Origin of the sequence: Calothrix sp. FACHB-168 (genome assembly GCF_963889195.1) — a bacterium.
GTDB lineage: Bacteria > Cyanobacteriota > Cyanobacteriia > Cyanobacteriales > Nostocaceae > Aulosira > Aulosira anomala_A.
The window spans coordinates 1-57,671 of the sequence record NZ_CAWPNJ010000011.1 but is presented as its reverse complement, the minus strand read 5'-3'; the positions used below and the strand labels follow the sequence as shown (position 1 = coordinate 57,671).

Sequence of the window (57,671 nt, the reverse complement as noted above, 5' to 3'; positions counted from 1 at the left end):
GCTAAAGGCATTCCTTTATATCATTATCGCGCCTTGATTAACATTAGTAAAGCAGTGAATTCTCAACAATCTTTAACTTTTGCCGATGCTAATGCCGATCAATCTGGTTTGAACTTAGATCCTTATCAAGAAGGGATTCTATTTCATCAAAGGAGATTTAGAGGAATTAAAAAGATTCTGGAAATCACTGCTAATAAGTTAGTCGCTTTGTGTTTAGTACCAGAAATTTCTCCTGAGGAGCAAGGGCAATTTTTCACCCAATCTTTTAATCCTTACACGGCTGATATTTTCTTCCAGTGTTTATTAGTTTGGGTGAGAAAAACCTATGGTTTAGGTAGTTTACCTTTAGAACTAACAGCCCTAAAACAGTTTTTTACTCTTCCTTTTAACCAGGAGTTTTTGATTAACTTATCTATCAAAGAGCAGAGTGAAACTAAGGTAGTTGCCAGTGCGATCGCTTATGATGCTCACGGCAAAGTATATCTGGAAGCGACTAATATGCAAGTAACGACTAGTGCGCGTTTGAATCAGCTATTTCTCAATAATACGGTCACTGCTCAAAATCCCGTTTGTATGTAATTGGTTTCTTTCCCTACAAACTCAATCGTGTATTTGTCTTATTGGAGTATCTATTCTATGGAACATTCTCAACTTGCTATTGTTGGCTTAAATTGCTTTTTTAATCAGCCTTTTAATTCGCAAATATTTTCGGCTTTCATTTATAATGGCAAGACAATCAAAGATGCAGACATTAATCATCTTGATTACCCGCTACAATCCCCCCCTGATTCTTTTTCAGTTTTATCAAAAGTTGCTCATCAGGCTCTCGAAGACTGCAAAATAAATTCTCATAAAAAAGTTGCTGTAATTACTAATAATCCGGGAGATGTTTTAGCAAAGCATTTATCTAACCTTGGGAATTTTTCAGCGATTTCATTTAGTTTAGATGCTGAAAAAGATTGCTTACTCAAAGCTTTAGAAATCTCCCAAATTCTGTTAACAGCGAAAGAAGTTGATACGGTAATTATTAGTGTAGTCAACTCTGACCTGAATACTAATAATCTTAATGCGGGAGCCATCATTATCAAAGATTACCGGGTTGCACAACAAGATGGCGATCGCATTTATGCAGTACTTCAAAGCTTTACCCGGATTGCAGATAACTTCTATCCTTCATCAACGGCAATTCAACAAAGTTGTCAACAAGCTTTGCAACAAGCCAAAATTCACCCCTCAGATATTGGCTACATTGAAGTCTCCAACGAGGATATAGAAGGAGAAAATAGCCCAGAATTTCTCGGATTAATTAATGCCTATGCTGCGGCTAAACATGACTTAACTTGCGCAGTTGGGAGTGTGAAAGCAAATCTGGGTGATTTGGGTATTGCTGCGGGAGTAATTAGCTTAATCAAAACAGCCTTATGTATTTATAATCGTTATTTGCCGCCATACCCCCAATGGCAGCAACCCCAATATCCTGAAATTTGGCAAAATAGTCCTTTTTATGTACCTACAGTTTCTCATCCTTGGTTTTTGTCAACAGGACAGGAAAAGCGCCAAGCTGCCGTGAATTTGGTCACGGAAGATGGTACTTATGGTCATATTATTCTCTCAGAAGTTACGACCCAAACCAGCCGCAATCATGGCTATTTACCCTACGCTTCAGTTTACCTTTTTCCCATCGCTGCCAATGAGGCTTCATCTTTGCAGACACAACTAGATGATTTAGCTGCAAGGATTGAAACTAGTTTATCTTTACCTCATACTGCCCGAGAAAATTTTAGCCAGTTTCAAAGTCATTCCCAGTCTCGTTATGTGGTGGCGATTGTTGGTGAGAGCAAAGAAACCCTACAACGGGAGATTAAACAAGCAAAAAAAGGTATCGAGAAAGCTTTAAGCCAAGATAAACCTTGGAAAAGCCCGAAAGGAAGTTATTTTACCCCCAAACCCCTTGGTAAACAGGGAAAAATCGCTTTTGTTTATCCAGGGGCATTTAATTCCTATTTAGGCATGGGACGCAATCTTTTGCAATTGTTTCCCAAATTGTGGAATCGCATCACCAGTTTGATTAAAGATCCAGGGGAATTCTTACAAGCAAAACACCTCTACCCCAAAAGTCAACATTCTCTATCTCAGCGAGATTTAGAAGCCTTAGAAACTGAATTCATCGCCAACCCTTTATCCCTATTAGAAACCGGCACTGGTTTTGCGGTAATGTTCACAGACATTATGCAGCAGTATTTCCAAATTAAACCCCAAGTAGCTTTTGGTTACAGTATGGGGGAAAGTACCATGATGTATAGTTTGGGAGTTTGGTCTAATGCTGATGAAGGAAGTCAATTTATCCATGATTCCCCTCTATTTCACACTCGCTTAATAGGGACAAAACAAACAGTCTCAGAATATTGGGGTGAACCGGCTGGGGAAAATTTATGGAGTAGTCATGTGTTAATGGCTTCACCAGCAGCAGTAAAAGAATGCTTACAACAAGAACCACGAGTTTATCTTACTCATATTAACGCACCCCAAGAAGTGGTAATTGCTGGAGATCCCCAAGGCTGTTTACGGGTGATTGAACGTTTACAATGTGATGCTTTTCGTTCTCCCTCGGATATGGTGTTGCATTGTCAACCAATGGAATCAGAATTTGCTGCATTTAAGCAGCTGAACACTGTCAACATGGGAACACCCCCAGACACAGTATTTTATTCCTCTGCTAATTATCAACCGATTCCTTTAGAACAGTCTGCGATCGCGCAACACTTAACGCAAGGGGTGTGTCAACCCTTGGAATTTCCCCGTTTAATTAATCGCGCTTATCAAGATGGGGTGAGAATTTTCCTAGAGTTGGGATCTGGAGGTAGCTGTTCTCGTTGGATCTCAGAAACTCTCAATACAGAAGATCACCTCGCTGTATGTATCAATCGTCGAGGTGTAGATGACTTGACTGGTATTGTGAAGATGTTAGCTCAATTGGTGAGCCATCAAGTAGACCTGGATTTATCACCCCTCTATCTTTCTCAACAAACAGCAACCCAAGTAGTTACTTTGTCACAAAACTCTACTTTGGTAGCTTCTCTCCCCACGGCGAAAACAGATATTTCTCCTTGTTTATTCAATGAAGATGATATTTTAGAGTTTATTGAGGGCAAAGTATCTCAGGTGTTTGGCGAAAAATATCAAGAAATTGATAGCTATACTAGACGAGTGAGAATGCCTTCGCCTCCCTTTCTATTTGTCAGTCGTGTAACTCAATTAGAAGGGAAATTAGGAGATTATAAATCAGGATTTATTGAAACTGAATATGATATTCCCGAAGATGCTTGGTATGCGATTGATGGCCAGCTAACTGTTGGTATTTGTAAAGAAGCTGGTCATGGATTGTTAATGTTATTAAGTTATTTGGGAACGGATTTTGAAAATCAAGGAAAACGTTCTTTTCGCTTATTAGACTTATCAGCAACCTTTCTTTTTGAACAGCCAGAAGCGATAAAAACCTTGAAGTGTCGAGTCAAGATTACCTCTTCTGTTAAAACAGAAAAGAGTTTACTAGTCTTTTTCCAAGGAGAAGCTTTAATCGGCGATCAAGTGTGGATGAAACTCCATGATGGCTGTGCTGGACTCTTTTCTGATGAAGAATTAGAACAAGGACAAGGAATTGTTATTTCTGAAAGTGAAGAAAAACAACGCCAGCAAATTCAAAAGCAACAGTTTACACCTCTGCTCACTTGTTCTAAATCAAGTTTTACAGTTGACGATATTCTGCCTTTAACTGTCGGTAATTTGGGCAAATGTTTTGGGGAAAAATATCATCAAAATTCCTTAAATCCATCCTTAAGATTGCCACCAGAAAAATTATTGATGTTAGATAATGTGATCATGGTCAATCCCCAGGGTGGTTTAGCTGGACTGGGATTAGCCATTGGTTCAAAAGAAGTCACCCCTGAAGATTGGTATTTCTTCTGTCATTTCCGGAATGATCCCACCATGCCGGGGAATTTAATGATTGAAGGAAGTATCCAACTTGTGCAATTTTATTGTTTATTTTTAGGGTTACAAACTCGCACCAAAGATGCTCGTTTTCAAATAATTCCCGGCAAAACTCAAGCAGCACGTTTTCGAGGACAAGTTACCCCCCAAACAGGCACATTAATGTATCAAATGGAGGTATTAGAACTTGGATTGTCTCCTCAACCATATGCTGTGGCTAATGTGGATGTTATTTTTGGCGGAAGAACCATTGCTACTATTAAAAACATTGGTGTTCAACTTGTTGAAAAGCCACTTGCCATTTTTGGGCATGGGCAATGGGGCATGGGGCATGGGGAGGAAATCACCAATGCCCCATGCCCTATGCCCAAAGCGACGGGGCGGTTGTCCCTCTCTACCCACAAGGGGATGGAGTTTCCCGTCGCTTTCAATGAAGAACAACTAAAACAATTTGCCAGAGGCTCTGTTTCCGCTTGTCTTGGTTCCGAATTTGATATTTATGAAAATCGTCAATCTGTGCGCCTACCTAATGGAGATTTTCAGTTAGTAAGTCGGGTTTTAGAAATAGAAGGAAAACGCCATGAATTACCAAAACCTTCGCAAATAATCACAGAATATGATGTAAAACCTAATGCTTGGTTTTATGAACATAATGCTTATCCGACTTTGCCCTATTGCACCTATATTGAAATTGCCGGACAGCCTTGTATCTTCTTAGGGGTTTATATGGGGGCAACCTTATTATCTCCCGATGAAGATTTACATTTTCGTAATTTAGATGGGCAAGGAACAATTCTTAAAGAAATTGACCTCAGAAATAAAACGATTACTGATAAAGTCCGTCTCCTATCTACAACTGCTATTAAAGGGGCAATAATTCAAAAATTTGAGTTTGAATTATCCTGTGAAGGAGAGCCATTTTATCGTGGTAATATGGTCTTTGGTGACTTTAGCACCGCCGTCTTAGCAAATCAAGTGGGATTAGATGGCGGGAAACGTCTCAAACCTTGGTATCAAGAACAGAAAATTGCTGCCTTGAATTTGACGACAATTTCTTTAAAAGACCCCAATTGGCGGCAGAAATTATATCAAATTAATCCAAGTCGGCCTCATTATCGCCTCTCAGAAAAATATTTAGATTTTCTCGATGAACTGGTAATTGTTGAAGGAGGCGGAAACTATCAAAAAGGGTATCTCTATGCGCAAAAAGTAATTACCCCTGAAGATTGGTATTTTCCCTGCCATTTTTATCAAGATCCGGTGATGCCTGGAGCCTTGGGAGTTGAGTCAATTATCCAAGCTATGCAAGCCTATGCTTTGCAATTAGATTTAGGTAAATCATTGAAAAACCCTCGATTTGGCCAAGCGATTAATCATCAAATTACCTGGAAATATCGGGGACAAATTACCCCAGAAAATCGCTTGATGTCCTTAGAAGTGCATATTTCTGAAATTAAATATGAACCTGAACGCATCACGATTATTGGTGATGCAAGTCTTTGGAAAGAAGACTTAAGAATTTATGAAATTAAAGATATTGCTCTGTGCCTATCAGAAGCTTAATAAGCTGTTCTGCATTTAAGTTGCACATATGAATCGTGTTGGCTGTTGACACTTCGACAAGCTCAGTGCGGCGCGGTTGACAGTGAACGGTTAACAGTCAACAAGCGAGAGCGAGTAGTTATGCAATTTAAACGCGCATTAGCTTACTTATTCAATCATTACTTGAGGTTGCAAAAAAATGCTCACTAAAGTTAAATCAGATTCTATTGCTTTCGATTATGAAGGCATTCAAAAAAAATTATTGAATTTACATCAACCTTGTTATGTATTCCTGAAAAATAATCAAATAGGAGTATCTCATCAACCTCTTGAAGGTGTACCAGCGCAAATGATGGTGAATGCTCTCTTACCGCAACAATTAGGCGATCGCAATTTTCGTGACTTCCATGGTGTAAACTATGCCTATGCTGCTGGGGCGATGGCGGGGGGTATTGCCTCGGAAACCCTAGTCATTGCCTTGGGAAAAGCCGGATTTTTAGCCAGTTTTGGTTCAGCCGGATTAGTACCGCAACGGGTAGAACAAGCGATTTTGCAAATTCAACAAGCCCTACCCACAGGCCCCTATGCCTTCAATTTGATTCACAGCCCCTCAGAAGAAGCCCTAGAACAAGGGGCGGTTGAACTTTACCTCAAACATGGGGTGAAAACGGTAGAAGCTTCCGCCTACATGGATTTAACCCCTCATATTGTCCGCTATCGTGCAGCAGGGCTACACCTAAATTCTCAAGGGGAAATCCAAACCCACAATCAAGTCATTGCCAAAATTTCCCGCCCGGAAGTAGCTCAAAAATTTTTGCAACCAGCGCCGATAAAATTCCTCAAATCCCTAGTAGAACAGGGACATATTACTCCGTTACAAGCGGCTTTAGCCGAAAAAGTTCCCTTGGCAGATGATATTACCGTGGAAGCTGACTCAGGGGGTCACACTGATAATCGTTCCTTGGTATGTCTGCTACCCAGCATTATCAGCTTACGGGATGATATGCAACAGCAATACCATTATGACCATCCTGTGAGAGTAGGGGCGGCTGGGGGAATTGGCACACCCGAAGCTGCTTTAGCTGCCTTGATGATGGGGGCTAGTTACATTGTCACAGGCTCCATCAACCATAGTTGCATAGAAGCAGGAACCTCTCAGCATACGAAACAATTATTAGCCCAAGCGGGCATGGCTGACATGGTAATGGCACCCTGCGCTGATATGTTTGAAATGGGGGTTAAGGTACAACTACTTAAACGGGGTAGTTTGTTTCCCATGCGGGCACAAAAATTGTACGACCTTTATAAAACTTATGAAGGAATTGCAGAGATTCCCCCAGAAATCCGTCAAACTTTAGAAACGCAAATTTTCCGGAAAAATTTAGATACAGTTTGGGATGAAACCGTTGCTTATTTTTCCCAACGAGATCCAGAACAAATTAAACGAGCTAATAACAACCCTAAACGCAAAATGGCTCTGATTTTTCGCTGGTATTTAGGGTTATCTTCTCGTTGGTCAACTAGTGGAGATGAGCAACGAAAAATGGATTATCAAATCTGGTGTGGCCCTGCCATGGGTTCCTTTAATGAATGGGTAAGAGGTTCTTATCTAGAACTTCCTGAAAATCGCACAGTTGTTGATGTCGCCACACATATCATGGGAGGCGCTGCCTATTTATATCGGTTACAAAATTTGAAATTACAAGGTCTGATTCTGCCATCTCAATATTGTTATTACCGCCCAGAAAATATTTAAACCTTTGCTCAATCATATACCGCTACTAAGAATGGATTATGACTACTAAAACAGCCGATTCTGCTTTTGCTATTGGATTGCCAGCCCTTTATATTACGGAATTTTTATCAGGAATTTCTTTAGGGTTATTTAATCCATTTATTTCTACCCTAATGAAACAAAATAACATTAATGATATTGTCATTGGTGCTAACTCTACCCTTTACTTTTTTATCATTGCTATTGGCTCCCCCTTAGTCGCCAAAATTCTCCGGAGAATAGGGTTGCGTAAAACCATGATGTTAGGGTTTTTGATTATGGGAATAATTGCACCTGTATTTCCCTTGACAAATAACTTATTTGCTTGGTTTGTGATACGTGCAGTCATGGGTTTAGCTTGTTGCTTATATCTGATTTCTGGACAAACTGCCGTCAACTATTTCTGTAATGATAAAAATCGTGGCATTGTTAATGGATTACATGCTTTAGCCTTTAGCTTAGGATTTGGCATCGGGCCAGTCATGGGAGCAGCTTTTTACAATGCTTCTCCGCAAACGACATTTCTCTTAGGTAGTGGCTTAATTTTGAGTGGCATTATTGTTGTATATTGGGGCTTACCAGAAAAAAAAATTAAGTTTCAAACCCCGCGTTTTCAGATTATTAAAAAGCTCAAGCTTCCCTTACAAGGTTCCTTCGCTTATGGGTTTAGTGTCGCCACATTAGTATCTCTTTATCCTCTCTATTTGCTAGAACAAAATTATGGCATTGAAAGGATTGGTCATATTTTTGGTTTGTTTATTTTAGGGGGGTTAGTATCAACGGTTCCGGTAACTCATTTAGCCGATCGCATGGGTTCAATCAAAGTATTAACTGGTAGTGTTATTGTAGTGATTATCTCAGTAATTGCTCTATCTTTTGTAGATAATCCTAATATCACTCCCTTCTTAGCTTTTGTGTCTGGTGTAGGCATGAGTCCCGTTTTCCCCCTATCCTTGGCTTTAATTGGGTCTCGATTAGCAGTTGATGAATTATCCTCTGGCAGTGCTGTATTTACCTCGATTTATAGTGCGGGATGTACGGCTGGCCCGATTTTATCGGCGATAGTCATGACATTGATCGGAACACGATATATTTTTACGCTAATGCTGGTAATTTTCGCTTTATTTTTCCTGAGTTTAAGCAAACATAATAAACTCCGTGCTGAATATGGCTATTCTTCTCCAAGATGATTTTGAGGGAGCATCCCAATTTTGACGCAATACCCTAGAAGGGTATTGCTATACCAACAAAGCCTGCCTTGGCAGGCTTCGTATTTCTAGCCCCACCCTTATAGGGTGAGGGCGTTTTTGCACATTTGGGATGCTCCCGATTTTGATGCTCTAGCTGGCTTATCCCTGGGAGATTTATAACAAGGATAAAAGCCGCCATTATTTTTATCTTGAAATTACAGATTTAATTGAACTTCCAACTTTCTAGATACACCGCATTTACTCTAGTAAACGCGGTTTGTTCTTTTCTGGTATTAGTTAAAGGAACTCCAAAAATAACAGGACTTACGCGCATTGTCACATATCTCTCCCAATACTGCTCGGTTAAGCTCAAAAACCTTAACCCGCGTAGGTTGGGGAGCCACTGCGTTGTCCGGGTTTCCCGGCTTGTAGCAAGTGGCGTTTGAGGAACGTAGACGCGGAGCGGCTTCCCGCAGGGTAACCCAACATTTGGGTAGCTCTGTTGGGTTTCGCAGAGCCTCAACCCAACCTACAATTTTCCTTAACCGAGCAGTATTGATATCTCTCCTTAAGGCTGTCAATAGTCTATAGTCCAAAAAAGCCTACTTTTTCACCATTGACCATTGGGGACTTACAAAAAATAAATTACCCATATTCCGTAGTGCGAGCATCTTGCTCGCTAATGTTAAAAAGCGAGCAAGATGCTCGCACTACAAATTTATTGGGTATTTAAAAAATTGGATGTCCCTTGGCATATAAATTGTTGCAAAGCGTGGGAAAACCCCACCCCAACAAAGCGACGCTTTGTTTCCCCTCCCCGTAAACGGGGAGGGGAATAAGGGGTGGGGTTCAGTGAATATGGCAGTCATAACTAATTACCCGAACATGATATAATTTATTTTTTGTAAGTCCCTTTTATCCTTTAAATGCGGAATTCCCCACCCGTCTTTATACGAGTGGGGAGGATGATGCAATGAGTGCCTTAGTCCTGATCTAAAGTTGCCTATTTTGGCATTAATCCTATCTGCGGAATAGAGACAGGATTCAAGAGATCTTCAAGAAGTAGTAAATATTGTTTTCCTAGGGATTGAATTGTTGTAGACAGATGAAAATTCCGAGAATATTCAATTGTGATCTCTAAACGACCATCAACTACCAAAAAGAAAAATTCAATGAGTGTGGTGCGTTTTTGATCGGGGGGTGACAAACGACAGTCACGGGCACCATACACAAATTCAAAGAGGTTAGATGGAGCAACAGAACGATTACCTAAATAATTAGCCCGGATTGGGGTTAAATTACAGTCAGGGTAGAGGTATTCAGGTAAGCGATCGCCAATCCAATCATAGGTTATACCATTCATCGGTACACTTTGAAAGCGATCGCTAATCTCTTGAATGATTTCTGGCCAAATAGCAGATGAGTCTAAAGTCATACCCACAGGGAAATTCACTGCGTAATTCCCCATACTTTCCATAAAAGTACTTCCTTGTCCTAAATCCCTACCATGGCTCCGATGACTAATTACCACCCCTGGACGATGACTCCAATTAGCCATTAAACGATATAAAGGCGCGAGTAGAATCGGGTAAACATTAGCACCATAATAAGATTTTCCTTTGGTCAATAAAAGTTCTGTCTGTTGTTGACTTAGACTAAAACATTCATTCTCAGTCGAGACTTCTATATTGGCTCCTTTGACATGATCAACGGGAACCTCAAATCGGCTTGTAGCATCAGGAAATTGCGATTGCCAATATTCAAGATGACCATCAAAGGTTCCTTTCTTCTCCTCATTCACTAATATTTGCATGAAATCTTCATAGGATTCCGCTTGAGGCTGAGGAAATGTGGGAGAAACGCCTAATAAAAGTTGATGATAAGCACTCCAAAGTTCTTTAAATAAAATCGTCGCGCTTAACATATCAGCAATCATATGGTGAGCAATCATCGTAATATCGTAACAAGCAGGACTCACCTTGACGATGATTGTCGCCGTTATCGGCCAACGGTCAATCTGAATTTGTTTGGCTGTGGCTTCCATTTGTTGCTCAATTTTCCGATTCCGTTCTTCTTGGCTTAACTGGCTACCATCCCAATATTCAGCGACAATAGATTGGGGTTGATTGAGAATATGTTGTTGCCATTGTCCTTGATTTTGAACAAAAACCGTCCGAAAAGCGGGATGACGATGAACAAGGAGATTAAGCGCTTGATTGAAGATATCTAAATTGAGTGATTGATGATAGAGAAAACGGGTATAACCCAACCACTGATAAGGAGGCTCAAAATATTTGACTAACCAACGTTGTGCTGGCCCTAGAGGTAATAGAGGTAGCTGGGAAGCAGAGGAATCAGAGGTTAATTGAGCCACTAATGCATTGCGATCTAATTTCCCATTATGATTTTTGGGTAAACTATCCAACCATAGAAACCGTTGGGGAATCATGTAATGGGGAAGTTTCTCTTCTAGATATTCCTTGATGAAACGATTTTTGATTTTATTTCCAGATATGCAAGCAACTAATCGCTTTTGTCCTTCCCCATAATCAATCGCAATAGCTGCGGCTTCCCGGACATTGGGATGAGTGGTTAATACACTTTCAATTTCTCCCAATTCGATGCGGAAACCACGAATTTTAACTTGATGATCTATTCGTCCATGATACTCAATGGTTCCGTCTGGTAGTTCTTTGACCAAATCTCCTGTGCGATAGATATATTCGCCAGGAATTTCACTAAAGGGGTTAGGACAAAAAGCTTTAGCAGTTTTTTGGGGATCTTTGAGGTAGCCTAATGCTAACTGGACTCCACCAAGCCAGAGTTCTCCCATGTCTCCTGGTTTGACAGGCTGCATCCCTTCGTCAAGAACTTTGAGATAAACATTATCAATAGCTTTACCGATGGGAATTTGAGTAGTTAGTCGTTCATCAGGGCGTTCATTAATTAAGTGACAAGTAACGTCAATGGAAGCTTCTGTAGGGCCATAAAGATTGGCTAGTCCGGTTTTCAGTCCATGGCGATCAATCCACCTTTGGATAAAGGACATGGGTAGCGCTTCCCCACTAAAAATTAACCAACGTAATTGGGGAAAAGTCCAAGATTCATTTTCTAAAGCACTAATAAACTCCCCAAACAGGGAAGGAACAAAGTGCATGACATTAATTTGAGTTTGTTGAATCCATTGTGCGAATTCCCAAGGATTGAGAACTACTTCCCGTTGCACAGGACAAATAGTCGCCCCTGTCATCAATGTCCAGAAAATTTCCCACACTGAGATATCAAAGCAAAAAGAGGTTCTTTGGGCGACGCGATCGCCTGGTTGTAATGAAAAAGTATTCTGCATCCATGTCAGGCGATTCATGTAACCTCGATGATTCAGCATCACCCCTTTGGGACGACCAGTTGAACCAGAGGTGTAGAGAATCACCATTAAATCATCAGGACTGTTACAAAGTTCTACAGCATCATCACTAAAACTTTGCCAGGTTTCAGAGGTGATTTGGGTTAAGGATTTAATTTCCCCTAACGGTTCGCCCTCATCTAAAAACATCACAGTTTGTAAAGGTAACGGTTCCTGAACACAAGCCACTACTTGTTGACTAACTTGATGTTCTGTGAGTAATGTCTCGATGGTTGCGTGTTCGAGGATATAACGCAGTCTGTCTGTGGGATAAGCCGGATCGAGGGGGATATAACTACCGCCAGCTTTAAGAATGCCCAAAATGCCAATAATCATTCTAGCTCCCCGTTCGGTCATAATCCCGACTCTGGTATTGGGACTGACTCCTTGGGTGCGTAAATAAGCAGCTACTTGATTTGAGAGACGATCTAACTGTTGATAAGTGAGGGGATTAGCTCGATCAAAAACTGCGATCGCATCGGGGGTTAATTGCGCTTGCTGAATAATTTGATAATAGGGAATTTCTGGAGTAAAATTCATATTTTAAAGATATCCTTTTGATAGAAAACAACTAGATTGAAGAAGGCAGTGTTTCGACTTCGCTCAACAACCGGGTAGGAGGCAGAAGGAAGAAATAGAATTTTGCCCTCTGCTTTCTGGTTCCTAAACACCGATGGCTAGGGGTTCAGCACTCAACACAATCACCATCTCCTCTAAGGTGCGACAATTAAGCAGCGCTTGACGGTAATTTTTGCCATAAACTCCTTCTAAGCGCGTCACCAAACGAATTCGCTCTAAAGAATCGAGTCCTAAATCCGCTTCTAAATCATCACTCATTTCTGATTCTGCAATTGCCCAATGGCAGATTTCAGAAGTAATTTGGCGTAAACTTGCGGAAATTTGGGGATTTATCACCGGAGTTGTGGTTGGTGCTAAAATAACCGCCATTTCCTCTAAGCTGCGGCAATTCAGCAGGGCTTGACGATAATTTTTACCATACAATCCTTCTAAGCGCGTCACTAAACGAATCCGCTCTAAGGAATCGAGTCCTAAATCTGCTTCTAAATCATCACTCATTTCTGATTCTGCAATTGCCCAATGGCAGATTTCGGAAGTAATTTGTCGTAAGTTCGCCCCAATATCTTGATTGATTGCAATGGGCGATGCCAACGTAGAAGCAACTTGTTCTTCAGTTGGCAAAGTAGCTAATTCTTCAATTTGTTCTAGATAGGATGACATCAAACTTTCAATTACAGACGCATCAAAAGTGTTGCCATCGTAGCTAGCAAACAAGTGAAGCCGACGATCAAAAATTTCTTGCAAAATATCAATCGTTCCCGAAGCATTCATCCCACCTGCTTGATACTCAGTCACAGATAAAGACCCATACTGAGGATGAATGTGGGTTTGACCTGTATAAGGAAGATACAAATTAGATTTTAAAGCGCCTTGGATTAAAGCAAGGCTGTGCGCTGGAATCCGTCCATTTTCCAACACAAAACTATCCCGAAAAATTCTTCCCATTTGCCGAGTTTGCGCCCGGTCTAAACCACTACCAATGTGTTGTTGCACCGTTTGCTGAATTGCGTCCAGAAATGACTGCCAATCTTGTTGTGGTTGGGGTGGGGCAAAACTTAGGGCTAAATTTTGCGCAAAACTACTAATCACTCCTGATACATCTACTACCGGATATACCCGTCCACTGGTAGGAATTTGAATACCTATTTTCTCTGAGGTAGTATCCAATTTTGCGATGGTTTTAATAAACGCTCCTAAAAGGAGAGTATTCATCGGCACTCGCCATTCACGGGTTTTTTCGATTAGCTGGGAAGTAGTTTCCGCAGACAGGATATATTTTTGATTGTCAAATTTGGGAGTTTGCTGGCGAGTTTGCCTCTGTTGGGGATTCCACAGGTAAGCAGTGTGACGTTGAACGTTATTATATTCTGCTAAAGCGCGATCTTCGTCAACATCTTGCCAAACATTCATTGCTTTAACCTGCGCTTGATATTCAGCGACGGATAACGCCGGGGGAAGATTCGGGGTATCTTGATCAATACGAGCGCGATAGATTTCTAGAAATTCGCGAATAATCACATGATTACTCAAACCATCAGCAATCAGATGTTCATTCCCCAAGAACAGTTGATAAATTGAATCAGATAGCTGTAATACCGAAAACCCATGTAATGGCCATTGAGTTAATAACCAGTGATAATTTAACCAATAGTGTACTTCTTGGGCGATCGCTTGTTGTTGTTCCTCAGCAGTCAGATGTCTGATATCCTTGAGGGGAATAGCCGGAGGGATGGGATTTTTCAACACTTGCAATTGATAGTCCGCAAAGCTAGTTGCGCCTTGGGGAATGTGAAAACGCGCCCTTAACATGGGATGTCTGTCTATCAATTCTTGCCAACTTTGTTGAGCAATCTCTAGATTAAAGTCTCCTTGAATTTGTACCTTGGTAAATAAACTATTGGAATTGAGACTCCAGTAACTTACTAATAAAGGCAATTGGCTATGGAGAATTTCTACAACGTCACTTGCTTGATCGATTTCAGGATTATCAACAGCTACCACATTAACTGCTGTTGTTTCTTGTAAATCAACAGTTTGCCATGGTTCCAGAACCTTTAACAGTTCCCTTAGATTTGATATTTGCATTAAATCCCGCAGAGAAAAGACCTGATTGAAGCTTTCTCGTTGTGCTTGGGGAATGAATTTGATAATCCCATTCATGAATTGGGTCATCATAATCGAGTCTAAGCCTAAACCCCCTTCTAAGGTGGCATCAAGGCTGAGTTGTTGACGATCAATGCCAGTAATATTAGCGACTAAGGAAAGAATTTGGCTTTCTAATGTTTCCGTTGCTGCAACAATTGTTGGTGTTTCTGGGGAAATAGCAGCAACAGGTACAACTTCTGGTTGAATCGTTTCTGCTTCGGCTAACCAATACCGTTGTCTTTGGAAAGGATAAGTAGGTACAATCAAACGACGACGGACATAATCTTGCTCAAACCCAGACCAGTCAATTCCTACCCCATGAACTGCTAAGGTAGCGACACTTTGCAATAAAGATTGCCAATTGTCTTGTTCTCGATGTAGAGATGGTAGCCAGAGGATTTCCGGATTGGCTAGAGTTTGTTTTCCGAGTCTGGTTAAAACAGGGTGGGGGCCAATTTCAATCAACAGATCGTAACCTTGTTTGGCTAATGTTGCGATCGCGGGTGCAAACTGCACACAATCACGTATTTGCTGACACCAGTATTCTCCATCAATGGCTTGGGTAATCTCTTCTGCGGTGACGCTAGAAATCCAATCAATGCGAGGAGCTTGGTAATTAATCTTGGCTGCTACTTGTTTAAATTCCCCTAACATGGGTTCCATCATCGGGGAATGGAAGGCATGGGATACTTGCAGTGGACGCACATCAATTCCCTGAGCGCAAAGATCGGCTTGTACCAGAGCTATTGCTGCTTTATCTCCCGAAATTACCACATTTTCTGGGCTATTAATGGTAGCAATAGTAACTTTGTCAGCGTCAGGTGCGATCGCTCTAGCCACGGTTTCCACAGAGGCAAACACAGCCGCCATAGTCCCTGTTTGGGGTAAAGCTTGCATCAGTTGTCCCCGTTGGGCAATTAATTCTATACCTTCTGAAAGACTATATACTCCAGCGATACAAGCCGCTACATATTCGCCGACACTATGACCGAGGACTCCCTGAGGTTCAATGCCCCAAGACTGCCATAATTTACACAAAGCATACTCAATCGCAAATAAGGCGGTTTGAGTATAAGCAGTTTGGTTTAATACGGAGTTGGCTGTTGGGGTTTGGGGGTATAAAACAGTTAATAAGGATTCTTTTAAGTAAGGTTGCAATAAGCGATCGCATTCTTCTAAAGCTTGGCGAAATGTAGGTTGGGTTTCATAAAGTTGTCGCCCCATACCCACATATTGAGATCCTTGTCCGGTAAATAAAAAGGCAATTTTGGGTTGTCTGCCCTTTTCTACTTCTTGACTGAAGACATTCAAGGATGGTTGTTTGTGATTAAAAGCTGCTAAATTTTGTCTTGCTTGGGTGGTTGATTGGGCGATAATCGCCAAGCGATGATTAAAGCTTCCCCGTCCCGTGTTGGCACTAAATGCCAGATCGGCAAAATTAATCTCTGGATTGTTGCCTAAAAGATTTTCCCAATCAGCAGCTAATGTGTGTAAAGCGGCTTCACTTTTTGCCGATAACATTAAGACATGCAGAGGACGATCGACTTCATTCGGCGTAACCGTTAACTGGGGTGGTTCTTCAATAATGATATGAGCATTAGTTCCACTTAACCCAAATGAACTAATACCCGCCATTCTCGGTTGTGCTGTAGGTTGCCAAGGGATAACGCTGGTGGGAATCTTTAAAGACTTGGCCCAAGCAGCTAGATCGGGGTTGAGTTCTTGAAAATGAAGGTGGGGGGGAATTTCTTGATGTTGCAAGGATAAAATTACCTTGAGCAAACTTGCCATCCCAGCAGCAATTTCTAAGTGACCAATATTGGTTTTGACTGAACCCAGAATCAAGGGGTGATTTGAGGAACGTTCTTTACCAAAAACACTATCAATAGCCCGGACTTCAATCGGATCACCCAAAGCAGTGCCGGTTCCATGGGCTTCAAGATAGCTAATTTGTTCTGGTGTTACTTTTGCATTGGCTAAGGCTTGACGAATAACTGCTTGTTGTGCATTGCCATTGGGAACTGTTAGCCCACTACTAGCACCATCTTGATTGACCGCCGAGCCACGAATAACAGCTAAAATATTATCGCCGTCAGCGATCGCACTACTGAGACGTTTAAGAACCACCATCCCACAACCTTCTCCCCGGACATAGCCATTGGCATCTCGATCAAAGGTTTTACAACGACCATCAGGGGAAAGGGCGCGGGTTTTAGATAGGTAGAGGCTGACTTCAGGGGAAAGCATTAAACTCACGCCCCCGGCTAAAGCCAAATTACACTCACCATGACGTAGACTTTGACAAGCCAAATGAATGGTGACTAAAGAGGTAGAACAAGCGGTATCAATGGCTAAACTTGGCCCTTGCAGTCCCAAGATATAGGATAAACGTCCCGCCGCAAAACAAAAAGCATTGCCAGATCCCGTATATGCATCAATGGGAATCTGATGTTTAATTTGTCGTTTGGCATAGTCATCTATACCAATACCAACAAACACCCCTGTTTGAGTTCCTGTAAGCTTTTGTGGGGCAATTCCCGCATTTTCTAAAGCTTCCCAACTTACTTCTAACAATAGCCGTTGTTGGGGGTCAAGGGCGATCGCTTCTCTGGGGGTAATGCCAAAAAACTGCGGATCAAACCGATCGACATTGTCAATAAAGCCCCCATAACGGGCATACATTTTATTGGGGACATCAGGATCTTCATCGTAATAGCCATCAACATCCCATCGTTGGGGTGGTACAGTGGTAATACCATCTTGTCCCTGACGTAATAATTCCCAGAATTTTTCTGGGTTGTTTGCCCCCCCAGGAAAACGGCAACCCATACCGACAATGGCAATCGGTTCGTTTTTTGTTCGCTCTAAAGTTTCAATTTTAGTACGGGCTTCTTTGAGAGCAATAATAGCTTTTTGTAAAGGCGTTAACTCTTCAGCTGGCATATAAAACTTCTCCTTTAAGACAGCAATGCTTGTAGTTCCGCAAGTTCTTGTTCCATGAGGGCTTCTGTTTCGGCTGCCGATAATCCCTCTAGCTGTGCGATCGTATTTTCTACAACTACACTGGCTTTTGTTTCCATTACGGGGGAATCACTAGTATCAAGTTTCCCAGCAAACACTTCCTGGATTAAATAAGTGACCACATCACCAATGGTGGGACATTCAAATAGCAAGGTTGAGGGGAGAGAGACAGCGAGTAAGGCTTCGAGACGACGCTTTAATTCCACAGACATGAGAGAGTCCATTCCCATATCAAAAAAGCCACGTTCAATCTCCGGTAAATAAGGGCCGTTGTGACCTAATACTTGGGCAACTTCTTGTTGTAGTTGGGTGGTGAGTAAAGCTTGTCGGCGATGAACGGGGGCTGCTGCTAATTTTTGGCGGAAATTCTCCTCATTGCTGGCATTTTGAGGTTCTTGGGTCAATAATGCTGCTAAAAAAGCTACTCTTCCTTTAGCAGCAGCAATCTTCCCAAAAGCAGACCAATCAATCGCTGCTACCATTGTTTGCTGAGATGCACTCGTCAGTAAACCGCCGAGAACTTGCAGCGCAGCTGTTGGTTCTAAGGGTTCAATACCCATTCGTTTTAAGCCCACCTCATAACCTTGGGTAGCCATACCCGCCTCTGCCCAAGGCCCCCAATTAATGCTTAAACCTGGTAATCCTAAGGTTTGGCGGTGGTAAACTAGTCCATCTAAGAAAGAGTTAGCACCAGCATAATGAACTTGACCCCGTGAACCGAGTAATGCAGACATGGAAGAAAAACAAACAAAGAAGTCTAAGGATAAGTCTTGAGTTAGTTGGTGGAGATTCCATGTACCCGTAACTTTAGGCTGGAACACGGTTGCAAAGGTTTCCAGATCCATTTGTGAAATCAAACAATCATTTAATACCCCGGCTGCGTGAATAATACCCCGCAACTGAGGAGAATTTAGCTTGATTTGCTCAAAAACTTGGCTCATTTGCTGATAATCACTGACATCAGCCGCTAAAACTTTTACAGTTGCTCCTTGGGCTTCTAAGGCGCGGATTTTTTGTTGTTTCTCCTCAGACTGATTTAACATTCCTTGACGACTGGTTAAAATTAAATGACGCGCTCCTTGTTGCACTAACCATTCTGCTAGAGTCAGTCCTAAAGCCCCTAAACCACCGGTAATGAGATAACTGCCATCACCGATTAAGGGTTTAGCTGTGGGTAGTGGGGTGGAAATGGGCATCAAGCGGGCAATATAGCGGTTACCATCCCGAAATGCCACTCGGTCTTCTCCAGTCTTCGCAGTTATTTCGGCAATCATGCTAACTGGTGAAAAATCCTGCTTTGCGAAATCAATTAATCCTCCCCAAAGATGCGGATATTCTAGGGCTATTACCTGACCCATGCCCCATAAAGGAGTTTGGGCAACATTAATCTGATCGAGATTGGGAGTTACAGGTTGAGCTTGTTGTGTGCCAATCCACAGTTGAGGCGCAACGTTATTATTAATTTTAGCTAATGCTTGTACTAAATACAGCAAACTACTATAGGATTGAGTTTGAGAATTTTTTATATCTATGGCACTATCTAACCCCCACAGATAAACCACTTTTGTTACGGGTTGAGAAATATCCTCTAATAATTGTTGAAAATCAGCAGCCTGGTGAGAATTAATTTGATAATGACCTGATGGTAATTTTTGGTAAATTTCACCCGATGAGACTAAAATGCAAGGGTCATTGACTACATCGGCTAATTCCTTTCCTCTGCCTTGATTGTCACTAAAAATTAACCAACGTTCAGCCTGAGAAGTTTTGGTTTCGGCGGTTAAAGGACTGAGTTGCCATTCAACTTGATAACGCGCATTACTTAAATCTTGAGTAATTTTCGCCGCAGATTTCCCTGCAACTAATAATTGGAGTAATTGGGGAATAAATTGTTTAGCTTCTGGGGATAACTGGTGATGGTTGCTTAATTCTTGGCTGAGTTGTTCTATCTTTCCGGCGACTAACAAATTCAGTAAAGAAGCAGCAGGTTGTGCTTCTGAAAACTGGGGTTGAGATTCGCTGACCCAATAAGACTCCCGTTGCCAAGGATAAAGGGGTAAATCTACGATTTGACAGCCATGAGGATACAAAGCCTGCCAATTTACTGAGTGGCCAAGGGTATAAAGAGTACCCAGAGATTTCAAAAGGGTTGCTCGTTCTCCATAACCCCGTTTTAAAGATGGTAATACCACCCCATCAACTTGCTGCTGTTTGCAACAGGCATTGATATATCCTGATAATACGGGATGTGGGCTGATTTCCACGAATTGGGTATAACCCGATGCAATTAAAGCTGCCAAAGCTGGTGCAAAGCGAACTGTTTGGCGGAGGTTCTGACCCCAATAATCGGCATCTAATGCCTGAGGTGCTTGTTTATCCCCGGTAACTGTGGAGAAAATTGCTAGGGTTCCGGCTTGAGGCTGGAGGTGTGATAATTCCTTAACTAAAGCCTCAGCAAAGGGAGCCATTTGTTGGCTATGAAAGGCATAATTAACGGGTAATTCCTTATAAAAAATATCGGGGTGTTGCTGTTGCAATTGGGCGGTAAATGCTGCCAATGCCTTAGACTCTCCAGAAATTACCGTTGCGCTGGGACTATTAATAGCGGCGATTTCCAGTTTACCAACCCAAGGAGCTAATAAAGGTTCCACTTCAGTAGCTGGTAATTCCACCGCCAGCATTTTTCCATTACCAGTGGCTTGCTGCATTAACCGTCCCCGATGACAAATTAAATGCACAGCATCTTCTAAACTCAAAACTCCCGCAAAATGAGCAGCCGCAACTTCTCCTAAACTATGCCCCACCACTGCTTTGGGTTCAATTCCCCAAGAACGCCACAGATGGGCTAATCCTACTTGCAATGCAAACAAGGCAGGTTGGGCAATTTCGGTTTCTTGGAAGCGAGACTGAGACTCAGGAACGGTCAACTCTGTTAATAATGACCATTGAGCATACTTTTGAATTAAAGTATCACATTCTTCAATTACTGCCCGAAAAACAGGTTCTTGCGCTAATAATTCTCGTCCCATAGCCCACCACTGCGGCCCTTGTCCAGAAAACACAAAGGCAACTTTTGGCTTGCGTTTCGACTGTTTTGTTTGAGTGGTAATATCTGCGGTTGCTAGGGCTTGTAAACAAGATGATAAATCTTCTGGAGAATTGACAACTACAGCACTACGGTAAGGGTGATGGGTGCGTCTGACACTGGCGCTATAGCAAAGATTTTGCCCAAATTCTGGCGTTAGTTGTTGACCGTTAATTAAGTCCTGATACCCTAAAGCTAGGGTTTGCACTGCTGCGGGTGTATGGGCTGATAAAGGTAATAAATGGGGAAAATTGAAGGTTTGTTGCTGGGAAGGGTTGGGTGCTGAAATCCCTTCTAAAATGACGTGGGCATTAGTTCCCGAAAATCCGAAAGAACTAACTCCTGCTTTCGCACCATATTTACTTTGTGGCCAAGGAATGAGACTAGACTGCACCCGTAAAGGTAACTGATCAAAGGGAATGTACGGATTAGGTTGATGAAAATGAAGGCTGGGAGGAATTTGTTGATATTTGAGGGCAAGAGCCATTTTAATTAAACTAGCAATCCCCGCCGCCGCTTCTAAATGTCCAATATTACTTTTCACTGCGCCGACTAAACAAGGATGATCCGCATCTCGCCCTTCCCCTAAAACTGCTCCTAAAGCCATGGCTTCAATCGGATCGCCTAAGGGTGTTCCTGTGCCATGTAGTTCTACGTAACCGATTTCCTTGGGCTGAACTTGTGCTTGCTGCAATGCTTGACGAATCAAGGCTTCTTGGGCTGGCCCATAGGGAACAGTTAGTCCTTTACTGCGTCCATCATGGTTAATTGCACTACCCCGAATCACTGCATAGATGGGGTCACGATCTGCTAATGCTTGGGCTAGGGGTTTGAGAATAATACAGCCAGCCCCTTCGCTACGAACATAACCATTGGCACTTTCATCAAAGGTTTTACAGCGGCCATCTGGGGAAAGGGCTTTGAGTTTACTTAAAGCAATATTGCCAATGGGAGACAGAATCAAATTGACCCCAGAAGCGATCGCCATGGTAGACTCTTGATTCCAGATACTTTGGCAAGCTAAATGCACAGCCACTAGAGAGGAAGAACAAGCGGTATCAACAGCTAAACTCGGCCCGCGTAAGTTAAACAGATAGGAAAGACGACCCGCAGCAATATTAATACTGTTGCCGGTGAGATCGTAACCTTGGGGATTGTGGGCATAACCACTATGGATGCGGCTATAATCATTTGTGGAAATGCCGACAAATACGCCAGTTTTTGAGCCAGCAAGTTGTTCGCGGACAATTCCGGCATCTTCTAAAGCTTCCCAAGCCACTTCTAATAACAGCCGCTGTTGGGGGTCTATTAATAGGGCTTCTCGCGGAGAAATAGCGAAAAAATGCGGATCAAAGCGATCGACTTGGGAAAGGAAACCGCCGTAACGGGCGTTCATTTTTCCTGGAGTTTCTGGATTGCGATCGTAGAATTCATCAATATTCCAACGCTCAGGTGGAATTTCTGTAATCGCATCGACTCCGTTAGACAACAATTGCCAAAATGCTTGAGGACTATCCGCCCCAGGAAAACGGCAACCAATACCAATAATTGCAATAGGTTCCATCTCAAACAACCGTGATTTTACATAATGACTGGACTGACGTACTCAGTGATTGGTAAAGACCTTGTATTTGTTTTACTGGGTAAGTCCTAAATGATTTACGGAGAGGAATAAAATCCTCTCACATCCCTGTTTTATTTAGACATTGACAGAACTTTTTTTATGGTGTTTGCCGCGTCTTCTTCTATCCAAGAATTCAGCTTTGCTTGATAACGATAGTTAGTAAATTCTTGGCGCATTTGTTCGATTTGACTGTTATCGGGAAGTCCTTTGGTCAAATATTTATACACCAATTCTGTAATCGCTGCTTGAATTGCTCCAATAATGTGTTCAAACAAATAAAAGAGATTCTTACGGTTAATAAAAGCAGAAGGGCCAAATCCTTTCCAAAGGAATTTCGCGTACCAAATTGCTGTGTAAAAGCTGGTAGCTTTGATTCCTGCAAAGACATTGCAACGTCGCGGTTCTAATTTGGTATTTTCAATGAAATCATCAAAGTGTTTCAGGGTATGATAACCCCAGATTAATTGATCTGTCCGGTGAGCATCCATAAAACCAATATTCTTTTTCTGCTCAACTAACTGATTGAACTGTTGATACAAATGGTGCCAGTAGCCTTTGAGGTTGGCTTTGACTTTTGGTACATAACGGGAAATAAATCCAGGATCTAAATGCCATTTCCCAACATAGAGGGGAATCTGAATACCAAACCACCACATATACTCGCCATAAATACGCCAACTCATAATACTGGCATTACCTAATTGCCGATCATGATGTTCAATCAAATGATTATTGAGTCTGGTATAAGTAAGGTTAAAATCATTGTAAGCCACCCGCTTTTCTTCGGCATCAGTTTCCCCTGCTAGTTTTGCCCGCACAATCTCAGTAATACTTTCAAGGGCAAAAGTAATCATGGTTGTTCCTAAAGAATAAAAGGGATCGAAAATACAAGCTGAATCCCCAACCACATACCAGTTGTCTTTAGAAAACATGGTTTTACTAGTATGAGAAACCCTGGGAAGATAATGAAAATCTACATTTTCCCCAGAAGTCACTAACCGATAAAGAATATTATGATTCGCCTTGAGAAAAGCATAAAACTTTTCTTGGGTATTAATATGATTATCAGGAATCACACTACGATGTTGAGCAATGCCAATAGAAATTTCTTGAGAGTCTTTTTCTGTGGGTATCATCCATAACCAATGTCCATGACCAAACCAATGGTTAGTAGCATAGTAATGACTACAAGTTGCACCATAGGGATCATAACCATTATGGAAGATAGTCCGGTCTACATTTTTAACTCGTACCCAAGCCGATCCTGTATCAACTCCAAACAAATTTTCTGGACCAAAGAGAAGATTATCCGTTTTGCGTCCTATGATAAATTTCCGACCGGCTGCATCAACCACGTGCTTCGCCTTTAATTGATGATATTCTCCCCCCACCATTTTTACTTGAACGGTGTTGAGATCGTCTTCTGGGGTAATATCTATATCAATGACACGACCTTGATAAAAAATAACTCCCATCTCTTTATTCATTTTGAGCAAATCTCGTTCAAATTTTGCTCGATTCATTTGAAATGTTCCTATTGGAAACTGTCGATTTGCCCAGACATGATAATAATCATTGATAGTTTCAGTTTTATTCGGATCTTTAGCCCAGTGAAAATTAAGGGCATATTTAGGGGGATGATTTTCAATCATATATTCATATAGCCCCAATTCTTTGCACACAAATAATGCGGCAATTTCTACCATAGATTCCCCAATTTTCAGATCTTTATTAGTTCTTTCTTCAGGGCGGGGATCGATGAGAGCAATTTTAATATTGGGAACATTTAATAGTAAATGTCGGGCTTGACAAACCCCTGCAAAACCAGCCCCCATAATCACAACATCGTACTCGTGAGTACCATTAATAACCATCAGCCTAATTTCTCCTAAATCAATTGAATGAATAAGTCGAGATATATGAAAAGTTAAAGATATAATTCTCCTAACCTGTGAGCTAATGCAGTAATAGTTGGATAGTTAAAAATTAAAACAGGATTTAATTCTTTACCTAACCATTTTTCTAATCTACCTAGTAAAATTAAGGCTTTACTAGAATCAAGGTCATAATTATCAAAAGACTCATCAACATCAATATCATCTGTCTCAACATCGAGTTGTTGGGCAAACTGATCAATTAGCCAGGTTTGAATATCTTCTACAGAGTATGGTTGAATAATTTTCATGATTTTTCACCAATGTCGGTTAGAACAAGAGCTAAGAATGGATTTAATCCGGAAAAATCCTATTTGAATTAATACCTAGTTTATAGATTTAATCCTCAATAAACCATAGATTTTTTTTAGAAAAATATGGATTTTTTAATTAATTTTTTGGAATATCTTCGCTCACAACGTCATGGTGCAAAACTCTTAATCCTTTGGGATGGTGCTAGTTATCATCGCTCTCAAAAAATCAAAGATTATTTAGATTCTTTGAATACGAACTTAGAAAAAGAACAATGGTTGATAACTTGTGTGCATATTTGCCCCAAATGCACCTCAACAAAACCTGCCTTCGCAGGCTATCAAACTTTTAGCCTGCGAAGGCAGGCTTCGTATTTCTAGCCCCACCCTTATAGGGTGAGGGCGTTTTTGCACATTTGGGATGCTCCCGGCAATTAGGCTGACTGAAGTTGGTATTTTTGCCTCCAACTTCTGGGTGAAATTTTATGATACTGGCTAAAACGACGAGAAAAATAATAAGCGTCTGTGAAACCAACAGCCATAGCAATTTCTGTCACAGATTTATTGCTGTTAATTAACAATGCACGAGCTTCTAGCATTTTTCTTTCGAGAATCCAATCAATAATTGTGAGTTGGGTTCGACGCTTAACTAAATTAGTTAAATATGCTGGAGAATAACCAACAGCTTGGGCAACGTCATTAAGACTAATAGGTAGATGATAGTTTTCCTCAATAAACTCAAAAATTGGTCTAAGTTGCTGACAATTAGGATAAAATTCAGAACTTGATAAAAACTTAGCAGATGGGGGAATCGGCTGATTTTTTTGTTCTAAATATAAACCTTCTTCAGCAGAAATATCCAGTATTTTTGTTGAGAAAGTACGGGCTAAAATACACCCCAAAATTTGGCTTCCATGCTCTAAAGTTTTAATGGTAACTTCTATAGATTGATATAGTTTAGAAGAACACACCTTTTTAAAAGTTAAAGAAGTTTGTTGTTGAAGTAATTTCCAGTAGTATGACCAAGTTGAGGGTAAAAAATCTATCTCCAATTCATCGATAGTCATATTTAACAATTTTTGTCTAGGATATCCTAATAAAGAGCAAGCGGCATCATTAATATAGTGAAAACGACCTTGAGAATCTAAACAAAATATTGCTTCTTTGACTTGATTTATCAAACTCTGAATCAGCGATATTGGTTCAACTAACTTGGGCTGAGAATATGAGTTAACAGAGGGAATATTTAGGCTTGACAACATAATGTTAAGTTTTCGTAATTGATAGTTTTAACTAGATTTCAGACTTTGAATACAAGCAACTTTGTCGAAATTTTAAGGGATTACATTTGTTCCTTGTATTTACTAATTAGTAGTATCCCCGGTTTTTATGCAATCTTATTACGTTACTTAACAATTGATTTTTGCGATTAAGACACCTGGAATAGTAATTATTTGTAGCAAGTAGGATTGACGCATAGATAAAAGCCTCATTCTGTGGGTGATGCTATATCTTCTTTATAGGTGCGAGTTTCACAATTTATGCACTAAAGGGGTAAAAGAGGCAAGAATGAAAGTAAATTAACTAGAGATTTTATACCTGTGCAGCGTTAACACACCACTTTATACTGATGGAGTGTGTAGTGTTTTTTCTTAATCATGAGAAATGAACAGTAAGCCTTTCTTACTCTTTGCCCTTCAAAAAGTATCAGAATGTTTACGTTATTTCTTTACATTTTTTAATAATTAATACTATTTAGTATTAAAAGTAACTTATTTATGCCATCATCGTGTTACTCTTGAATCTCAACCCTCTACTCAAGTTGTTAGCTGCGGTTAAATTTTGAAGCCAGTATCGATGTTCATTTACCCCTGTTATTACAGCAGTATCACCTTCCCCCAAAAGTCGTACCAATGCTAAATCTGCGTTATCCAACGTTCCTTTAACCCTACCTCTGCGATCGCGATCGGTATTTTCGACTAAATAGTCATTCCCCCCTTGACCGCGCAGTTGGTCATTACCTGCATCGGTTTCACTACCATTAGTGCCGAAGTCACCATAAAGATAGTCAATGGCGTTATCATCATTGCTGGCTGCTTGATTGTGACCGTATAGGTAATCGTGATTACCACCACCGAGAAGAACATCGCTACCAGCATCGCCTTCTAAGTTGTCGTCACCCAAACCACCTTCACCCTATTCTCCCGAACTCAACCCGATCTTAATGGCGGCAGATCCTCAAAAACCACTTAAAAATGAACTGTTTTCTTCTTTACAAGCTTTAAGCGATCGCATCCAGGAAATATTCAAAAAGTGCAATTATCTTAACCTGTCACGGATGGGCGCGTAGAGGCTTTGCATAGGGTGGCGACTGGTCTGTAGTTTCTAAACACTAATTTTGCTAAGTACTGATACATAAAAAATCTCCATTTTTGGCAGAAAATAATCCATGGTATGAGGATTAAAAAAAAACTAAACTCAATTTACAAATGATGAATATTTTAGAAAATATACATTCTACGTAAGTACGATACTAAATTGGGTAGCATAATCTATGAAAAAGTTAGCGATTATTGGCTCTGGTATTTCAGGTACTCCTATTGCCTATTATCTTCAAGACCAATACGACATTGAAGTATACGAAAAAAGTAGTCGTGTTGGGGGTCATGCTCATACCTTAGATTTAGATGAAGATGGTCACCGAATTTCTCTTGATACAGCTTTTGTAGTCTGTAACAAGCCTAATTATCCCAACCTCATGAAATTCTTTGCTGATTTAGGGGTAGAAACTCAAAACCATTTAGGAGGGTTTAATTTCTATAATCTAGATAGCGGGATGCAGTTTAATTCCCTAGATTTAGAACTTTCTTTAGAAGAATTTCAACGTCAGCAACCTCCAGAATTAGTTGCTTGTTATCACGAAGCTAAACGTTTCTTTTCTGAGGCTCGCTCTGATTTTTGGGAAGGAAAAACCAGAGTTTCGATGCAAGAATATTTGGATGCCAATAATTACAGTCAAGGTTTCCGAGATAACTTTGTGATGTTGATGGGTTCGGCTGTTTGGTCAATCCCAACTGATTTACTAATGGAATTTCCTGCTTCAACTTTTATCAGCTTTTTTATGACCCACGATCAAGGCGGGTTAGGAGGCAAAACTGTAGAATGGGAAACAGTAAAAGGAGGAAGTAGTCGCTACGTTGAAAAGGTTAAAGATGCCCTGAAAAAGCCAATTAAGACCCAGCAAGAAGTTATTTCCGTCAAAAAACGCTCAGATGGGAAAGTAATCGTCAAAACTAAAAACGATGAAGCAGTTTTTGATAAAGTTGTGATTGCAACTCATGCCGATCAAGCCCTGGAAATTCTTGCAGAACCGACTGAATTAGAGCAAAAAGTACTGGGCTGTTTTAAATATAATGAAACAGCTGTAACGGTTCATACAGATCCAGTTATTATGAACCCAGATCGCAGCAAATGGCAATCTTGGAATTATGGTCAAGTTGTTAAGGAAGGGCAGCTTTATACCTATGTCACTTATTATTCCAACAAGGTACATAGTTTTGAAGCCAAGAAGGATTATTTTGTTTCTTTAGACACTCCTCCTATGGCGATTGATCAAGATAAAATCATCAGGGTTATTAAGTATAGACATCCTGCTTATGATATGAATACTTTAGAAGCTCAAAAACAAATTTATCAGTTAAATGAAACCGGGCCTATTTATTTTTCCGGTACATATTTCCATATTAAAAAGCGAGGTATAGATTCCTATGGCTTTCATGAAAGTGGCATTGGTTGTGCTGTTGAATTAGTTGAGCGTCTAAAAAAAGGTCAGTTTTAATACATAACTATTAAAATCATCTAATGATTGCATCCACATCTCTACAGTCCCAAATTTTGTCATAATTAATACTCTATGATTTTGTCAGTGTTTTCTCACGTATCAAATAGGTCTACTGCATAGGAACTGAGTAATGAACAAAAATTTTTGGACGGCTGTGTTGGGATTAGCTTCTGTAATTGCTCTGAATACAGCTCTTCCTGTTCAAGCTGAACCTGTTACTTATATTGAAACGGGAGGAAAAGAAAGTCTTACCTTTGATCCTGATGGACTAGCGTTCTTAGAAAGGATTGGCTTATCTTTAAGATCCATTAAAAGCACAGATACTCCTGCACCAGGATACGATCATGCTTTTGATATTCTTCCTGGAAGTTCAAACCCTAAAATACGCGGAACTAACTGGGTCTTCAGTTACGATAGTAAAACAGGAAATTACGGAACTATTAGCGGAACCACTGAATTTACAGGGAGTATTTTCTTTAATGTGGATCAAACTAAGCTCAATCTCCCCCCTGTATTGCAGATAGGAAATTTTTCTGCTTCCTCTGAAATTAATACCGATCCGAATATTCCTCAACCGTTCTTTGTTTGGATCACAGATACAGCCAATACAGGTTTAAGAGTTTTCACAACTGTAGAACCTGAATTTCCTAACGTTGATTTAGAAAATCATACTTGGTCACTAGAACCAGTAGGAGTTGTCATCACTAAAGAGTTTAGTAATTTTCTGATAGCAGCAGGGGCGACTCAGTCAGTGGCAGGTGTACAAGTTGCTTTGGCTAGGGCAGATCGTGAATTTGTACCCGTCTCTGTCCCTGAACCTTCTGGTATTTTAGGAATTTTATTTACCGCTGGTTTAGGGTTAATTGTAAAACGCAAATATCAAGCCTAGGTAAAAACAATGATTACTGCTAATCAAAATCGAATTGTTTTTTCTCAGAATTAATCGTTGTTAAAAAATTTCCAGAAAAAAAGAAAAGGCTATAAACATGAGGTGAAAAACCCAGATTTATCATCAAGATTTCCAGGGCTAGCAAAAACACTGATACTACTTAGATTTGAGGTCAAATGCTTTGTTAACATACTGTTATAATTCGTGCAGTGTCTAAAATGCTCTAACTCTAAGCTCAATCAAGGTTTTGGTAATAGCATTCAGCAATTTGAGTATTAATTTTTCATGAAGAAAGTTGTTAAACCGTAATTTTTTCATGTATACGAATCCTACATAATTCTTCCTAGGTATACTGAGAACTAAGACCATTTGTGCGGTAAGCCCTTAACCCTTTTGGTTTTTCAAAAATCAAATACTAGTCCAATATCATTATTTGGAGTCAAATAACTAACCATGCGCACTCAGTATTTTTCTCTGTTACTTGGGATGACTGTCACCGCAACCGCAACCATGATATCCGCAGTACCAGCTCGTGCTGCAAGTCTAATTTGCGAAAGTGGCAATTTATTCAATTACGATTCAATCCAATATATCAAGACTCGACCGATTGAATCCAATAACTGTTTACGATTATTTGGCGAGCGAGTGGGTGCGACAGATCCCGATCCGCAAGGATTTGTGGCATATGGATTTGGTCACATAGAAATGAGTCTTAATTCTCCTAATAATCCTGCTCCCTATTATGCTGCGGGAATTGACTTTAGCCCGGAAAATCTGCCAGGGGCAAGACAAGCAGCTACCTTACTCAATGACATTACAGGATTTACCAAGTTTGCGTCTTTCTTAACTACGAATGACATTACCACTGATCGCATTGGGTTTAGTTTTGGTGCCAAAGATAGGGACTTTACCAAAACCTGGAATTTAGGGGAGGATATCAATGGTCAAAACTATTTTTCTTCTCCTACTTCCACATTAGAAGAACGTATCTATTCGGCTAATCCTGATGAAGTAGAAAGCTTTTTACTGCTAGATGACACCAAATTTATTACCTTTGGCTATAGCGATATTTATTCATTTTTGGAATATGGCGCAACCCGCGATCCTAATGATGATACCGAAGCCATTATTAGTAACCCCTTTAGTGCGTTTAAAGTTGGGGGACTTAGTGGATTAAGTAATGATTTAGCTGATGCGTTTTTAGCAGATGTAGGGCGTAATAAAATCCAACTGGTGAGTGAAGATGCGGGAGTTGTTCCTGATTTCGTCTCTGTCTCCGATCCTTTCGGACGTTTTGATCCCATTGTCTCGATTCGTTTTCCAGCTCAATTGAGAATTGTAGAGGTTCCTGAACCTTCTATGACAGTTGGTTCTTTGGGGCTAGGTTTACTAGTTTTTGCCTCTCGGTTCAAAAATAAAAATCGTCATCGTTGTTAAATTAATTCTGGGGCAATATTTCTTCAGTAATTAATACCTAAGGAATTCATATTAATAGTAACCATCAGATAGTGCTTTAGGAAAATAGTTAATATGCAAGATATTAATCCTGCTTCATGTCCATCACCGGAAGAAACTATAGAGATTTCTGTCTCCCCTGCTGAACAGAATAAAACTCCTAAACGCTGTTTGAGGTTTTCTTGGGGATTATGCCTGAGTAGCTTACTGCTGTTGGGAATTGGTTTTTGGCTGGGTTCAAGTCGTCAAACGGTAGAACCTATTAGTCCCGCAGTGGCAGAAAATAAAAATTTCCTGTCGGTGGAAGTGGATAATTTAGTTGCTGCCAGTTCCTATCAGCAGTCTCGTACTTATACAGGAGAAATTGTTGCCGAAAATAGCAGTAATTTAGGATTTGAACGGGCTGGTAAAGTTGTCCAACTTGCGGTGGAAGCAGGACAATGGGTGAGTGCAGGGACTCCCTTAGCCCGTTTAGATACCAGTCAGTTGACAGCACAAAAGCAAGAATTATTGGCTCAAAAGCAACAGGCACTTTCTCAATTGAGAGAGTTGCAAGCAGGACCTAGGGCAGAAACTATTGATGCAGCACGAGCTAAACTGGCTCAAGAACGGGCGCTACTCAAGGAAATGCAAGCGGGGCCTCGGATACAAACGATCGCAGCAGCGCGGGCTAATGTCAATAATTTACAGGAACAGCTAGAATTAGCACGCTCTAAAAGTCAGCGACGAGAATCCCTCTATAATCAAGGAGCGATCGCGCGCGAACAACTTGACGAAGCGATTACCGATGTTAATAGTCAACAGGCCAAGGTAAAACAAGCCCAAAGCCAACTTGATGAGTTATTAGCCGGGACTCGAAAAGAAGTGATTAGCGCTCAACAGGCCAGAGTAAAACAAGCCCAAAGTCAACTCGATGAATTATTAGCTGGGACTCGACAAGAAGTGATTGAGGCTCAACAAGCCACCCTCAAACAATTAGAAAGCCGTCTAGCGAGTTTAGATATTGATTTAGAAAAAAGTGTTCTTAAAGCTCCTTTTTCGGGTAAGATTTCTCAGCGTTATCTTGATCTAGGCACAGCCGTCTCTAGTGGACAAGCGATTGTCCGTTTGGTTCAAATAGATCAGGTGAAAGCTCATATTGGCATCCCTGCATCCCTCACTTCTCAAATAAAAATCGGGGAAGTTCAATCAATACAGGTGGGTGAAACATCCTATCGCGCAACTGTTGCTTCTTTCTTACCGGAACTGGACAAAGCTACTCGTACCATAACTGTGGTTTTAAAACTGGAGGATGCTGCCAGTAAAACTGTAACAACAGGACAAATCGTCAATTGGCCACTACAACAAAAGATACCAGCTTCCGGGTATTGGCTGCCAACAACAGCATTAGTACGTGGTATACGGGGGTTGTGGTCTGTCTATATTTTAGGTACAGTCCCCGGAGGCTTTGAAGTAGAACGTCGGGATGTGGAAATCCTTTATACTGACGGTGAACGGGTTTTGGTACGGGGAACCCTACAAGGAAATGAACAAATTATTACTAAGGGCACAAATCGCCTAGTTCCTGGACAAAAGGTGCGTCCTTCCTCATCAGCAAGTTCCAAATAATATCAAGTTGCCTCAATACTTACGATAAGAATGACGCGGGGACGCAGGGACGCTGAGACACGGGGACGCGGAAAAATGACCAATGACAAATGACAAATGACAAATGACTAATCTTTTTTATCGCAATGTCAGATTACTGATTTTAACAGTTTTAGCGATCGCTGTTTGGGGTTTATCTTCGTTTTTCAGTTTACCTCGCATCGAAGATCCAGAAATTACTCCCCGATTTGCAGTGATTACCACGAGTTTTCCGGGTGCTGCTCCAGAACGGGTCGAAACCCTGATCGCCGATAAATTAGAAAAATCTCTGTTTGAAATCGAAGAAATTAATAATATCGAATCCACCTCACGCCTGGGATTTTCTAGTATTACAGTTGAATTAGACGAAACGATTAAGGATGTCGATCCTGTGTGGTCACGGGTGCGGGCTAAAATCAATGATGCGATTCCCCAATTGCCCTCATCGGCTGCAACTCCTAAATTTGAACAGTCTCAACCTAAAGCTAATGCTTTAATTGCCGCTTTAACTTGGGACTTGGAATCAGCTCCCAACTATGCGATTTTAAGCCGTTGGGCGCAAGAATTAGACGAGCAATTACGTTTGATTGGGGGCACAGAAAAAGTAGAGCAGTTTGGCACTCCCCAAGAAGAAGTTACCATTGAGGTTAACCCAAAACAACTGACCAATTTAGGGTTAACCATACAATCCCTATCTCAACAAATTTTACAAAGTGATGCGAAAGTTGCCGCCGGGCAACTACGGAGCAGCCAAAGTAATTTATTATTAGAAATTAATGGAGAACTCGATTCACTGGATCGTCTTAATCGTTTAGCGATTCAATCGGGTAACTCTAGCAATGTAGTCCGACTAGGGGATATTGCTCAGATTAAGAAGGGAATTTTAGATCCCCCTAGAGAATTGGCTTTAGTAAATGGTCGTCGGGCGATCGCCATCTCTGCGTTTGTAGAATCACAACAGCGCCTTGATTCTTGGGCCGCGATCGCCAAGACAACCTTAAAGAAATTCCAGCAACAGCTGCCAAACGGGGTTGGTCTGCAAATACTGTTTGACCAAAGTCATTACGTAGAACAGCGGCTCAACGAGGTGTTAATAAATTTAATCACTGGGGCTGTTTTGGTAGTTGGCATTACCCTAGTCATGATGGGCTGGAAGTCTTCTTTAATTGTCGGTTCCGCTTTACCCCTATCTGTTTTCATGGTCTTTGGAAGCATGAAACTGTTAGGGGTGCCCTTACATCAAATTTCCGTAACAGGTCTGATCATCGCCTTGGGACTGTTAATTGATAATGCCATTATCGTCGTAGATGAAGTTCAAATTTATCTACGAGAAGGATTAACACCTAAAAAAGCAGTTGCTCATACTGTCCGGGAAATTTTTTCTCCCTTATTCGCATCGACATTTACCAGTGTTCTAGCTTTTGTGCCGATCGCCACTGCACCTGGGGGAACCGGAGAATTTACCGGCACCATTGGCGTAACAGTGATTTTAGCCCTAATTAGTTCTTTATTCCTAGCTCTAACGGTAATTCCCGCTTTAGCAGGACGGTTGCATTATTGGAAACCCACACCAGCATCAGGAAGTTGGTGGCAAGTGGGTTTTTCCCATGAGCACTTAGGACAATTTTACAGTTGGAGTCTAGATCGCACCTTCAGCAAGCCTTTATTAAGTATGGCTTTAATCTTGATTCTGCCGTTGTGGGGCTTTATGTCCGCAGCTAATCTAGAGCAGCAATTTTTCCCACCGACAGATCGGGGTCAATTTTATTTGAATTTTGAATTACCTATTCAAGCATCTTTGCCACAAACACAATTCCAAGTGGCCCAGGTGCGAGAATTGATGTTACGCCATCCCGAAATTGCCGATGTCCAGTGGTTTATCGGCAAAAGTGCGCCACCATTTTATTACAATGTGATTCAAAATCGGGAAAACTCTCCTAATTATGCTCAAGGTCTTGTGCAACTCAAAAAAAATGTCAAGTCTGGCCCTTTAATCCGCACCTTGCAACAAGAACTGGATCAAGCCTTTCCCGAAGCCCAGATTATTGTCCGACAATTAGAACAAGGGCCACCCTTTGAGGCACCGATTGAACTGCGAGTTTATGGATCTGATTTAGATCGACTGCGGGAGTTAGGAGATCAACTGCGAGCTGAATTAGCCAAAACACCCAATGTCATTCATACCCGCGCTAATTTAACGGAAACCTTACCAAAACTGGCATTAAATTTGGATGAAGAACAACTGCGTTTAGCCGGATTAGATAAAACTGCCGTTGCTAGACAATTAGACACCAACTTAGAGGGAATAGTCGGAGGTTCGATTTTAGAGGGGACGGAAGAATTACCAGTACGAGTGCGCACCTCAGAATCACAACGGGGAAATTTAGGAGATATTGCTTCATCAACCCTTTTATCTCCAGGAAACTCAAATCAGTCTGGTAATGGAGTTGTTCCCTTATCTGCTGTCGGTAATGTGGAAATTGTTCCAGATGTGGTGACGATTTCTCGCCGCAATGGCAAAAGAGTTAATACTGTACAGGGCTTTATTCCCGCAGGAATGCTAGCAGCTAAGGTACAGGCTGATTTTCAAGAGCGTTTAACAGCAACTAACTTTAGCCTACCCTCTGGTTATGCTTGGGATTTTGGGGGAGAACAAGGGGAACGGGGTGATGCTTTAAGTAACCTGATCTCTACTGTTGGCGTGTTAATGATTATGATGATCGCCAGTTTAGTGCTGACTTTTAGTTCTTTTCGCTTGGCAAGCATTATCCTAGTGGTTGCTATTTTAGCGATGGGTTTAGGACTGGGATCGTTAGCTGTGTTTAATTATCCTTTTGGATTTACGGCAATTTTAGGCATGATTGGTTTGATTGGCGTTGCAGTCAATGATTCAATTGTTGTTCTTAGTTCCCTTAATCATGACCCGAAAGCCCGTCAAGGCGATCGCCATGCAGCCAGAAAAGTGGTCATCCGTGCCACCCGTCATGTCATTGCTACTACTTTAACTACTATTATTGGATTTACACCTTTATTATTAGATACCAGTGGTTTTTGGCCACCGCTGGCTATTACCATTGTCGGCGGTTTAGGTGGAGCTACTTTAATTGCTTTATATTTTGTGCCTTCTGTATATTTGTTGCTGCAACGTTCATTAGCTAAGAGGGTGTTTGAAAAGTCGGTCAGGTTGTAAAAAAGCTCTCTCGGTAGAATGGCACTAAGGGACTTCCAAGAAATAAATTATTCAATCTTGTGGGGTGGGCATCTTGCCATTGGTGTCCAGTTAAGGCAGAAGTCCAAATGTCAACAGACCTGGCGGCGTTGCGTCGGTGTCGTTGGCGAACGGCTTTCACAAGACCCATAGAACGCTGATGCTCAACTAGCCAAGGAATCAGTTGTAGTTGTGAGTTGTGCGATCGCGCCCTTTGACTATGGGCGGGCGAGACGCCCACCCCACAATAAATAGTTGTATATTTTTTTATTTGGAAGTCCCTAACGAGAAGGTAAAATGGCTTTTTGCTTACTTAAAACAGAAAAACGAGTACTTGATTTCGATAAACGAGAAGGAAATTGCTATTTCTCTTTACTAAAAATTTAAAAATCAGTCCTCAATATGTGTAAATGATAAAGCTGGCGCATTTTCAGCAAAAAAAACAGATTGTAGGGGCACTGGCACTGCCATGCCCTCTAGAATATATTGTCAAGACACTTAAGCTAAAAGCTATATACTGCGCGTGTTGTACAAAAACCCTCACCCTCATCCCCTTACCCCTTCTCCCCCAGGAGAAGGGGAATTTACTCCCCTCTCCCCAGGGGAGAGGGGCTGGGGGTGAGGGCAGAACGTTGTCGCCAAGTGGGTTTCGCCTTAAGTTGACACCAATGAGCAAAACCCCGTCTCCTCACAAAAAATCTATCGATCAGCTATTCTGCTTTTAAGTTGCACAATCTATCGTGAGTTCTGTTGAATGTTGACCGTTGACTGTTGACTGTCAACAGTTAATAGCCCTGATTGGTAGTTATGCAATCTAGACGCGCATTAGCTTATTAGAGATTTCCTAAATAATTACGAATTATCTTTCCCCAATTAATGTAAACGCCGCCCAATTCACAGGGTTTGGAAACTTCTCCTTAGTCTTCAACATCGCCTGACGCAACGCCAACGCCTTATCAGGCTGAGTTTGCAAACTTTTATAAAACTCCACCATTAAATATTGTGTCGGTTCATCCGGTACTTGCCACAACGACACCAACACGCTAGGAACCCCCGCAGAAATTAACGAACGCGACAACCCAATCACCCCATCACCGGAAAGTTGTCCTTTCCCCGTTTCACAAGCACTTAAAACCACTAATTGCGCTTTTAATTTTAAATCTAAAATTTCCTCAGCCTTGAGTAAACCATCATCCTTACCCGATGGTGCAAAAGCAATCCAGCTACCCAAACCCCGGTTATCATCAGCCCAACCGTGAGTAGCAAGATGAATTACATCAACTGAAGATAAGCGTTGCAATATATTGGCTTTCGTCGCATCTTTACCCAGAATCGCCTGAGTTTTTAGCATCTTAGCAATAGTCTTTGCTTCCAGTTCCGCACCTGGTAGTGAACTTAACTGTGTTGCAGGTTTACCCGGTTCTGTAGACACTACAGGCATAGTAGGATTACCGACAATCAAGGCGTTATTATAATTAGTTTGTTTCCCTGCGCCTAATTGATGAGTAAAATCTAACACTTGAATTGCTGGGGCGGTGAGGATGGTATGTTTTTCAATTAAATACTTACCTTGTTCATCACGCAAAGCTGGGAAGGGTGCAAGAAATAAAGAACTTTGGGGAATGAAAATAACTCTATCGTTAGGATTTTTTGGTAACAGATCGGCGATATCTTTAATTAAAATATCATGCAGTTTTTGTAATGGCTTTTTAACGTTTGCAGCATCAGGATTTACTTGGGAGATAATACCACCAGCACGCCCACCTCTAACTACACCAATACCTAGACGGCTTTGATTCACTAATTTATCTAAAGTTGTATTATCTTTTTGCCACAGGGTTTTAAGGTCAACTTTGCGGAATGTGACTTCACCTGTAGGTTTGACAACCCAAATATACAGGTCTGATTCTTTAACTTGTTGTTTAGCAGCAACTTTGAATTCATCAATAATAATAGAATATTGAACGAGAGTTGCATTTTGCTGTTTAGCAATTTGTTTAATCTCAGCAATTGTCGGTGCTTGCGGTGATTTATCCGCCTGTTTATTATTAGTAGATAAACGAGATGCTAACAACTCAACAAACGCCCTAGCGCGACCACGTTCGGCAATTTCTAAAGCAGCATCAGTTTTATTTTGGGCAATGAGGACTTGTTGTAAAGTTCTGTAGGTGTTGCTTTGGATGTCAAAAAGAGAGACTTTATTAGTATCAGCTAATTTCTTATCTCGCAGAGATTCATAAACCTTAATTCCCTCATACAAAGTTTTCTCTGCTGCGGCGAGATTACCTTGTTTGTAGAAAATATATCCTAGATTGTTTAAAGACTGTCCCTCGCCTAATCTATCTTGAATTTCTTTGGCGATCGCTAAGTGCTGCTGGTGGTACTCTATCGCTTTTGGGTAGTCTCCCAAAGAATAGTAAGCACTACCGAAATTACCCAGCGCCTTTCCCTCCCCTAGTCTATCTTTAATTTCTTTGGCGATCGCTAATGTCTGTTGGTAGTACTCAATGGCTTTTGGGTAGTCTCCCAATGCATGGTAAGCAAGACCGAGACTACCCAGGGACTGCCCCTCGCCTAATCTATCTTTAATTTCAATAGCGATCGCTAAACTTTCTGAGTGGTACTCAATCGCTTTTGGGTAGTCTCTCAATGAAAAGTAAGCATTACCGAGATTACCCAGCGCCTGACTCTCTCCTAATCTATCTTTAATTTCAATAGCGATCGCTAAGTGCTGCTGTTGGTACTCAATGGCTTTTGGGTAGTCTCCCAATGCATGGTAAGCAATACCGAGATTACCTAGCGCGTTTCCCTCCCCTAATCTGTCTTTAATTTCACGGGCGATCGCTAATCTCTGCTGAATGTACTCAATGGCTTTTGGGTAGTCTCCCAATGCATGGTAAGCAACACCGAGATTACCCAGGGACTGTCCCTCGCCTAATCTATCTTTAATTTCACGGGCGATCGCTAATCTCTGCTGAAGGTACTCAATGGCTTTTGGGTAGTCTCCCAAAGAAAAGTAAGCAGTACCGAGATTACCCAGGGACTGTCCCTCGCCTAATCTATCTTTAATTTCACGATCGCTAATCTCTGCTGCTGGTACTCAATCGCTTTTGGATAGTCTCCCAAAAAATAGTAAGCAAGACCGAGATTACCCAGCGCCGCACCTTCGCCTTGACGGTCTTTGATTTCTCGATAAATAATTAGTGCTTGTTGCCACGATCGCAATGCTGCTTCAAATTGACTGGTTTGAGCCTGCTGAATACCTTGCTTTAACAGTCTATCAGCTTCGGCTTGCCTAGCTTGTGGTGTTTGCGCCAGTACTCGTAACTCTCCTGGCGTTCCACAAAGGCTGAAAGTTATCGGTGTGGAAGCTGTGGCGATAACTAGGGCGAGGAAACTTAGAGCAATTTTGTGAAAACGCATGAGGAATTATGAATTATGAATTATGAATTATGAATTATGAAGTTAAGAGTGGATGGGGATTACAGCAGTTTCGGTGATAATTGAACCACAGATCCGTTCGTAGGGGCACGGCACCGACAATTTTCTGGTAAATATAATAATCTTACTGATGCCGTGCCCCTACCGCGTGGTCTTTTTAGCTGGGTAAAAATGCTAAATATTTGATAAATTTGGCGAAGTTTTGACATAAATTAACCACAATACCCCCGTTATTTGATGGCTTAATGTTACATAGCTCCCAGCCGGGTAAGGGTATGCAACTTTCAAACAGCCTTGGCGAATGGTGAGTATGATTTTTCAATGGCGATCTACATTGTTCTCTCGGTGACTTACAAAAAATAAATTATCCATCTTCCGTAGTGCGAGCAGCGTTCGACTGAGCGCTCACGCCGAAGTCTTGCTCGCTTTTCAACATCAGCGAGCGAGACGCTCGCACTACAAATTTATTGGGTATTTTAAAAATTGGATGTCCCTCGCTTCGTTGTGATTCCGCCTGGGAATGAATTAAGAGGCTAATAGCCAAAGTCTACTTCAGTAGACTCAGCTCAATTCCAGTCCACTTGAGTGGACTTAAGCTATGAGCCAAGAACTTTAGTTCTTGGCGGGATGTCTGTCAATGCAATAGTTTGAAGCTTGTAGAATCAGACAAGTTAACAACTATATGCACCTTTCAACCCCCAGCCCAAACTTTACAAAAAAATCACCTTACCAGCAGCCCAAAAACTGCATATCCCCAACCCGCCGAGAGTTAAGAAACAATAACGGCTCGAATCCAGGGGAGATGAGACAATTAACAACTAATAATTAAAAACACAAATTTACCAATGAGCAAGTTAAAATACTGGACACTAGTAACCCTAGATGGCACCGGGAATCTCAAATTCAAAGAACTGCAAAATGCCAAGTCTTTTTTTACTACCACCTTTGCAGACTTAGCAAATATCCATGAAATCTCAGACACAGTCATACAGCAGCGCTTATTAGAATTATCTCGCAATGCTGCCACAGAGCCAACCTTACTAGCACAACGCTGTTTACTCTGTTTTATATCCTGGCAAATTCAACAAGCTTGTTTACACCTCGCTCGACAATTTGGGGATTTTCACGGATTTACTGAGCGCGATTTATTTCGTTATGTTTTGGATGACGATGATAGTTTAGAACCAGCAACTAAATATCAATCCTTTGCGCGAGAAGTTTTACAAACTTTTGACCCCGAAAAAAGCCTGCTCACAACTTGGGTAAGCCGCAAGGTAAAACAGCATGATGAAGTTGAAAAATTTCTTTTAGAATGCGGATTGTATTTGGTACGAGATTGGGCAATTTTGAACGATACCAAACCTCAACAATTAGCCAAAATTCTAGGTGAATTTCATTACCTCACACCCAAAGAAATTGAGCAAGCCCAAAAATTACTCGCTGCTTATCACAAAGTATATCGTGCTGAACGCTGGCAACAACTTGCTCAGGGAAACCGCAGCAAATGTCCGCCACCCACATCTGAGCAATTAGCAAAAATGGCACAATTATTAGAGTCAAAAACCCAGCCAAAAACTAGATCTCGCTTATCTCCAGAAAATGTGATGCGACAACTACAAAATTTAGCAGACAAGCTGCGACAATATAGAATTCATGTGAGAAGTGGTTTATTAGCCACAGAATCTTTAGATGTGCAAATCAATGAAAATTTTGCTTTAATAGAGCAAATACCCGCACCAGATTCTGACAATTTGATAATAGATGGTAATGATGAAGAAATATTTTTAAATTTATATAGAAATCAAATCTTGCATTGTTTAGATTTAGCCTTAGATGAAGTCACAAAATCACGAGTCAACAAGCTAAATAAGAAAGATTCAGAGAAATCAAATCAATTCTTGCTAGCGCTGCAATTATTCCATTGTCAGAGGCTATCCATGAGTGCGATCGCTAAACAATTAGGCTTAGATGCTCAATATCAAGTCACCCGATTATTGAAACTTAAAGAATTTCGTGCTGATGTCGAGCATCAAACATTGCAAAAGTTAAAAGAAGCTGTCATCCAACTAGCACAAGAATATTCTACACCAGAGCGTCTCGCCAACTTAGATCGGCTAATTACCGATATCCTCAACGAACAAATTACAAATTTAATCAAGCAAGCAGAAACTGAAGCTTTAAGTATGCATCATCAAGAGAAAATGAGTCATTTTTCTCAAAGGCTTTGTCAACAATTAAATCACAATTTAACCGATTCTTGATTACAGACGCGATGAATCGCATCTCGACAATTATTTAATTTTTGCAACATTATGAATACATTACCCATGTCATTTGAATTTGAACGTTTACCTACTGAAGCCATTAGCCTTGATGCTGAAGAGATGCATCAAGCTATAGAATTTAGTCGCCCAATTCCTGATGATGGGCGTCAATGGCAAACTTATTTAAATGCTTTAGCGTTATTTGTCTTAAAAAAATGGCTACAAGAGCGTGATGATAATCTGATTGTTAATTGGGCAGATTGTACAATTACCAAACCAGCTTTAGCTAATATTATTCCTAATATTGCCAATTTACAAGTTGGGAATTTTAAACTTTGCCTAATTACCATAGGTAATTCCTGGGATGAACAAATACCTTTATCAAGAATAGTCGTAGATATCCCCGAATTTGTTCCCCATTTTTATGTGTTTATAGAAGTTTTAGAATCACAAGAATTGGGGATTGTCAGAGGATTTATCTCCTATCCCCAATTAAGAGAAAATCTGGAAAATTTCCAGACAATCTTACCCCAACCAGATTGGAATTATGAAATACCTTTAACTTGGTTTGACAACGACCAAAACCGCTTGTTACTCTATTTACTAGCTCTACAACCAGATGCAATTAACTTACCAGCTATACCAAATAATCGCCAGCAAACATTAGCGGCGCAAGAAAGTGAATTAGCCACCTTACTTTGGCAATTACAAACACCAGAAACCGAACTTTGGCAAATTTTAAATTGGCAACAAGGAAGCGCTGTTTTAACTTCTGTAGAATTGATGGATTTGATATACAAACTCCAAACCGGTGGTGTAAATCAAGAAAATCCAGAAACACCTTTAATCCCAGCATCTCTACGAGATTTAATTAAATTAATTACCCAACCAGCAATTAATGTCGGACGCTGGTTATGGGATGAATTAGACGAAATTGGGGAATCCCTAGCTTGGACATTATTACCAAGATTTGCACCTTTAAGAGAAATGCGCAGCCCAGCCGAGGAATTAGACGCGATCGCATTACAATTAAAAGCACAAGGTTTAGAAATCCCCTTAGTAGCTAGGAGTGGATATCAGAATTTCCTCTTAGCCGGAATTCCTCTAAGATTATATGCGATCGCCTGGAACTCTTCGACAGTACATGAGCCTAATTTATGGAGTTTGCTATTAATTTTAGGTGCTACTTCCCCAAATACCCTACCAGAAAATTTCAAATTCCGAGTCAGCGATAAAACCGGGATTTTGCTAGAACAAAGCGTGAATCCACAACAGCGCAATTCCTATTTATATACCTGTTTAGTTGGTAATTGGGATGAGAAGTTTATTGTGACTGCAAGTTTAGGTGATGATATAGAGGTGACATTACCGCCATTTGCCTTTGATATTACAAGGTAAACAGGAAACTGGGAATATTTAAGTCGTTGACGGTTGACTGTTGACGGTTGACTGTTGACTGTTAACTTTTGACGGTTGACTGTTGACTGTTGACTGTTGAACCTACACCTACTTTGGCGATTTGCGCCATAAATTCACGAAATCTTCAGCATTTTTACTCAGGTAAATACTCGACAATATCTTTAGCCGCCAAAACTGCATACCCCCTCATCGCTGAGAACTAAGAGTAATTACACAGATAATAAAGGATGAAGCAATGCACCACAGACTATGTTTAAACGAAAAGGATACAACCCCTTAACTCAGTTATAGCGATGATTAATTTTAAATTTTGAATTTTGAATTTTGAATTCGGAGCAAAGCGACGTGACTAATTTTTATTTAAAAATTCAAAAAGTTGATCGGACTTGTTTATTTGAACTATCCTGGGGACAGGGTCAGCACATCACATCTGAAATTAGTTATCCAGAAAATATTATCGCTTCCCATGAGCAATGGCAGAAAATTTATATTAATTTCTACAGCAACCAATTGCGGGGTAAAGTTGTAAATAAGGGTGTGATTATACCCCCACCTGTTGATTGGCAAGCTCAATTAGTACAAGCAGAAGCTAAACTTTTATACGAGTTTCATCAATGGTTGCGTAGTGAAAAATTATATGAAATTCGGACAAAAATTAGTAAGCAAGCCATAGAGAATTACAACAATGAATTAAAAGGAACTTCTTCTAGCAAGATTAATATATTTATTAGTTGTAACGCTCCAGAATTAGAATACTTACCTTGGGAAGCATGGGAAATCGGCACAGAGTTTACATCTAGCAAACTGCGGATTGTCCGTCAACCACTGAATATTAGACAAGAAGTAACCACTTACTTTCCCAAAAGCGCTAGAAAAGCTAAAATTTTAGCTATCTTTGGCGATGATACTGGGTTAAGTTTCGCAGATGAATCACGTGCAATATCATCACTTGAAAAAGTAGCCAATGTTAAAGTTAAATCAATTCGTTGGCACAAACAAAAAGATATTAATAATTGGAAAAATGAAATAATTACCACCCTGACTGCTCAAAGCTGGGATATGCTATTTTTTGCAGGACACAGTAATGAAACTACTTTTACTGGTGGTCAGATATCCATCGCTCCTAATATTAGCATATCTTTAAGTGAAATTGAAAAGCCCTTAACAACTGCCATTAATAACGGTTTAAAATTCGCTATCTTTAATTCTTGTGATGGTTTAAGTATTGCAAATAAATTAATTGACTTAGGCTTAAGTCAAGTTGCAATTATGCGCGAAAAAATACATAATCGCGTAGCTGGGGAGTTTTTTATCCAATTTTTAAATGCGCTAAAAGAATATCAAGATGTTCACGAAGCATTATTAACAGCAAGCGATTATCTCAAAGTCGAAAAAAATCTTACCTATCCCAGTGCTTACCTGATTCCTTCTTTATTTCGTCATCCCAACGCCGAATTATTCCGTTTACAACCTAGCGATAAAATTAAGCCTTGGTTACCAACAAGCTGTGAAATTTTGGCGTTAGTCACATTAGTGCTTTTAAGTCTTCTTCCTCCTGTACGTAAAACTGTACTCGACATGCAAATTGGTATGCAAGCAGTTTATCGGGATGTGACTCAGCAAATACCACAAGACAAAACACCGCCAGTTTTATTAATTCACATTGATGAAAAATCTTTAAATGCAGTTGAGACTAAAGCTAACAAATTTAATCCCCTCGACCGGAGTTATTTCGCCAGATTAATTGATAAATTAACAACAGAGAATGCCAAGGTTATTGCTATAGACTATCTCTTTGATAGAGTCACAGACGAAGATAGTATATTAGCCAAATCGGTGGTAAATTCCATCAATAAAAATTCTACATGGTTTATCTTTGGCTCGATATTAAATGAAGATGATAATCAAGAGCAAACTGTCAATAAAAGGGTTGCTAATCTTAATCAAACTCAGCAAGGCTATGTGGATCACCTTTCTGGTCATTTGTCATTAGTAAATACAAATAAAGATTGTATACAAAGCTGCCCTTTTACTTACTTAATAACATTGGTATCTTGGATAAATCAAGAAAAGTTACCGGAAAATCTGCCACAGCCGCAATCTTCAAGAAATAATGATTTACGTACCGATTTAATTAAATATCTTGGTGAAAATCCAGCAAATTCATCCTTAGCTCAAAAGCTTCGCAAATTACGTCTGTCAAAGCTGAGTAGCTTTTCTGAATATTTTTGGCAAGCTTGGTTATATCCAATTATTGACTATTCAATACCACCTAATCAAGTTTATCAGGTAATTAATGCAGGTCATTTTTTACAAAAAGATACAACTCTTAATCAAGAAAATTTAAAACAGCAAGTTGTATTAATTGGTGCTGCTGGATATAAAGATTCGGGATTATCAGATGGACATAGCGATATTTTTTCTTTACCACTGGGGGTAGCTTATTGGCGGATGCAAAATCCTACAACTGGGTTGCTAAGAGATATGACAGGGGTAGAAATCAATGCTTACATGACTCATAACCTCATCAAACAACACCTAATTATCCCCATTCCTGATTTATGGATTATTGGAATTGTCATATTTTTGGGAAAAGGGACACAAATATTTCTCAGACAACGTCAGCAGAGTAAACGCAGCAGTCGTTTATTAATTGCTTTACTCGCCAGTGGTAATTTCATTTATGCATTGATATCAATGCAAATGTATATCTCGCTCAGTCTTTTAGTACCTTTGTTTTTACCATCTGCTACTTTCTGGTTTTATGCGTTATCGGGATTGAGGAAGAAAAATGCTTAATAAAATGACTGGAATTCGCTTGTTGATGTTGACTGGTTTAGCATCAGTTTCCATTGTTCCGGCTTTGTTAATTACTCCAGAAATCACAATCGGACAAACAAAAGTTCAAAAAACATCTTTAACAGGTATTATTGATTGGTTACTAGGAAAGAAAAAAGAACGTCCAATTTCACGCGGTGATTTATGTCTCGTATCTCCTAATGGAAAAATTTATAGTACTAATCCAATGTTTTTATGGCAAGGTAAGTTAAAGAAAATTGCAGTAGCCAAATTACCCAATCGTCAGAATTTTTGGGATTTAGAAAATATTGGGCAAAATAATTTAGCAATTTATTCAGGCGAAGAAGCATTACAACCAGGTAAAAAATATCAGTGGAAAGCTTTCCTTGGTGAAAATCCTTCTCTATTGGCAAATTTTCAATTGATGGATGCACAAGAACGTCAACAAATAACTGATGAATTGAAGATTTTGGAACAGCGATTGCAAACCCAAGGTGCAGATGAGAAAACAATTGCTCTAGAAAAAGCAGATTTTTTTGCTAAAAAGGAGTTATGGTCTGATGTATTGCAGCAAGTGTATTCTGTTCCTAATCTTGACAAAGAATTATCACCGCAGCAGACAACAGATTTGTTAAAGAAATTATGTGAAGTCGAGCCAAATCCGCCGCAGAGTGTAAAAAAATAAGCAGTGCAATAATGTCAGGATAAGTAGCCACGCACGCTACACTCCGTCCGCCATCTGAAAGTTAATACGAAGGGCCACCTTTAACCTCTAGTCTTCTTTCGGGGTAGGTGGGCTTTTTTATACCACTTTAGATTTTAGCCATACGCCTATCTTGGTAGAGGGTTCGGTTACTTCAGTTTAAAGCAATATCAGAAAGCTATATTGACTGCTGACGACAAGCCGCGTCTCTACTAAGGGAACTCCAAAAAATAAATTATGCCAAATTGTAGGGGCGGGGTTACCCCGCCCCTACGAGTTGCGGGTTTGGTAAGTTAATGATTGGAATATTTTTTTATTTGGAAGTCCCTAAACATTTTGCGAATGCGTCTATGCATCTTTTTTCGATTCGCTAAGTTCAGAAATACCTACTAACGTGACTGGTGGACGGTTGGGAAATTCAACAACAAGTTTTAACTCACCTCCCATTGCTGCAATGTATTTCCGCAAAGTTGAAAGCATCAAGTCGGTACGCTGTTCTAAGCGAGAAATATTTCCTTGATCAACTTGTAAAAGTTCTGCCATCTGTTCTTGGGTGAGTTTGAGTGCAAGTCTTAGTTGCTGTCTGGTCATTTCCTCCGCAATCAGTAAACTAGATTCTTCTGCAATTTTTTCCCGTCTTTCTGGTGACAACTGTTCTAATTTTTCTTTTAAAGTTTTCCCCATAAGTCCCGTTTCGCTTTTGCTATTGTTGAGTTTTTAACTGGGCTAAGTGTGCGTCAAACCTGTCATCTGCTATCTTGATCAGTTGCTGATAAAAACGCTTTTCACTACCACCTGATTTGTCACCCGCGACTAGCAATATTGCATAGCGTCTGGGGTCAAATGCAAATGCAACACGCCAAACACCATCTGCTGCTTTAAACCTCAATTCTTTCATGTTGCTATGTCGTGAACCATTCAGGGTATCAACTTGAGGCCGTCCTAATTCGGAACCAAACGCTTCCAACAAACTAGCACGGGCAAGTAACTTGTTTTGCACCTCTTCTGGTAAAGCATCAAACTCAGGTTCAAAATCTTGATGAAATTCAACAACCCAACTCATTAATTATGCACTTAAATACATATATTTTCAAGTACATATTAGAACTCTGTGACTCATTTGGAAAGTGATGCCTCTAACTGAACCTGATTGGATTAGGGGTTGTAGGTAGAACTTACGCAGTGTCATATATTTTTCATGCTTTTTGTCAATGGTCAATAGTCCATAGTCCAAAAACCTGAATTTTGACCATTGACTTTTGACTTTTGACCACCCTTGTGAGGTTTTTTTGTTCGGTGCGTAAGTCCTAGTAGGGAAACTCTCTAACACACTGCTTCCCCAACCTGCTCATCTGTCACATTCTTTTTCCAATAATGATAGTAAGTTGGTGCGTTGCGCTACTCAACAACACACCCTAAATCTACTTTTTGACCAATGACCAATTACCTCCACTCACCCAAAAATGTAAACGCCGCCCAATAATTAGGATTACGCCATTTCTCTTGCTCCCACATTTTTAATTGCGTCGCCCGCAATGCTTGATTTGCAGACTTGCCTTGCTGCCACATTTGCTTGTAAAATTCTTGCATAAACTCAGATGTTCCTTGATCGCTAACTTGCCATAAGGAAACTACTAATCTTTCTCCACCTGCATACATTAATCCTCTTGTCAAGCCTACCAAGCCTTCGCCTTGAATTTCCTTACCTAATCCGGTTTCGCAAGCACTCAGAACAATTAAATCTGCGGGATAATCGAGGTTAAACAAATCTGCTAACCGCAGATATCCGCGAATATCTTTACCTTGTTCATTTACCAGAGACAGCACAATCCCTGATAACTCTGGGTTAGCATCATTCACAAAACCGTGGGTAGCAAAGTGTAAAATTCGGAATTGATTGAGATTGCCACTGGTAGCCCAATTATAGTTAGCTGCAAAATCAAAGACCTCCACACCTTTAGATTCTGGTACGAGTTTAAAAATTGTCTGGGCTTCCGTGCGTGTACCGAAAAGTCGTTTCCAACCTTGGCGATTGAGGATATCAGCAGAACGCTTGAGGGCAGAGCGTTCTAGCTCTAAATCGAGGTCATCTTGCTGCTGGAGTTGTTTATTTTTGGCGGTGGTAACTCGGTCATCGGTAGCGCTGTATACTGGGTCAGCGAGAATAGCTAAAGCTTTGGGTGCGCGTTGACGGGTGGCGAGTTGTTGGCGTTGAATGGCAATGGTAGAAGCAGAAGGAAGACTGACAATTTCGTGGTTAATAAATAGCGGTTGGTAGTCAAATTTATTTGCAGGTGAATTTTTACCAGGACAGCTACTAATACCACCACCCACACAGTCAGGGTTTTTTTGTTTTTCTTGAGAAACACTCACCTGTATTCCCAATAGTTTATCTTTTTCCCCTTGACCTTGTGTAGAACTGGGTTGAGAATTTAAATCAGCCACAGCGGCAAAGGGGATATATTGCAAAGCACCATCAGCGACAATTACTAAGCGTTTTGTCCCCAATTTATCTTTCACAGGTGCAAGAATCAGTTGACTGAGTTCCTTGGCGGCGATATCAATCTGGCGAGTTTTGATACCAGCGCAAGGATTTTCTTTATTAGTTGCAGAAGGCGGTTTAGAACTATTTTGGCTAATCAGGCAGAATAAATTAATCGCGCTTTTTTCTATTTCTTGTTTTTTAGGAAGTTCGTAAGTATCGAGAGAATTGGGAGAAACCACCCATAAAAAGCTGCGTTCCTCACCCAAGGAATATTGTAAAAGCAGGGTATCTTTATCGAGTTGTTGCTGAATTTGCGATAAAGTCAGGGGTTGGGGATACTTGAGGTTAGCGTATTGAGGGCTAGTTTCGCGGATTTTCGTTTCCAGTTCCTTTTGTTGGCGGAGGAGTTCATCAATTTCTGTTTGTAATTTCTCAGCGTTGGCTTTATATATGGGGTCTTTAATTTTATCACTGTTAACTATCTCAAACCGTACTTTTTCTTTACCATCAATTAAAGCTTGTATGCGGCTTTCTTCTGCCAAGAGTTCTGGTTTTGCACCTTTGCGGATATTGGCGCGTGCTTCGGTTAACAGTTCTACTAATCCTCTGGCGCGGGATGCTTCACTGGTGTTGAGTGCTAATACATCGTATCTTTTTGATGGATTTTTTTCATGCAGTTCCATCAACAAATCGATTTTGAATTTGTAATAATCTTGAACTGTGGCGAAATAGGTGGTTTGCAGGTCTTTGTTAGTATATGTTTTGCGTAAATCTTCGATAATTTGGATGGCTCTGTCGATTTGTGTCAGTGCAGCTTGGAGATTACCCGCTTTGCGTTCTAAGCCAGCAAGATTCGATAGGGTAATCGCCTCTCCTGCCTTATCCCCCACCTGCTTGAGCAAAGGCAAAGCTTCGTTGAAGAATTGGAGTGCCTGCTGCTTGTCTCCTAATAAGCCGTAGACACTGCCAATATTATTTAGGGTAACCGCCTCAAGAGCCTTATTCCCCACCTCCTTCATCAAAGGCAAAGCTTTGTTGTAGTATTTGAGAGCCTGCTGCTTGTCTCCTAATGAGTCATAGACAATGCCAATATTGTTGAGGGTAGCCGCCTCAAGAGCCTTATTCCCCACCTGCTGGGTCAAAGGCAAAGCTTTGTTGTAGTATTTGAGAGCCTGCTGCTTGTCTCCTAATGAGTAGTAGACACTGCCAATATTGTTGAGGGTAGTCGCCTCAAGAGCCTTATCCCCCATCTGCTTCATCAAAGGCAAAGCTTCGTTGTAGAATTTGAGTGCCTGTTGCTTGTCTCCTAATGAGTCATAGACAGCGCCAATATTGTTGAGGGTAGCCGCTTCACCAGCCTTATTCCCCTCCTCCTTGATCAAAGGCAAAGCTTCGTTGTAGAATTTGAGTGCCTCCTCCTTGTCTCCTAATGAGTCGTAGACAACGCCAATATTGTTGAGGGTAGCCGCTTCACCAGCCTTATACCCCTCTTCCTTGATCAAAGGCAAAGCTTCGTTGTAGAATTTGAGTGCCTCCTCCTTGTCTCCTAATGAGTCGTAGACACTGCCAATATTGTTGAGGGTAGCCGCTTCACCTGCTTTATCCCCCTCTTCCTTGATCAAAGGCAAAGCTTCGTTGTAGAATTTGAGTGCCTCCTCCTTGTCCGCTAATGAGGAATAGACATAGCCAATGCCAAGGAGTGTAGTCGCTTGCCATCCCTTATCACCTAATTGCTGCCACAGTTTCAGCGCTTCTTGCCATTTAACAATAGCCTGTTTCAATGATTCTGCTGTTCCTTGCTGAAATAATTCTCTTCCTTCCTGCGTTAACTTTTCCGCTTCCGCACGAGTTGCATCTTGGCTGGTTGTCGCTGGCTGCTGGGCAATTTTTAACCCATAACTCCCCACACTGGCAACTGTTGACTCGGATAATAACAGCAGGGAGCAAAATAAAACCACAGCGCGAGAAGCCAACACAGGGAGTTTCTTATGCTTCGTCATGAGCGTTTATACTGATTTTGATCTACAAATCAATATATTTCTCGGCGGTGTCGGGGTATGCAGTTTTACGGAAACTTTAAATTGAATTGTGAGAGTTACGTAGTAAATTAGCTTTCATCTGGTGGGGTGCGTTAGGACTAAACCTGGATTTGTCACAAATTTTGAGAAATGCGGGATTTGTCCGACTTGTCTCCCTTCCCTTCCGAAATTCATTCGCCAAGTTGCATACCCTCCCATACGCGATCAGATCCCCGACTTCTTAAAGAAGTCGGGGATCTAGCAAAAGAGCAAAATTAATGAGACAGATCACTCCTTGTCCCCGAAATTCATTCCCCAAATTGCATACCCCCCCATACCCCCAGAACTATAAATAACCAGCAACTCTCAAATCTCAAATTTAAAACCTATGACTCAAATCAAACGCCGTCAATTTCTGCAATTTGCTGGTTCCACATTGGCGAGTATTGGTTTCAGCCAGTTAGATATCATCCACCAGGGTGATAAATACGCCAAAGTTCTGGCGCAAAATGCACCCCGCAAGCTGGCGCTACTGGTGGGAATTAACGAATATCAAAATGGTATTCAGCCACTTAGAGGTTGCACTTATGATGTAGAGTTACAAAAACAGTTGCTAATTCACCGCTTTGGTTTTAGCTCTCAAGATATTGTTACCCTCACCGATGCCCAAGCTACACGCCAAAATATTTTAACAGCCTTTGAACAACTCCTCATCAACCAAGCTAAACCAGGGGATATTGTCGTATTTCACTTTTCTGGACATGGTTCTCAAGTTTTTGACCCAGATCAAGACCACGAATCTGGACTTAATAGCACCCTGGTTCCCGTTGATGCTAGCTTACCTCCAGGATATCCCGATCGCGGTGGCGTAGTCAACAATATCATGGGACATACTCTGTTTTTACTCATGTCTGCATTAAAAACAGATAACGTCACCGTTGTTTTAGATTGCTGTCATTCTGGTGGCGCAAAACGAGGAAATTTTCTGGTGCGTACCCTTACCGGAGGCAAAAATTTACAAGCTATGCCGGCAGAATTTGAGTATCAGCGTCAATGGTTACAAAAATTAAATTTGTCACAATCAGATTTTCTCAAACTGCGTCGGCAAAACATAGCTAAAGGAGTTGTTCTCGCTTCTGCAAAACGCGATCAATTTGCTGTTGATGCAACTTTTAGTGGTTTTTATGCAGGCGCATTTACTTATGCTTTGACTTATTATTTATGGCAAAAGCCAGCAAATCAATCTGTCAACAAAGTATTTGCTGATGTCAGTCGAACTACTGCAAATCTAGCATATCAAAATTCTGGATTTCAATACCCAGAGTTAGAAGTCAACGTCAAAGGTAATTCTAACCCACCGCTTTACTTTACACCTTTTACCACATCCTACGCCGATGCCGTTGTGACTCAAAGCAAAGGCAACGAAGTAGAATTGTGGTTAGGTGGTGTAGATCCGCGATCGCTGGATGCATTTAACAAAGAAAATGCAGCTTTTACTGTAGTCGATAGCAACGGTAAAGAACGGGGATTAATTAATTTAGAATCTCGTCAAGGGTTAGTTGCTAAAGGTAGAATTAACGCCAATTCAAAAGTTAGCAATCAATTACCAGCCGGCACAATTTTACAAGAACGTCTGCGGGGTATTCCCATTGATATAACTTTAAAAATTGGGCTAGATGATTTATTTGATAGTAACAGTAATGCCCAAGCCACACAAGCGTTAAAAGCGCTCAACCGGATTACACCCGTACCTTTGAGACAACAAGAGGTACAATATATCTTTGGTCGCATGACCCAAGAAAGATATCAGCAATTACAAAAATTTAAAACCCCAAATCTCCGCCCCGTGGGAAGTTTAGGTTTATTTTCCCCATCCCTAGACCAAATCATTCCTAAATCTTTTGGCGAAGCTAATGAAACTATCCCCGCGGCGGTAGAGCGATTAAACTCTAAATTAAAATCATTATTAGCAGCGCGAATTGTCAAGACAATGGTACGCAATACCAATACATCACGCCTCAAAGTTAACGCTTCGATGATTATCGCTAATAGCCAAACAATTGTGAGTGAATCTTTTACAGTTCGCGGTCGAGAAAATGCGCAAAAACCTGCAAATAGTGCTAAAATTAAAGATGGTGAGATTGCCAGATTACCTATTAATACGCAAATAGCGTTTCAAGTAGAAAATCAAGAAAAAATACCTCTTTACTTGAGCATTTTAGTAATTGATGCTGAAGGGGAAATGGCAGTAATTTTCCCTGATAATCAAATGGCTTATCAAGAAGATGCAGTTTTGATAGAACCAGGTGAAAAGCGAGTGATTCCCGAAAATGATGAGATGATACTTAATATTAGCGAACCATCAGGAATTACCGAAGCCCTAATTATTGCTAGTACATCTCCATTAAAAGAGTCACTCAAAGCACTGGAAAAAATTGCCAAACGAGGAGACAATACTACACGCAGTCCAGTCCCTGCTAGTGACGAGTTTTTGGATATAACAGATAAATTACTCGAAGATTTAGATACTGCTACACGTAGGGGAACCAACGGTGAAAGTCAGCAGTTACCTGCGGGAGTGCGCGGTGTGGATACAACTAAACTGGCGGCGATGTCGATTACCTTAGAAGTAGTGAAGTAGGTTGGTGCAATAGCAACTTACTTTGCTTAAAAGTGCGTAGATGCGGAGTGCCTTGTCGTAGGCATCGCATCATCAGCGCCTATCCACAATCGGCGTTGCTGAATCGAAGTATGAATTTAAATTTAGAGACGTTTCATGAAACGCCTCTCACCCCCTCGTCAGAATGATTATCATTATCTTATAGATATCAAATTATGATTTTTGCTGAGTAATTTATTTCTTGGAAGTCCCTAACCTCACTATTAGCGGTAAAATAACGACTTTTGCAGCAACCAAGTAAGCGATCGCAAGAAAGCAAGGCTATGAAGAGTGCGAAAAAAAGCAAACTACCGGAATATGCGACTACGGCGGGGGCTTGCGCCATTAATCCTAAGTTTTTCTTAGAGGAAAGTTGAGTTACCAGTTTTCCTCTAAGAAATTTTGCAGTATAAATATACACTCATAATCTCAGTTAATGAGGGAAACATTGATTTATCCGCAGCCTGGGAACCCAAGAAGCGATCGCTTATTAAAGATATACGTAGACGCAGTTCATCGTAGACATCACTCTCTTGCTTTAGTTTCTATTGTTGAGTTGTAGTAGAAATGTAGCAAAATATTAGTAATAATTACATAAAAATATTGAGTTTATTCCTGTATTTCTAAATACTATGTCACTTCTGCCGAATCTTCCATTGCCGGATTCAGGAGATTTAGCAAGCGTTTCAAATTTAGTTACTTTCATTACTTTTACGTTCCTCAAGTTGGTAAATTTTGAACTATATAGTTGCCCAAATTAAGTATTAAATAAAATGATTACCAATAAACTAGGAAAAGCAAAAACGTGAACCGTTTAAAAAAGCTATCCTCAATGATTTTCCTGCTCTTAGCCTTCATATATCCACCTACTTTGGCTGAAGCTAAGGATACTACCCTCAATCATGTGTTCAACGAACAGAGTATTGACACACAGACAAAATTACTTGGAGAGCAAAGTGAAGAGCTTTTGTTAGCTCACCAACAGAATCGACAACGTTATCATAGACGGCAACGAACTGGAAGATATTATCAACACCGACGAACTCGAAAACATTATTATAGAGGACGTTATCGCTCTATACGTTATCGCGGACAACCATATCGTCATGGAGAATGGCAACTTGTGCGCGATCGTCATGGGCGACTAATGTATGATTGGCGGCGTTAATAGTAAACTTACCACCAATCTTTCCAAGAATTTTTATGCGTAAATCCTTATATATATAGATTTATTAGATATAGGTTCACTTAAAAAATATCCTCACAGTCATCAATGAAGGCAGAAGGCAGAAGGCAGAAAAGGTACAAAGCGAGTGGAATTGTGGGCAAAAAATTAAAAACATTCTTTGCTCCAGGCGTAGCACGAGAAAAGATACGTCCGTTTCATACCTCTTCCCTTTATGGGAGAGGTTTCCCTTCTGCCTTCATTGATTGCAGTTTTGTGCCATGACTTATAAACCTTCGTGCCAAAAGACTGGTAGCTAGGGTTATTTTATCTCAATAATTATGTCTCTATTATAAAAATGTCAGTGAAAGCACTGATGGCTCAAACAGCAAGTCCTACAGCCAAAAAGTAATGATGCAAGTGTTTGAGTTTGTATTTCCTAAAGCTGAAAAAAATTAAGAACTTAGTTGAATAGAGGTTATTATGCGACACTTCTTGAACTCTGTGGTGACGATAAGTGCTGTTTGTGCGATCGCATCTGTTCCCATATTCATCAAAACTTCTCCAGCTAATGCAGAAGAAGGAATGCGCGGGAGTTATGTCGGTATCGGTGTTAATGCTGATGGAAGTGGTGCAGCTGCTGCTGTAACAGGACGTATCGATTTAAACCCTGTTTCGATACGAACTACTGTTACTGGTGCTTGTGATAGTGGTTTATGTGCAACTTTAGTAATACCAACTGTTACCTATGATTTAGGTATTGGTAAAACCGCAAATATTTACGCAGGTATTGGTGGTTCTGCGGTTTCTATAAGTGATGGTAATTCTTCTGTTTCTTTGGGTACTGGTGCTGTTGTACAGGCTGGTGCTGAGGGAGCTATTAGCCAAAATGTTGTTCTCTATGGTGATGGAACTTATTTCACTAATGGAGGTGGAACACTTTGGAAAGTTGGTGTTGGTTACAAATTCTAATAGCGAATAAAGTTTTGGGATTTAGATATGGGGATATATATAAGTTCTAAAATCTAAAACCCAAAGTTATTACACCATTAATCATTAATTCATCGTTTCTGAAAATCTAGTATTTTGGATAATCAAGAGGATGAAATTCAAGACAACTGCTACTCTAGGAATTCTATTAATTAGTGCAACTGGATTATTTGGAAAAGCTTTTCTAAATAGCTGTTATCTGCTATTTAATGTTGCCCAATTTCTGAAAACAATTTTTTGCACCTACTCAACTATTACAATTGGAGGCAAATAAATGACAATTTTTGGTACTCAAAATAATGATAGACTTTTGGGTTCTGTAGGTAATGATATTTTCGTTTCTTCGCCTGGAAATGATGTAATTATTGGTGGTAATGGTTTTGATACTGTTGATTACAGTAATTTTAGACAAGCCATCTCTCTTTTTCCCCGTGGTGGTATTGGTAAAGGTAGTTTTGGAACTGACCAAATATTAAATGTTGAAAGAATCATTGCTCCTAATGTTCAAGGTAATACAATTAATGCTGCTAGTGGTTCAGGAGGAGCATCATTAAATGTTGATTTAAGTCAAAATAGACTTACTGTTAATAATATCCCAACGATTGGCTCCTTGAATTTTCAAGTTGTGAATTTTACCAATGTGTTGGGAACTGCTAATCGAGATAAAGTCATTGGTAATAATTTCAATAATACGATTGATGGCTTTGCTGGTCATGATTCACTCTTTGGTGCTGGTGGTAATGACCTTTTAATTGGTTCTGCTGGTAATGATTTGGTGGTAGGTGATGCTGGTAATGACATTTTGTTAGGTAGCAATCAATTTTCGCGAGGAAAAGGAGAATTTGATATTTTGGTTGGTGGTAGCAATAATGATGCGTTTATTTTAGGCGATCGCAGTGGGTCTTACTATGGTTTTGCTGGTAATGCAGATTATGCTCAAATTTCCGATTTATCTAGGGGAGATGTGATTCAGTTAGGAATCGGTGAAACTTATTTTGCTAGACCAGATGCTGCTGGGTTTGATTTATTTGTTGCTAGAGGGTCTGTTTTTGATTTAGTTGCAGATGTCCGTAGTACCTTTGCAGCAAGTTTACCAGTTGGGACTTTCAAACTCGCTTCTGGTCAAAGCTGGGGTATATTTTTGGGTGCTTAAATTTTAGCTACTTCAAGGATAAATTTTACCCAAAACCCGTTTGATAAGAGTTTTCGGGAAATGTGGGTAGTAATAATTAGCTTTGTGAGAGAGGTGACGATGCAAAGTATAAGACCCACACCCGGAAACTTTTACCGCAGACATGGGTGCATTTTATGGAAAAGATGGGTAATTGCAAATGTAGTTGCAGAGATTTTCAATTTCACTTTGATTGCGATAGTAAATAATGCAGTCACAATGTTTGAAGATGTGAATGGTAATGAGATTTTAATTTTCATCGGTTTAATTAGGGGTATTGTATTAGGAATTGCTCAATATTTTGTTTTGCGTCACTATATTCTTAATTTCATCTATTGGTTAATTGCAACAACGGTTGGAGCCTTGATCGGCTGGATATTTTTGTTGATGGTAAGTGTGGTTACAGCCTTAGAATTAGCTTTAACTACTGAGGTATTACCAAATTCATTACTGTTTCTCAGGTTATTGTGGCTCGGCGCTACTATGGGGACAGTGATGGGTTTAGCTCAAGCTTTAGCTATCAGGAAATGTCTAAGATTAGTGATAAAACAAGTAGTTTGCTTGATTAATGCTAATGCTTTCGCTTATGCTGTAAGTTTATTTTGGGGATTGAAGAGTATAGCTAAGGTAAGTGTTTTTCATTTAGCGATCGCTGGAGCGACAATGGGAATTGTCAATGGAATCATTACAGGTTTAGTGTTAATTCATTTGGTAAATTTATCCCCAAGAAGATATAATTTTTATCCTAATTCAGAGGGTTGAAGACCACTATTTTACAAAGTCTATACTTAGCAGATTTTCAGTTGGGATTTAAATCCCCGACTGAAAATGTCTTTAATGCGCGAATGCGTGAATGCGTGAATGCGTGAATGCGTGAATTTTTATCGGAATGGTTGGTACTGGAGTTTAGACTAAACACATGACAAAGTAACTCAGGATAACTGAGTGACAAGCTTTACACCCAAAAATGGAAAAATCAACGAATTAAGTAGATTGTGGT

The 57,671-nt window shown here is 40.5% G+C and carries 32 protein-coding genes and 1 pseudogene (1 of these 33 running past the window's edge); 20 read left to right on the top strand and 13 right to left on the bottom strand.

Annotation, left to right across the window (positions count from 1 at the left end; all coding sequences use genetic code 11):
• The 4 genes from AACW45_RS04950 to AACW45_RS04935 all read left to right on the top strand — a co-directional run.
• On the top strand, nucleotides 1-579 hold the end of the coding sequence (locus tag AACW45_RS04950; RefSeq protein WP_190631674.1) for an SDR family NAD(P)-dependent oxidoreductase. The gene continues 1,176 nt to the left of window position 1, outside the view; 579 of the gene's 1,755 nt are visible here — the last part of the coding sequence; its start codon lies beyond the left edge, outside the window; it ends in the stop codon at nucleotides 577-579.
• Nucleotides 580-636: 57 nt separating this feature from the next.
• Nucleotides 637-5,553, top strand: coding sequence for a PfaB family protein (locus AACW45_RS04945; RefSeq protein ID WP_190631672.1), 4,917 nt, complete (start codon nucleotides 637-639; stop codon nucleotides 5,551-5,553).
• Between the two features lie 178 nt (nucleotides 5,554-5,731).
• Nucleotides 5,732-7,288: a PfaD family polyunsaturated fatty acid/polyketide biosynthesis protein gene (locus AACW45_RS04940; RefSeq protein WP_190631670.1), complete on the top strand. Its 1,557-nt coding sequence runs from the start codon at nucleotides 5,732-5,734 to the stop codon at nucleotides 7,286-7,288.
• A 38-nt stretch (nucleotides 7,289-7,326) separates the two neighbouring features.
• Nucleotides 7,327-8,496: an MFS transporter gene (locus tag AACW45_RS04935; protein ID WP_190631667.1), complete on the top strand. Its 1,170-nt coding sequence runs from the start codon at nucleotides 7,327-7,329 to the stop codon at nucleotides 8,494-8,496.
• 1,003 nt (nucleotides 8,497-9,499) lie between these two features.
• Here the strand turns inward: AACW45_RS04935 and AACW45_RS04930 are convergent.
• From AACW45_RS04930 to AACW45_RS04910, 5 genes are all read right to left on the bottom strand, one after another.
• Nucleotides 9,500-12,439, bottom strand: coding sequence for a non-ribosomal peptide synthetase (locus AACW45_RS04930; RefSeq protein ID WP_190631665.1), 2,940 nt, complete (start codon nucleotides 12,437-12,439; stop codon nucleotides 9,500-9,502).
• Between the two features lie 123 nt (nucleotides 12,440-12,562).
• Nucleotides 12,563-17,566 (bottom strand): type I polyketide synthase, encoded by a 5,004-nt coding sequence (locus AACW45_RS04925; protein WP_190631663.1) that lies wholly within the window; start codon nucleotides 17,564-17,566, stop codon nucleotides 12,563-12,565.
• A 14-nt stretch (nucleotides 17,567-17,580) separates the two neighbouring features.
• Entirely contained in the window at nucleotides 17,581-22,293 is a 4,713-nt protein-coding gene (locus AACW45_RS04920; protein WP_190631660.1) for a type I polyketide synthase, read from the bottom strand.
• A 131-nt stretch (nucleotides 22,294-22,424) separates the two neighbouring features.
• Complete coding sequence (locus AACW45_RS04915; RefSeq protein WP_190631658.1) at nucleotides 22,425-24,227, bottom strand: NAD(P)/FAD-dependent oxidoreductase; 1,803 nt, start codon at nucleotides 24,225-24,227, stop codon at nucleotides 22,425-22,427.
• A 53-nt stretch (nucleotides 24,228-24,280) separates the two neighbouring features.
• Nucleotides 24,281-24,538, bottom strand: a complete 258-nt coding sequence (locus AACW45_RS04910; protein WP_190631656.1) for an acyl carrier protein — start codon at nucleotides 24,536-24,538, stop codon at nucleotides 24,281-24,283.
• 135 nt (nucleotides 24,539-24,673) lie between these two features.
• On the opposite strand from AACW45_RS04910, the pseudogene AACW45_RS04905 reads away from it, so the two are divergent.
• A pseudogene (locus tag AACW45_RS04905) lies at nucleotides 24,674-24,863 on the top strand (IS630 family transposase); the annotation flags it as partial.
• A gap of 109 nt (nucleotides 24,864-24,972) precedes the next feature.
• Here the strand turns inward: AACW45_RS04905 and AACW45_RS04900 are convergent.
• Nucleotides 24,973-25,800: an AraC family transcriptional regulator gene (locus AACW45_RS04900; RefSeq protein WP_190631654.1), complete on the bottom strand. Its 828-nt coding sequence runs from the start codon at nucleotides 25,798-25,800 to the stop codon at nucleotides 24,973-24,975.
• 514 nt (nucleotides 25,801-26,314) lie between these two features.
• The gene (locus AACW45_RS04895; RefSeq protein WP_190631653.1) at nucleotides 26,315-26,722 is read right to left on the bottom strand and encodes a hypothetical protein; all 408 of its coding nucleotides are present in this window, start codon (nucleotides 26,720-26,722) and stop codon (nucleotides 26,315-26,317) included.
• 40 nt (nucleotides 26,723-26,762) lie between these two features.
• Between AACW45_RS04895 and AACW45_RS04890 the strand changes: the two genes are divergently transcribed.
• The 6 genes from AACW45_RS04890 to AACW45_RS04865 all read left to right on the top strand — a co-directional run bounded on the left by AACW45_RS04890 (nucleotide 26,763) and on the right by AACW45_RS04865 (nucleotide 35,539).
• Nucleotides 26,763-26,888 carry a hypothetical protein gene (locus tag AACW45_RS04890; RefSeq protein ID WP_277880289.1) on the top strand — a complete coding sequence of 42 codons (126 nt, stop codon included), beginning with the start codon at nucleotides 26,763-26,765 and terminating at the stop codon, nucleotides 26,886-26,888.
• Nucleotides 26,889-27,092: 204 nt separating this feature from the next.
• A complete protein-coding gene (locus AACW45_RS04885; RefSeq protein ID WP_190631651.1) occupies nucleotides 27,093-28,376 on the top strand; it encodes an NAD(P)/FAD-dependent oxidoreductase in 1,284 nt (427 codons plus the stop codon).
• Between the two features lie 133 nt (nucleotides 28,377-28,509).
• Nucleotides 28,510-29,268 (top strand): PEP-CTERM sorting domain-containing protein, encoded by a 759-nt coding sequence (locus AACW45_RS04880; protein WP_190631649.1) that lies wholly within the window; start codon nucleotides 28,510-28,512, stop codon nucleotides 29,266-29,268.
• A 453-nt stretch (nucleotides 29,269-29,721) separates the two neighbouring features.
• Nucleotides 29,722-30,705: a PEP-CTERM sorting domain-containing protein gene (locus AACW45_RS04875; RefSeq protein WP_190631647.1), complete on the top strand. Its 984-nt coding sequence runs from the start codon at nucleotides 29,722-29,724 to the stop codon at nucleotides 30,703-30,705.
• A gap of 93 nt (nucleotides 30,706-30,798) precedes the next feature.
• Nucleotides 30,799-32,331 carry an efflux RND transporter periplasmic adaptor subunit gene (locus AACW45_RS04870; protein WP_190631646.1) on the top strand — a complete coding sequence of 511 codons (1,533 nt, stop codon included), beginning with the start codon at nucleotides 30,799-30,801 and terminating at the stop codon, nucleotides 32,329-32,331.
• 103 nt (nucleotides 32,332-32,434) lie between these two features.
• On the top strand, nucleotides 32,435-35,539 hold the full coding sequence (locus AACW45_RS04865; RefSeq protein WP_190631643.1) for an efflux RND transporter permease subunit: 3,105 nt from the start codon (nucleotides 32,435-32,437) through the stop codon (nucleotides 35,537-35,539).
• On the opposite strand, the gene AACW45_RS04860 is transcribed toward AACW45_RS04865, so the two are convergent.
• The 3 genes from AACW45_RS04860 to AACW45_RS04850 form a co-directional block, all read right to left on the bottom strand.
• Nucleotides 35,529-35,798: a hypothetical protein gene (locus AACW45_RS04860; protein WP_190631908.1), complete on the bottom strand. Its 270-nt coding sequence runs from the start codon at nucleotides 35,796-35,798 to the stop codon at nucleotides 35,529-35,531. The genes AACW45_RS04865 and AACW45_RS04860 overlap by 11 nt on opposite strands.
• A 618-nt stretch (nucleotides 35,799-36,416) precedes the next feature.
• Entirely contained in the window at nucleotides 36,417-38,567 is a 2,151-nt protein-coding gene (locus tag AACW45_RS04855; protein ID WP_306415015.1) for a CHAT domain-containing protein, read from the bottom strand.
• A 44-nt stretch (nucleotides 38,568-38,611) separates the two neighbouring features.
• Nucleotides 38,612-38,980: a tetratricopeptide repeat protein gene (locus AACW45_RS04850; RefSeq protein ID WP_306415016.1), complete on the bottom strand. Its 369-nt coding sequence runs from the start codon at nucleotides 38,978-38,980 to the stop codon at nucleotides 38,612-38,614.
• Between the two features lie 863 nt (nucleotides 38,981-39,843).
• Here AACW45_RS04850 and AACW45_RS04845 point away from each other — a divergent pair.
• From AACW45_RS04845 to AACW45_RS04830, 4 genes are all read left to right on the top strand, one after another.
• Nucleotides 39,844-41,259: a hypothetical protein gene (locus AACW45_RS04845; RefSeq protein ID WP_190631641.1), complete on the top strand. Its 1,416-nt coding sequence runs from the start codon at nucleotides 39,844-39,846 to the stop codon at nucleotides 41,257-41,259.
• A gap of 51 nt (nucleotides 41,260-41,310) precedes the next feature.
• Complete coding sequence (locus AACW45_RS04840) at nucleotides 41,311-42,660, top strand: DUF1822 family protein (RefSeq protein ID WP_190631639.1); 1,350 nt, start codon at nucleotides 41,311-41,313, stop codon at nucleotides 42,658-42,660.
• A 366-nt stretch (nucleotides 42,661-43,026) separates the two neighbouring features.
• Entirely contained in the window at nucleotides 43,027-45,480 is a 2,454-nt protein-coding gene (locus tag AACW45_RS04835; protein ID WP_190631637.1) for a CHASE2 domain-containing protein, read from the top strand.
• Nucleotides 45,473-46,165 (top strand): DUF928 domain-containing protein, encoded by a 693-nt coding sequence (locus tag AACW45_RS04830; RefSeq protein ID WP_190631635.1) that lies wholly within the window; start codon nucleotides 45,473-45,475, stop codon nucleotides 46,163-46,165. The genes AACW45_RS04835 and AACW45_RS04830 overlap by 8 nt, the downstream gene beginning before the upstream one ends.
• Nucleotides 46,166-46,531: 366 nt before the next feature.
• Here the strand turns inward: AACW45_RS04830 and AACW45_RS04825 are convergent, their stop codons facing one another.
• The 3 genes from AACW45_RS04825 to AACW45_RS04815 all read right to left on the bottom strand — a co-directional run bounded on the left by AACW45_RS04825 (nucleotide 46,532) and on the right by AACW45_RS04815 (nucleotide 50,668).
• Nucleotides 46,532-46,867 carry a helix-turn-helix domain-containing protein gene (locus AACW45_RS04825; RefSeq protein ID WP_190631633.1) on the bottom strand — a complete coding sequence of 112 codons (336 nt, stop codon included), beginning with the start codon at nucleotides 46,865-46,867 and terminating at the stop codon, nucleotides 46,532-46,534.
• Nucleotides 46,868-46,886: 19 nt separating this feature from the next.
• Complete coding sequence (locus AACW45_RS04820) at nucleotides 46,887-47,246, bottom strand: type II toxin-antitoxin system RelE/ParE family toxin (RefSeq protein WP_096647387.1); 360 nt, start codon at nucleotides 47,244-47,246, stop codon at nucleotides 46,887-46,889.
• 380 nt (nucleotides 47,247-47,626) lie between these two features.
• Nucleotides 47,627-50,668 (bottom strand): CHAT domain-containing protein, encoded by a 3,042-nt coding sequence (locus tag AACW45_RS04815; protein ID WP_190631631.1) that lies wholly within the window; start codon nucleotides 50,666-50,668, stop codon nucleotides 47,627-47,629.
• Between the two features lie 406 nt (nucleotides 50,669-51,074).
• Here AACW45_RS04815 and AACW45_RS04810 point away from each other — a divergent pair, with 406 nt between their 5' ends.
• The 5 genes from AACW45_RS04810 to AACW45_RS04790 all read left to right on the top strand — a co-directional run bounded on the left by AACW45_RS04810 (nucleotide 51,075) and on the right by AACW45_RS04790 (nucleotide 57,433).
• Entirely contained in the window at nucleotides 51,075-53,327 is a 2,253-nt protein-coding gene (locus AACW45_RS04810) for a caspase family protein (RefSeq protein WP_190631629.1), read from the top strand.
• An 823-nt stretch (nucleotides 53,328-54,150) separates the two neighbouring features.
• Nucleotides 54,151-54,513 (top strand): hypothetical protein, encoded by a 363-nt coding sequence (locus AACW45_RS04805; protein ID WP_190631627.1) that lies wholly within the window; start codon nucleotides 54,151-54,153, stop codon nucleotides 54,511-54,513.
• A gap of 480 nt (nucleotides 54,514-54,993) precedes the next feature.
• Complete coding sequence (locus tag AACW45_RS04800; RefSeq protein WP_190631624.1) at nucleotides 54,994-55,482, top strand: hypothetical protein; 489 nt, start codon at nucleotides 54,994-54,996, stop codon at nucleotides 55,480-55,482.
• A gap of 292 nt (nucleotides 55,483-55,774) precedes the next feature.
• On the top strand, nucleotides 55,775-56,653 hold the full coding sequence (locus AACW45_RS04795; RefSeq protein ID WP_190631883.1) for a calcium-binding protein: 879 nt from the start codon (nucleotides 55,775-55,777) through the stop codon (nucleotides 56,651-56,653).
• A gap of 99 nt (nucleotides 56,654-56,752) precedes the next feature.
• Nucleotides 56,753-57,433, top strand: a complete 681-nt coding sequence (locus AACW45_RS04790; RefSeq protein ID WP_190631622.1) for a hypothetical protein — start codon at nucleotides 56,753-56,755, stop codon at nucleotides 57,431-57,433.
• Nucleotides 57,434-57,671: the final 238 nt, after the last annotated feature.

Excerpts from the sequence above, each read along its gene's own strand:
- AACW45_RS04945 (WP_190631672.1), top strand. The coding sequence starts at position 637 with ATGGAACATTCTCAACTTGCTATTGTTGGCTTAAATTGCTTTTTTAAT.
- AACW45_RS04940 (WP_190631670.1), top strand. The coding sequence starts at position 5,732 with ATGCTCACTAAAGTTAAATCAGATTCTATTGCTTTCGATTATGAAGGC.
- AACW45_RS04935 (WP_190631667.1), top strand. The coding sequence starts at position 7,327 with ATGACTACTAAAACAGCCGATTCTGCTTTTGCTATTGGATTGCCAGCC.
- AACW45_RS04930 (WP_190631665.1), bottom strand. The coding sequence starts at position 12,439 with ATGAATTTTACTCCAGAAATTCCCTATTATCAAATTATTCAGCAAGCG.
- AACW45_RS04925 (WP_190631663.1), bottom strand. The coding sequence starts at position 17,566 with ATGCCAGCTGAAGAGTTAACGCCTTTACAAAAAGCTATTATTGCTCTC.
- AACW45_RS04920 (WP_190631660.1), bottom strand. The coding sequence starts at position 22,293 with ATGGAACCTATTGCAATTATTGGTATTGGTTGCCGTTTTCCTGGGGCG.
- AACW45_RS04915 (WP_190631658.1), bottom strand. The coding sequence starts at position 24,227 with ATGGTTATTAATGGTACTCACGAGTACGATGTTGTGATTATGGGGGCT.
- AACW45_RS04910 (WP_190631656.1), bottom strand. The coding sequence starts at position 24,538 with ATGAAAATTATTCAACCATACTCTGTAGAAGATATTCAAACCTGGCTA.
- AACW45_RS04900 (WP_190631654.1), bottom strand. The coding sequence starts at position 25,800 with ATGTTGTCAAGCCTAAATATTCCCTCTGTTAACTCATATTCTCAGCCC.
- AACW45_RS04890 (WP_277880289.1), top strand. The coding sequence starts at position 26,763 with ATGGCGGCAGATCCTCAAAAACCACTTAAAAATGAACTGTTTTCTTCT.
- AACW45_RS04885 (WP_190631651.1), top strand. The coding sequence starts at position 27,093 with ATGAAAAAGTTAGCGATTATTGGCTCTGGTATTTCAGGTACTCCTATT.
- AACW45_RS04880 (WP_190631649.1), top strand. The coding sequence starts at position 28,510 with ATGAACAAAAATTTTTGGACGGCTGTGTTGGGATTAGCTTCTGTAATT.
- AACW45_RS04875 (WP_190631647.1), top strand. The coding sequence starts at position 29,722 with ATGCGCACTCAGTATTTTTCTCTGTTACTTGGGATGACTGTCACCGCA.
- AACW45_RS04870 (WP_190631646.1), top strand. The coding sequence starts at position 30,799 with ATGCAAGATATTAATCCTGCTTCATGTCCATCACCGGAAGAAACTATA.
- AACW45_RS04865 (WP_190631643.1), top strand. The coding sequence starts at position 32,435 with ATGACTAATCTTTTTTATCGCAATGTCAGATTACTGATTTTAACAGTT.
- AACW45_RS04850 (WP_306415016.1), bottom strand. The coding sequence starts at position 38,980 with ATGCGTTTTCACAAAATTGCTCTAAGTTTCCTCGCCCTAGTTATCGCC.
- AACW45_RS04845 (WP_190631641.1), top strand. The coding sequence starts at position 39,844 with ATGAGCAAGTTAAAATACTGGACACTAGTAACCCTAGATGGCACCGGG.
- AACW45_RS04840 (WP_190631639.1), top strand. The coding sequence starts at position 41,311 with ATGAATACATTACCCATGTCATTTGAATTTGAACGTTTACCTACTGAA.
- AACW45_RS04830 (WP_190631635.1), top strand. The coding sequence starts at position 45,473 with ATGCTTAATAAAATGACTGGAATTCGCTTGTTGATGTTGACTGGTTTA.
- AACW45_RS04825 (WP_190631633.1), bottom strand. The coding sequence starts at position 46,867 with ATGGGGAAAACTTTAAAAGAAAAATTAGAACAGTTGTCACCAGAAAGA.
- AACW45_RS04820 (WP_096647387.1), bottom strand. The coding sequence starts at position 47,246 with ATGAGTTGGGTTGTTGAATTTCATCAAGATTTTGAACCTGAGTTTGAT.
- AACW45_RS04815 (WP_190631631.1), bottom strand. The coding sequence starts at position 50,668 with ATGACGAAGCATAAGAAACTCCCTGTGTTGGCTTCTCGCGCTGTGGTT.
- AACW45_RS04810 (WP_190631629.1), top strand. The coding sequence starts at position 51,075 with ATGACTCAAATCAAACGCCGTCAATTTCTGCAATTTGCTGGTTCCACA.
- AACW45_RS04800 (WP_190631624.1), top strand. The coding sequence starts at position 54,994 with ATGCGACACTTCTTGAACTCTGTGGTGACGATAAGTGCTGTTTGTGCG.
- AACW45_RS04795 (WP_190631883.1), top strand. The coding sequence starts at position 55,775 with ATGACAATTTTTGGTACTCAAAATAATGATAGACTTTTGGGTTCTGTA.
- AACW45_RS04790 (WP_190631622.1), top strand. The coding sequence starts at position 56,753 with ATGCAAAGTATAAGACCCACACCCGGAAACTTTTACCGCAGACATGGG.